Annotated in this window: 50 protein-coding genes, 1 other RNA gene and 1 pseudogene; 18 read left to right on the forward strand and 34 right to left on the reverse strand. The window is 73.8% G+C overall.

Going from position 1 to position 53,170, the window contains the following annotated elements:
- Nucleotides 1-565: 565 nt before the first annotated feature.
- The 4 genes from ACQ5SO_RS09695 to mdoH form a co-directional block, all read right to left on the reverse strand.
- Nucleotides 566-1,624 (reverse strand): GGDEF domain-containing protein, encoded by a 1,059-nt coding sequence (locus ACQ5SO_RS09695; protein WP_430941395.1) that lies wholly within the window; start codon nt 1,622-1,624, stop codon nt 566-568.
- A 223-nt stretch (nt 1,625-1,847) separates the two neighbouring features.
- Complete coding sequence (locus ACQ5SO_RS09700) at nt 1,848-3,551, reverse strand: bifunctional sulfate adenylyltransferase/adenylylsulfate kinase (RefSeq protein WP_430941396.1); 1,704 nt, start codon at nt 3,549-3,551, stop codon at nt 1,848-1,850.
- A 427-nt stretch (nt 3,552-3,978) separates the two neighbouring features.
- A complete protein-coding gene (locus tag ACQ5SO_RS09705) occupies nt 3,979-4,476 on the reverse strand; it encodes a hypothetical protein (RefSeq protein ID WP_430941397.1) in 498 nt (165 codons plus the stop codon).
- A gap of 237 nt (nt 4,477-4,713) precedes the next feature.
- Nucleotides 4,714-6,525: a glucans biosynthesis glucosyltransferase MdoH gene (mdoH, locus tag ACQ5SO_RS09710; RefSeq protein WP_430941398.1), complete on the reverse strand. Its 1,812-nt coding sequence runs from the start codon at nt 6,523-6,525 to the stop codon at nt 4,714-4,716.
- Nucleotides 6,526-6,686: 161 nt separating this feature from the next.
- On the opposite strand from mdoH, the gene ACQ5SO_RS09715 reads away from it, so the two are divergent.
- Nucleotides 6,687-7,664, forward strand: a complete 978-nt coding sequence (locus ACQ5SO_RS09715; RefSeq protein WP_430941399.1) for a zinc-dependent alcohol dehydrogenase — start codon at nt 6,687-6,689, stop codon at nt 7,662-7,664.
- 38 nt (nt 7,665-7,702) lie between these two features.
- Here the strand turns inward: ACQ5SO_RS09715 and ACQ5SO_RS09720 are convergent, their stop codons facing one another.
- On the reverse strand, nt 7,703-7,957 hold the full coding sequence (locus ACQ5SO_RS09720) for an HTH-like domain-containing protein (RefSeq protein ID WP_430941400.1): 255 nt from the start codon (nt 7,955-7,957) through the stop codon (nt 7,703-7,705).
- Between the two features lie 53 nt (nt 7,958-8,010).
- A complete protein-coding gene (locus ACQ5SO_RS09725; RefSeq protein ID WP_430941401.1) occupies nt 8,011-8,256 on the reverse strand; it encodes a hypothetical protein in 246 nt (81 codons plus the stop codon).
- 298 nt (nt 8,257-8,554) lie between these two features.
- Here ACQ5SO_RS09725 and ACQ5SO_RS09730 point away from each other — a divergent pair, with 298 nt between their 5' ends.
- The 3 genes from ACQ5SO_RS09730 to ACQ5SO_RS09740 are packed head-to-tail and all read left to right on the forward strand — an operon-like array spanning nt 8,555 to nt 10,805.
- On the forward strand, nt 8,555-8,947 hold the full coding sequence (locus ACQ5SO_RS09730) for a 6-pyruvoyl trahydropterin synthase family protein (RefSeq protein ID WP_430941402.1): 393 nt from the start codon (nt 8,555-8,557) through the stop codon (nt 8,945-8,947).
- Nucleotides 8,944-10,020, forward strand: coding sequence for a glycosyltransferase family 4 protein (locus ACQ5SO_RS09735; protein ID WP_430941403.1), 1,077 nt, complete (start codon nt 8,944-8,946; stop codon nt 10,018-10,020). Before ACQ5SO_RS09730 ends, ACQ5SO_RS09735 begins: the two co-directional genes overlap by 4 nt.
- Nucleotides 10,017-10,805, forward strand: coding sequence for a class I SAM-dependent methyltransferase (locus ACQ5SO_RS09740; protein WP_430941404.1), 789 nt, complete (start codon nt 10,017-10,019; stop codon nt 10,803-10,805). Before ACQ5SO_RS09735 ends, ACQ5SO_RS09740 begins: the two co-directional genes overlap by 4 nt.
- A 209-nt stretch (nt 10,806-11,014) precedes the next feature.
- On the opposite strand, the gene ACQ5SO_RS09745 is transcribed toward ACQ5SO_RS09740, so the two are convergent.
- The 4 genes from ACQ5SO_RS09745 to ACQ5SO_RS09760 all read right to left on the reverse strand — a co-directional run bounded on the left by ACQ5SO_RS09745 (nt 11,015) and on the right by ACQ5SO_RS09760 (nt 15,721).
- Complete coding sequence (locus tag ACQ5SO_RS09745) at nt 11,015-11,593, reverse strand: cytochrome b (RefSeq protein ID WP_430941405.1); 579 nt, start codon at nt 11,591-11,593, stop codon at nt 11,015-11,017.
- Nucleotides 11,594-11,706: 113 nt separating this feature from the next.
- Nucleotides 11,707-12,411: a RibD family protein gene (locus tag ACQ5SO_RS09750; protein ID WP_430941406.1), complete on the reverse strand. Its 705-nt coding sequence runs from the start codon at nt 12,409-12,411 to the stop codon at nt 11,707-11,709.
- Between the two features lie 37 nt (nt 12,412-12,448).
- Nucleotides 12,449-14,098: an OpgC family protein gene (locus ACQ5SO_RS09755; RefSeq protein WP_430941407.1), complete on the reverse strand. Its 1,650-nt coding sequence runs from the start codon at nt 14,096-14,098 to the stop codon at nt 12,449-12,451.
- A gap of 153 nt (nt 14,099-14,251) precedes the next feature.
- Nucleotides 14,252-15,721: a tetratricopeptide repeat protein gene (locus tag ACQ5SO_RS09760; protein WP_430941408.1), complete on the reverse strand. Its 1,470-nt coding sequence runs from the start codon at nt 15,719-15,721 to the stop codon at nt 14,252-14,254.
- Between the two features lie 423 nt (nt 15,722-16,144).
- On the opposite strand from ACQ5SO_RS09760, the gene ACQ5SO_RS09765 reads away from it, so the two are divergent.
- The gene (locus tag ACQ5SO_RS09765; protein WP_430941409.1) at nt 16,145-17,395 is read left to right on the forward strand and encodes a YeeE/YedE family protein; all 1,251 of its coding nucleotides are present in this window, start codon (nt 16,145-16,147) and stop codon (nt 17,393-17,395) included.
- Nucleotides 17,396-17,503: 108 nt separating this feature from the next.
- Here the strand turns inward: ACQ5SO_RS09765 and ACQ5SO_RS09770 are convergent, their stop codons facing one another.
- Entirely contained in the window at nt 17,504-18,532 is a 1,029-nt protein-coding gene (locus ACQ5SO_RS09770; protein WP_430941410.1) for a hypothetical protein, read from the reverse strand.
- 452 nt (nt 18,533-18,984) lie between these two features.
- On the opposite strand from ACQ5SO_RS09770, the gene ACQ5SO_RS09775 reads away from it, so the two are divergent.
- Nucleotides 18,985-19,938: an FCD domain-containing protein gene (locus ACQ5SO_RS09775; RefSeq protein WP_430941411.1), complete on the forward strand. Its 954-nt coding sequence runs from the start codon at nt 18,985-18,987 to the stop codon at nt 19,936-19,938.
- A 16-nt stretch (nt 19,939-19,954) separates the two neighbouring features.
- Here the strand turns inward: ACQ5SO_RS09775 and ACQ5SO_RS09780 are convergent, their stop codons facing one another.
- The 6 genes from ACQ5SO_RS09780 to ACQ5SO_RS09805 form a co-directional block, all read right to left on the reverse strand.
- Complete coding sequence (locus tag ACQ5SO_RS09780; protein ID WP_430941412.1) at nt 19,955-20,356, reverse strand: VOC family protein; 402 nt, start codon at nt 20,354-20,356, stop codon at nt 19,955-19,957.
- 277 nt (nt 20,357-20,633) lie between these two features.
- A complete protein-coding gene (locus tag ACQ5SO_RS09785) occupies nt 20,634-21,839 on the reverse strand; it encodes an alpha-D-ribose 1-methylphosphonate 5-triphosphate diphosphatase (RefSeq protein ID WP_430941413.1) in 1,206 nt (401 codons plus the stop codon).
- Nucleotides 21,836-22,444: a phosphonate metabolism protein/1,5-bisphosphokinase (PRPP-forming) PhnN gene (gene phnN / locus ACQ5SO_RS09790; protein WP_430941414.1), complete on the reverse strand. Its 609-nt coding sequence runs from the start codon at nt 22,442-22,444 to the stop codon at nt 21,836-21,838. Before phnN ends, ACQ5SO_RS09785 begins: the two co-directional genes overlap by 4 nt.
- Nucleotides 22,441-23,133 carry a phosphonate C-P lyase system protein PhnL gene (gene phnL / locus ACQ5SO_RS09795; protein ID WP_430941415.1) on the reverse strand — a complete coding sequence of 231 codons (693 nt, stop codon included), beginning with the start codon at nt 23,131-23,133 and terminating at the stop codon, nt 22,441-22,443. The genes phnN and phnL overlap by 4 nt, the downstream gene beginning before the upstream one ends.
- 4 nt (nt 23,134-23,137) lie before the next feature.
- Nucleotides 23,138-23,953: a phosphonate C-P lyase system protein PhnK gene (gene phnK / locus ACQ5SO_RS09800; protein WP_430941416.1), complete on the reverse strand. Its 816-nt coding sequence runs from the start codon at nt 23,951-23,953 to the stop codon at nt 23,138-23,140.
- On the reverse strand, nt 23,950-24,828 hold the full coding sequence (locus tag ACQ5SO_RS09805; RefSeq protein WP_430941417.1) for an alpha-D-ribose 1-methylphosphonate 5-phosphate C-P-lyase PhnJ: 879 nt from the start codon (nt 24,826-24,828) through the stop codon (nt 23,950-23,952). Before ACQ5SO_RS09805 ends, phnK begins: the two co-directional genes overlap by 4 nt.
- Nucleotides 24,829-24,866: 38 nt before the next feature.
- Here ACQ5SO_RS09805 and ACQ5SO_RS09810 point away from each other — a divergent pair, with 38 nt between their 5' ends.
- Nucleotides 24,867-25,103, forward strand: coding sequence for a hypothetical protein (locus tag ACQ5SO_RS09810; protein WP_430941418.1), 237 nt, complete (start codon nt 24,867-24,869; stop codon nt 25,101-25,103).
- 8 nt (nt 25,104-25,111) lie between these two features.
- Here ACQ5SO_RS09810 and ACQ5SO_RS09815 read toward each other — a convergent pair whose 3' ends face one another.
- The 4 genes from ACQ5SO_RS09815 to phnG are packed head-to-tail and all read right to left on the reverse strand — an operon-like array spanning nt 25,112 to nt 27,701.
- Nucleotides 25,112-25,528: a hypothetical protein gene (locus tag ACQ5SO_RS09815; RefSeq protein ID WP_430941419.1), complete on the reverse strand. Its 417-nt coding sequence runs from the start codon at nt 25,526-25,528 to the stop codon at nt 25,112-25,114.
- The gene (locus ACQ5SO_RS09820) at nt 25,525-26,616 is read right to left on the reverse strand and encodes a carbon-phosphorus lyase complex subunit PhnI (protein ID WP_430941420.1); all 1,092 of its coding nucleotides are present in this window, start codon (nt 26,614-26,616) and stop codon (nt 25,525-25,527) included. The genes ACQ5SO_RS09815 and ACQ5SO_RS09820 overlap by 4 nt, the downstream gene beginning before the upstream one ends.
- A gap of 3 nt (nt 26,617-26,619) precedes the next feature.
- Nucleotides 26,620-27,204 (reverse strand): phosphonate C-P lyase system protein PhnH, encoded by a 585-nt coding sequence (gene phnH, locus ACQ5SO_RS09825; protein ID WP_430941421.1) that lies wholly within the window; start codon nt 27,202-27,204, stop codon nt 26,620-26,622.
- Complete coding sequence (gene phnG, locus ACQ5SO_RS09830; protein ID WP_430941422.1) at nt 27,204-27,701, reverse strand: phosphonate C-P lyase system protein PhnG; 498 nt, start codon at nt 27,699-27,701, stop codon at nt 27,204-27,206. Before phnG ends, phnH begins: the two co-directional genes overlap by 1 nt.
- 132 nt (nt 27,702-27,833) lie before the next feature.
- Here phnG and phnF point away from each other — a divergent pair, with 132 nt between their 5' ends.
- The 5 genes from phnF (at nt 27,834) to ACQ5SO_RS09855 (ending at nt 33,701) form a co-directional block, all read left to right on the forward strand.
- The gene (phnF, locus tag ACQ5SO_RS09835; RefSeq protein ID WP_430941423.1) at nt 27,834-28,601 is read left to right on the forward strand and encodes a phosphonate metabolism transcriptional regulator PhnF; all 768 of its coding nucleotides are present in this window, start codon (nt 27,834-27,836) and stop codon (nt 28,599-28,601) included.
- Between the two features lie 125 nt (nt 28,602-28,726).
- Entirely contained in the window at nt 28,727-29,560 is an 834-nt protein-coding gene (gene phnC / locus ACQ5SO_RS09840; protein WP_430941424.1) for a phosphonate ABC transporter ATP-binding protein, read from the forward strand.
- Nucleotides 29,561-29,697: 137 nt separating this feature from the next.
- Nucleotides 29,698-30,615 carry a phosphonate ABC transporter substrate-binding protein gene (phnD, locus tag ACQ5SO_RS09845; protein ID WP_430941425.1) on the forward strand — a complete coding sequence of 306 codons (918 nt, stop codon included), beginning with the start codon at nt 29,698-29,700 and terminating at the stop codon, nt 30,613-30,615.
- Between the two features lie 208 nt (nt 30,616-30,823).
- The gene (gene phnE / locus ACQ5SO_RS09850; RefSeq protein ID WP_430941426.1) at nt 30,824-33,076 is read left to right on the forward strand and encodes a phosphonate ABC transporter, permease protein PhnE; all 2,253 of its coding nucleotides are present in this window, start codon (nt 30,824-30,826) and stop codon (nt 33,074-33,076) included.
- A 10-nt stretch (nt 33,077-33,086) separates the two neighbouring features.
- On the forward strand, nt 33,087-33,701 hold the full coding sequence (locus ACQ5SO_RS09855) for a DapH/DapD/GlmU-related protein (RefSeq protein ID WP_430941427.1): 615 nt from the start codon (nt 33,087-33,089) through the stop codon (nt 33,699-33,701).
- Between the two features lie 138 nt (nt 33,702-33,839).
- Here the strand turns inward: ACQ5SO_RS09855 and ACQ5SO_RS09860 are convergent, their stop codons facing one another.
- Nucleotides 33,840-34,313, reverse strand: a complete 474-nt coding sequence (locus ACQ5SO_RS09860; RefSeq protein ID WP_430941428.1) for an SspB family protein — start codon at nt 34,311-34,313, stop codon at nt 33,840-33,842.
- A gap of 206 nt (nt 34,314-34,519) precedes the next feature.
- Nucleotides 34,520-34,900: a transfer-messenger RNA gene (gene ssrA, locus ACQ5SO_RS09865) on the reverse strand.
- A gap of 138 nt (nt 34,901-35,038) precedes the next feature.
- On the opposite strand from ssrA, the gene ACQ5SO_RS09870 reads away from it, so the two are divergent.
- The gene (locus tag ACQ5SO_RS09870; RefSeq protein WP_430941429.1) at nt 35,039-36,205 is read left to right on the forward strand and encodes an extracellular catalytic domain type 2 short-chain-length polyhydroxyalkanoate depolymerase; all 1,167 of its coding nucleotides are present in this window, start codon (nt 35,039-35,041) and stop codon (nt 36,203-36,205) included.
- 220 nt (nt 36,206-36,425) lie between these two features.
- Here ACQ5SO_RS09870 and ACQ5SO_RS09875 read toward each other — a convergent pair whose 3' ends face one another.
- The 3 genes from ACQ5SO_RS09875 to ACQ5SO_RS09885 all read right to left on the reverse strand — a co-directional run bounded on the left by ACQ5SO_RS09875 (nt 36,426) and on the right by ACQ5SO_RS09885 (nt 39,429).
- On the reverse strand, nt 36,426-36,920 hold the full coding sequence (locus ACQ5SO_RS09875) for a YHS domain-containing (seleno)protein (RefSeq protein WP_430941430.1): 495 nt from the start codon (nt 36,918-36,920) through the stop codon (nt 36,426-36,428).
- 100 nt (nt 36,921-37,020) lie between these two features.
- Entirely contained in the window at nt 37,021-37,911 is an 891-nt protein-coding gene (locus ACQ5SO_RS09880; protein WP_430941431.1) for an isochorismatase family cysteine hydrolase, read from the reverse strand.
- A 351-nt stretch (nt 37,912-38,262) separates the two neighbouring features.
- Nucleotides 38,263-39,429, reverse strand: coding sequence for an alpha-hydroxy acid oxidase (locus tag ACQ5SO_RS09885; RefSeq protein WP_430941432.1), 1,167 nt, complete (start codon nt 39,427-39,429; stop codon nt 38,263-38,265).
- Between the two features lie 174 nt (nt 39,430-39,603).
- Between ACQ5SO_RS09885 and fumC the strand changes: the two genes are divergently transcribed.
- Nucleotides 39,604-40,995 carry a class II fumarate hydratase gene (gene fumC / locus ACQ5SO_RS09890; RefSeq protein ID WP_430941433.1) on the forward strand — a complete coding sequence of 464 codons (1,392 nt, stop codon included), beginning with the start codon at nt 39,604-39,606 and terminating at the stop codon, nt 40,993-40,995.
- A 453-nt stretch (nt 40,996-41,448) separates the two neighbouring features.
- Here fumC and ACQ5SO_RS09895 read toward each other — a convergent pair whose 3' ends face one another.
- Nucleotides 41,449-42,009 (reverse strand): DUF1643 domain-containing protein, encoded by a 561-nt coding sequence (locus tag ACQ5SO_RS09895; protein WP_430941434.1) that lies wholly within the window; start codon nt 42,007-42,009, stop codon nt 41,449-41,451.
- Between the two features lie 124 nt (nt 42,010-42,133).
- On the opposite strand from ACQ5SO_RS09895, the gene ACQ5SO_RS09900 reads away from it, so the two are divergent.
- Entirely contained in the window at nt 42,134-42,379 is a 246-nt protein-coding gene (locus ACQ5SO_RS09900) for a DUF4169 family protein (RefSeq protein WP_430941435.1), read from the forward strand.
- Nucleotides 42,376-42,579, forward strand: a pseudogene (locus tag ACQ5SO_RS09905) (ribbon-helix-helix domain-containing protein); the annotation flags it as partial. The gene ACQ5SO_RS09900 and the pseudogene ACQ5SO_RS09905, both read left to right, overlap by 4 nt.
- 50 nt (nt 42,580-42,629) lie before the next feature.
- On the opposite strand, the gene ACQ5SO_RS09910 reads toward ACQ5SO_RS09905, so the two are convergent.
- Nucleotides 42,630-43,364: a cytochrome c biogenesis CcdA family protein gene (locus tag ACQ5SO_RS09910; protein ID WP_430941436.1), complete on the reverse strand. Its 735-nt coding sequence runs from the start codon at nt 43,362-43,364 to the stop codon at nt 42,630-42,632.
- 113 nt (nt 43,365-43,477) lie between these two features.
- Nucleotides 43,478-44,386 carry a hypothetical protein gene (locus ACQ5SO_RS09915; protein WP_430941437.1) on the reverse strand — a complete coding sequence of 303 codons (909 nt, stop codon included), beginning with the start codon at nt 44,384-44,386 and terminating at the stop codon, nt 43,478-43,480.
- A gap of 197 nt (nt 44,387-44,583) precedes the next feature.
- Here ACQ5SO_RS09915 and ACQ5SO_RS09920 point away from each other — a divergent pair, with 197 nt between their 5' ends.
- On the forward strand, nt 44,584-46,749 hold the full coding sequence (locus ACQ5SO_RS09920; protein WP_430941438.1) for a calcium-binding protein: 2,166 nt from the start codon (nt 44,584-44,586) through the stop codon (nt 46,747-46,749).
- Between the two features lie 231 nt (nt 46,750-46,980).
- Here the strand turns inward: ACQ5SO_RS09920 and ACQ5SO_RS09925 are convergent, their stop codons facing one another.
- The 5 genes from ACQ5SO_RS09925 to ACQ5SO_RS09945 form a co-directional block, all read right to left on the reverse strand.
- Nucleotides 46,981-47,979: a ChaN family lipoprotein gene (locus ACQ5SO_RS09925; RefSeq protein ID WP_430941439.1), complete on the reverse strand. Its 999-nt coding sequence runs from the start codon at nt 47,977-47,979 to the stop codon at nt 46,981-46,983.
- 61 nt (nt 47,980-48,040) lie between these two features.
- Nucleotides 48,041-48,541 carry a CreA family protein gene (locus ACQ5SO_RS09930; protein WP_430941440.1) on the reverse strand — a complete coding sequence of 167 codons (501 nt, stop codon included), beginning with the start codon at nt 48,539-48,541 and terminating at the stop codon, nt 48,041-48,043.
- Nucleotides 48,542-48,593: 52 nt separating this feature from the next.
- A complete protein-coding gene (trhA, locus tag ACQ5SO_RS09935) occupies nt 48,594-49,316 on the reverse strand; it encodes a PAQR family membrane homeostasis protein TrhA (RefSeq protein WP_430941441.1) in 723 nt (240 codons plus the stop codon).
- Nucleotides 49,317-49,652: 336 nt separating this feature from the next.
- The gene (locus ACQ5SO_RS09940; RefSeq protein WP_430941442.1) at nt 49,653-49,826 is read right to left on the reverse strand and encodes a hypothetical protein; all 174 of its coding nucleotides are present in this window, start codon (nt 49,824-49,826) and stop codon (nt 49,653-49,655) included.
- A gap of 139 nt (nt 49,827-49,965) precedes the next feature.
- A complete protein-coding gene (locus ACQ5SO_RS09945) occupies nt 49,966-51,486 on the reverse strand; it encodes a DNA recombination protein RmuC (protein ID WP_430941443.1) in 1,521 nt (506 codons plus the stop codon).
- A gap of 186 nt (nt 51,487-51,672) precedes the next feature.
- On the opposite strand from ACQ5SO_RS09945, the gene ACQ5SO_RS09950 reads away from it, so the two are divergent.
- Nucleotides 51,673-53,046, forward strand: coding sequence for an alpha/beta fold hydrolase (locus tag ACQ5SO_RS09950; RefSeq protein ID WP_430941444.1), 1,374 nt, complete (start codon nt 51,673-51,675; stop codon nt 53,044-53,046).
- The last annotated feature ends 124 nt before the right edge of the window (nt 53,047-53,170 follow it).

A 53,170-nucleotide genomic window follows, 5' to 3' on the forward strand; every position in this document is an offset into this window, starting at 1 on the left:
GAGGAGGCGAGGAGGCGAGGAGGCGAGGAGGCGAGGAGGCGAGGAGGCGAGGAGGCGAGGAGGCGAGGAGGCGAGGAGGCGAGGAACGACGCCCCGTTCATCGCCCGGTCGCAAGCCTTGCGGCTTCGAGGCCTGGACCCGGCCCGCGGCCCAAGGATGCAAGGCGGGGAAGGCCGCGCCGCCCGCGCCCGCCGCCCCAAGCCATCATGGCCCGGCGCCCCGCGACGCCGCTCCCCCGGCGTACACCGACCGCCTTGAAGGCCGTGCTTGCCCGAGACGCCCCGGGGCTTCGGCATCCCGAGACCCGGGGCGCCCCGCGCCTCCGCGCATCCCGGGGCCCACGCCGGCTCGCGGCCCATGCGCCCGTCCGCGTCGAGGCGAACACCGCCGGCCTGCTCTGCCCCGCGCGCCATGGCGCGCCCGCGCCCGCGCCCGCGCCCGGTCTCTCGGCCCCATGCCGTCTTCGTCGACCGCCCAGCGGCGCCGCCCGACCCGGGCCATCCGCTCCCCGGCCCACGCCCGACCCGGGCCATCCGTTCCCCGGCCCACGCCCGACCCGGCGGCGCTATTCCTTGCTGACCACCCGGTTGCGGCCATGCTCCTTGGCCTCGTAGAGCAGCCGATCCGCCCGCTCCACCAGCTCCGCCGCGGTCTCGCCCTTGCGCAGCTGGGTCAGGCCGAAGCTGGCCGTCACCATCCCGATCGGCTCGCGCGAGCCGGTGATCACGAAGTCGCGGTTGGCGAGCTGCTGGCGGATCCGCTCGGTCACGTGGCGCGCGCCGAGCAGGTTGGTCGCGGGCAGCACCAGCGCGAACTCCTCGCCGCCATAGCGCGCCGGGGTGTCCTTGCCCTTCACGTTCTGCTTCAGGATCCGGGCGAACTGCTTCAGCACGCTGTCCCCGACCCCGTGCCCGAACTTGTCGTTGAGCTTCTTGAAATGGTCGAGATCGGCCAGCGCGAAGCAGAGCGGCCCGTTTTCCGGGGCCGCGGCGATCTCCGTCTCCAGCACCGCGTCGAGGCGGCGGCGGTTCGGCACTCCGGTCAGGTGGTCGAGGAACGCGCTCTCGCGCACCGATTTCAGCTCCCGCGACAGCTCCTCGACCTTGCGATGCGCGGTCTCCAGCTCCTTCGCGAAGCCGGCGACCCGGGCCTGGTACCGCTCCGAGGTCTCGATCACCTCGCGCAGCACCTGCTTGACGGTCGAGGCGCGGGTCAGCACCCCCATCCCGTCGCGGGCCTGGGACAGCTTGCCGATGAACTGGCCGTCGGACTTCACCCGCTCCGCCACCAGCGCGGCGACGTCCGACAGCTCGGCGTCCAGCCTTTCGCCAAGACGCAGCACGCGGACGGGCTGGCGGCCGAGGGTCATGTGCTCCTCGTAGATCCGCTCGATCGACGAGAGCGCGGGTTCCTCGGATTCGAGGAACACGCCCTCGACGAGCTTGCTCACCGGGTCCTCCGGCTCGGTCACGAACCGGTACAGGACCTCGAAGGCGCGCGGATCGGGCGGGATCTTGCGCCGCTGCGCTTCTTCGAGCGCGGCGAGCGCGGCGGCATGGGCCGCCTCGAACTCCTCCTCCCGCGGATCCTCGTCGGGCGATCCGATCTGCTCCTGTGCGATCATCTACGGGCGACCCCCTGTCCTTGGCTCGGGCGCGGCGCCGCGGCCGCACGGGTCGGCCGGCGGCCGGGGCCGGTCGCCCGCCGCGCTCCGGGCACTATGGCGGCGCAGGGGTTGTCCTTTCGCTAACGACGGGGCGGCGCCGGGGCGAAAACGCGAACGGGCGGCGCGATGCGCCGCCCGTTGCAAAGGCGTTCCGGCCCGTGGGCCGGGACAGGGGCCGGGATCAGCCGATCAGGCCGAGGCTCTCGAGCTTCAGCAGCACCTGCTGGGCGCAGAAATCGACCTCTTCCCCTTCGGTGTTGACCACCAGCTCGGCCGCGGTCGGGGCCTCGTAGGGGTCGGAGATGCCGGTGAATTCCTTGATCTTGCCCTCGCGCGCCAGCTTGTAGAGGCCCTTGCGGTCGCGCCGCTCGCACTCCTCCAGGCTGGTGGCCACGTGGACCTCGACGAAGGCGCCGTAGGCCTCGATCATCTCGCGCACCGCGCGCCGGGTGGCGGTGTAGGGCGCGATCGGGGCGCAGATGGCGATGCCGCCGTTCTTGGTGATCTCGGACGCGACATAGCCGATGCGCTTGATGTTGATGTCGCGGTGCTCCTTGGAGAAGCCGAGCTCCGAGGACAGGTGCTTGCGCACGACGTCGCCGTCGAGCAGCGTCACCGGGCGGCCGCCCAGCTCCATCAGCTTGACCATGATCGCGTTGGCGATGGTGGACTTGCCCGAGCCGGAGAGGCCGGTGAAGAACACGGTGAAGCCCTGCTTGGAGCGCGGCGGCGAAGTGCGGCGCAGCTCCTTGACCACCTCGGGGAAGGAGAACCACTCGGGGATCTCGAGGCCCTCGCGCAGGCGGCGGCGCAGCTCGGTGCCCGAGATGTTGAGGACGGTCACGCCCTCCTCGATCTCGTCCGCCGGCTCGTACTGCGCGCGCTCCTGCACGTAGACCATGTGCTTGAACGGCACCATCTCGATGCCGATCTCGTCCTGGTGCTTCGTGAACAGCTCCTGCGCGTCATAGGGGCCGTAGAAATCCTCGCCCTGGGAGTTCTTGCCGGGGCCCGCGTGGTCGCGGCCGACGATGAAGTGGGTCAGGCCGTGGTTCTTGCGGATCAGGCCGTGCCAGACCGCCTCGCGCGGGCCGGCCATGCGCATGGCGAGCGGCAGCAGCGACAGGTGGGTGGTCGAGGACGGGTACTTGTCGAGCACCGCCTCGTAGCAGCGCACGCGGGTGAAGTGGTCGACGTCGCCCGGCTTGGTCATGCCCACGACGGGGTGGATGACGAGGTTGGCCTGGGCCTCCTTCGCGGCGCGGAAGGTCAGCTCCTGGTGCGCGCGGTGCAGCGGGTTGCGCGTCTGGAAGGCGACGACGCGGGTCCAGCCCATCTTGCGGAAGAAGGCGCGCATCTCGTTCGGCGTCTCGCGGCGGGCGCGATAGTCGTAGTGGATCGGCGCGTGGATGCCGGTGACCGGGCCGCCGAGATAGACGGGGCCGGCCACGTTGTGCAGGTAGTTGACCGCCGGGTGGGCGAGGTCGTCGGCGCCGAAGACCTTCTCGGCCTCGCGCGACTTGTTCGGGGTCCACTTGTCCGAGATCGAGAGGATGGCGAGGATCACGCCTTCCTGGTCGCGCAGGGCGATGTCCTGGCCGGGGGCGACGCTGTCGGCGAAGGCCTGGGACACGTCGAGGGTGATCGGCATCGGCCACAGCGCGCCGTCGGCGGTGCGCATGGTCTCGACCACGCTGTCGTAATCAGCCTCGGTCAGGAAGCCCTTGAGCGGGTTGAAGCCGCCGTTCATCAGCAGCTCGAGATCGCAGATCTGGCGCGGCGTGAGGTCCCAGGAAGGCAGGTCGCCGGCCTCGGCCTTCAGCTTCGCCGCGCTCTCCGCGCTCACGTACAATTCCGGAATGGGGGCGGTGTTGCTGGCGGTCATGTTTTTCTCTCAGGTCCCATTGCGGCCCCTGCGTCCGCCGGATGCGGGCGAAATTGGCCGAAAACGAAATTGAGCGCTCCTTACCCCGCGGGGATGCTGTGGCGCAACACGCCCGCGGGCGACGCGACGCCGCGCGGGAAGGCGTTTCCCCGCGGGGCGGCGCGGGGGACCGGGCGTCCGGCGCGACGGGCGCGGCGGGGACGGCCCGGTCTGCGCAAGGGCGCGGCGGGCGCGCGGGCGTTCCGCGGGGGCGCGGCCCCGGGGGGCCGTTCGCCCCGGGGCGCGTCCACGCGCCGCGGGGCGAAACCGGCCGAAAAGCCGCGCCGCCGGGGTGATTCGAGCCGGATCGGGCCGGATCGGGCGGGTTCGGCCCGGCGCGATCCGGGCCGGGTCGTCGCCCGGCGGGGCGGGGCCGCGCGCGCGCCGCTCAGACCCAGGCGCCGCGCAGCGGGCCGTCGCGGGCCTGCGGCTCGGCCGGGCGGGCCTGCGAAGGGTGACCGGGCGCGGCGCGGTGGGGGGCCGTGCGCAGGCCCGCCGGGGCGCCCGCGCGCAGGGGGCGGGCGGCGGCGAAGGCCGGGGCCGGGGCGGCCGGGATTCGGGCCGCGACCTGCACGGGCGCGGGCGCCGGGACGCCCCGCGGCGCGCGCCGGTCGCCGCCGCCGCCGCCGCCAAGCTGCAGCAGCCCGCCATAGCCCGCGCAGAACCCGACGATCCCGGCCAGGATCCACCCGTCCGCCGCCAGGCACAGCCCGCACAGCGCGAGCAGCCCGAGCGAGCCCGCCGCGCCGGGATGACGCCGTTCGAGCCCCGTGAAACTGAGCGCCCAGATGGCCAGCGCGAAGCCCGCGCCGACCAGGAGGCCCGCGATGATTGCGGAAAAGGGGGCGGCGGAAAGGAAGAGGGGATCCTCGGGCGCCAAATGCATGTCCTCGGCCTGGACCGGCCCGGGGCCGGTTCGTGATGCGTCGGCGCGTAAGCGCGGGCGGAGTGCGCCGCCCATGCTCGCGCCCTGCCCTCTTGCCCCAGAAAGGTGCACCAGCGGTTAAGCACGCCGGACCGCGCGCAGCCGCCGCATGCGAAAGGGGACCGGACGGCCCCTCGGCCCGCCGGTCCCCGCGGTTTTCGCAAAAGTTTTAGGTATTTCGCCGGCGCCAACGCCCGGTCAGGCCGCGCGCGCGGTCCCCGGCGCGGCCTCGCCCACCGCCGCCGCCAGCGCCGGGGCGGGGGCGTATTCGTCGGGGATGGCGCAGAGCCCGGCGCGGGACATGGCGGCCCCGAGCGCGGGGCTCGCCGTCAGCACCGCGAAGGGGATCGCCAGCACCAGCCCCGCCAGCACCGGCGCGGACCAGACCAGCGCCCCCGGCGCGCCCCAGAGCACCGCGGCCCCCAGCGCCAGCCCGAACAGCGTCTGCGGCCAGAGGCCCCCGGCGGCCACCCGCAGCGGCAGCGCCCGCGCGTCGCGCTGCTGTCCGCCCCAGATCACCGAGCGGCGGAACACGAAGAGCCCGACCAGGAACAGCGTCACCTGGAACGCCACCACCGGGGCCAGAAGCATGGAGAACACCGTCTCGGCCAGCGCGCCCGCGGCGAAGCGCAGCCGCCCGCCATAACGCGCCACGCCCCCGCGGGTCAGCGCCACGTCGGCCCAGCCCGCCAGCTTGGGGACCAGCGACATCGCCAGCATCACCAGCATCATCGCCACGCCGAAGGCGAGGTCGACCTGGGATCCCGCCTCGCCCTCGAGGATCTTGGCCACCGCGGCGCAGGTCATCAGCATCCAGGCCGGGGCGCCGAAATACATCATCACCGCGGCGAAGACCTGGAAGCGGCTCATCGGGCGCAGGCCCTTGAGGCCAAGGAGCTTGAGGTACTGCATGTTCCCCTGGCACCAGCGCAGGTCGCGGCGGGTGTAGTCGAGGATGGTCGGCGGGTTCTCCTCCCAGCTCTCGGCCTCGGTCGGGAACACGCGCACCTCCCAGCCGGCGCGGCGCATCAGGGCGGCCTCGACCTGGTCGTGCGACAGGATGTGCCCCCCGAGCGGCGGTTTGCCCGGCAGCACCGGCAGCGCGCAGCGGGTGCGGAACGGGGCGGCGCGCACCAGCGCGTTATGGCCCCAGAACGGCCCGCAATCGCCATGCCACCAGGCCGCGCCCATGGTGAAGCTGCGCATCCCGGCGCGCATCCCGAACTGGAACACCCGCGCGAAGGCCGAGGCGGAGGGCGCGCCCACCACCAGCCCCTGCAGGATGCCGAGCCTGGGGTGCGCCTGCATCACGCGCACCATGGACAGGATCGTCTGCGCCCCCATCAGGCTGTCGCTGTCGAGCGGCAGGAACAAATCGCTCCCCCGCCCCTCGCGGCGCAGGAAGTCGCGGATATTGCCCGCCTTGAAGCCGGTGTTGACCGCCCGGCGGCGGTACTGCGCGCGCAAGGTCGGCGCGAGGCGGCGCATCGCGGCCTCCTCGGCCGCGGCGATCGCGGGGTCGTCTGTGTCCGACAGGACGTGAAAGCTGAAGCGCCCGGCCCAGGGGGTGCGGTCAAGTTCCCCGCGGATTACGGCGAGGCGGGAGAGCGCGCGCTCCGGGTCCTCGTTGCGCAGGGTCATGACCACGGCGGTCGACAGAAGGATCGGCGCGTCCGAGGCGGCGGCCTCCATGTGCGGCGCGGCCTGCGCGAGGCCGTCCTTGCGCCCGTGCAGCAGCCACAGCCCAATCAGCGCGTTCCACACGCCCATCACCGTCCAGGGCGCGCCGAGGGCGACGCAGGCGACGATGATGATGTCGGTGACCGTCCAGCCCCCGGCGCCGAAGACTTTCGCCGCGCCCGCCATGACCAGCGCCAGGGTCACGAGGTTCAGGGCCGCGACCAGCGCCCGGCGGCGGGTCAGGACCCGTGCGGGCTGAAGCCCCGCGGGCGTGCCCCCGGCGGCGGCCTGCGGCGCGGGAAGATCGTCGAAATGGGCGGCGTCGGTCATGCAATGGGCTCCGGTCGAAATCGGCGCGAGGTCGCGGGACAAGATGGGGCGTCGCGGCCTTCGGGTAACCAGCGGCGCGATCACGTTTCCGCGGCCCGGCTGTAATGATCCGCGCCGCCGCGGCAGGATGGCGGCGCATCGACCCTGCCGGAGCCTTCCCCATGACCGCCGACACCTCTCCCGCCCTGTGGCACCTCGCGCCCGGCGTCTCCGCCATCCGTCCCGGCGCGGTCGGGGACGGCGCGGCCGAGCTGCGGATGATCCGCTCCGCCCTCTCGCGCGGGACCGAACGGCTGGTGCGCGCGGGCCGGGTGCCGGAAAGCGAGCACGAGCGCATGCGCGGCCCGGCGATGGAGGGCGCGTTCCCTTTCCCGGTCAAGTACGGCTATTGCGCGGTGGCCGAGGTGATTTCCGGCCCCGAGGCGCTGGTCGGGCGGCAGGTCTTCACCCTCCATCCCCACCAGGCGCGGTTCCGGGCCGATCCGGCGGCGCTGCTGCCGCTCCCCGGGGGGCTGCCCCCCGCCCGCGCCACGCTGACCGCCAACATGGAGACGGCGCTGAACGCCGCCTGGGATGGCGGGATCGGCCCCGGCGACCGGGTGGCGGTGATCGGCGGCGGCGTGGTGGGCACGCTGATCGCCCGGCTCTGCGCCCGGATGCCGGGGGTGGAGGTCTGGCTCTCGGACCTCTCGCCCCGCCGCGCCGCGGGGGCGGAGGACCTGGGCGCGCGGGCGCTGGCGCCGGGCGCGGCGCTGGAGGGGCTGGACGCGGTGTTCGAAACCAGCGCCTCCGCCGCCGGGATGGCCGCCGCGCTGGGGATGCTGGGGGATGAAGGCGCGCTGGTCTCGGTCGGCTGGCACGGGGCGGGCGAGACGCCGCTGCCGCTGGGGGGCGCGTTCCATTCGAGGCGGCTGCGGGTGGTGTCCAGCCAGGTGGGCCGCCTGCCGCCCGCGCGGGCGCCGCGCTGGGACTATCGCCGCCGCCTGGCCGCCGCCGCGCAGCTGCTGGCCGAGGACCCCGGCGCCGATGCGCTGATCGGCGAGGAGGTGGCGCTGGAGGATCTGCCGGGGGCGCTGGACCGCCTGCTGTCGGAGGACGCGCCGGGGGCGACGGCGGTGGTGCGGTATGACGGGGCGTGAGGCCCCACTAACGACTGTACGTCGTCGAAAGGCCTCGATCAGATCCGTTCGACGTCCAACCCGGCGCGCCTGAGGCGCGGAGCGATTTTCTTCATCTTCGTAAACTCGGCTGTGTACGACGCCGCGATACCAAGCGCCTCGCAAAATTCTCGTCCAGACACGCCTTCCAAGTCATCGGCGTGCTTGATGATCTGCAGATGAAGTTCAGCAGTGTAGGCATTCCGGGGGGCGCCCTCCAACGCGTCTTTGATGCTCAGAATCGCGGCTCGGAAATTCATGGCGAAGAACCTCATTCATTAGACCCACAGCTCTTGTAGCATTTGAAACGGATGCGGGGACAGGCTCATCAACCCGCATCCGCCAGCCAGCCCACCGCCGCCTTGGCCGCCGCCAGCGCGTCCTCGGCGCTCTCGAACCGCGCGGCGCCGGGATGGCCGATGCTGCACCGGCCGCGCCCGCCCTCGGGGTCGCGGCGAAACTCGTCGAACCCGAAAGAGCCGTCGGGGCGGCGGAACAGGTCCACGCAGATCGTCTCGCCCCCCATGTCTCCGCCCAGGTTGATCGACCGGATCACCGTGGTCTCATGCGCCATGACGCCCCTCCGCCGCAGGCCCCGCGCCCGCCAGCCGCGCATCCTGCCCCGCCGCGCGCGCGCCGTCGACGCCCCGCGCCCCGGCCCGCCGCCCCGCGCCGCGCGGCCCCGTCCGCGCGCGGGCCGAGGGGGCTCGATGCCCCCGAGGGCCGCCACCCGGCGCAACCGCCCGCCGCTCCCGCCTCATCCCATTCCCGAGAGCGTCCCCGCCGCCGCTTGACCCCGCCCCCCGCGCCGCTTTCATGACATCGACGCGGGGGCCGCCGTCCCATGCCCGCCGCCAAAGCCAGGAGCCCGCATGTACGCCGTCGAAGTCCGCGACCACGTGATGATCGCCCATTCCCTTCCCGGAGAGCTGTTCGGCCCCGCCCAGGGCCTGCACGGCGCCACCTACGTGGTCGACGCCGCCTTCTTCCGCACCGAACTCGGCCCCGAGCGGGTCGTCGTCGATATCGGCCGCGCCACCGACACGCTGAAGGCGGCCCTGAAACCCCTCGCCTATGCCAACCTGGACGAGACCCTGCCCGGCGAGCTCACCACCACCGAGTTCCTGTGCAAGCACATCTGGGACGTGCTGGCCGCCGCCGCGCGCCAGGGCGATCTCGGCCCCGGCTCCGAGGACCTGAGCCTGATCCGCGTGAAGCTCAATGAATCCCATGCCGCGCGGGCGTGGTACGAGGCCGCGCCGTGACGAAGGCCCCGCTCCGCGCCCGGCTCGCCCTTCCCGGCGACCCGGCCACGCCCACGGGCGGCTATGTCTATGACCGCCGCCTGATGGGGGCCGCGCCGGGCGCGGGGCTGGACCTGTCGCTCCTGCCGCTGCCCGGCGGCTTCCCGACGCCCTGCGGCGCGACGCTGGCCGCGGCGCTCGGGATCCTGCGCGCCGCCGCAGACGCCGACCCCTCGCCGATCTTCATCGACGGGTTGGCCATGGGGGTGATGCCGGCCGAGGCGCTGGCCGCGCTGCCGGTCCCGGTCATCGCCCTCCACCACCACCCGCTGGGGATGGAGCCGGGGCTGGCGCCGGAGCGCGCCGCGGCGCTGATCGCCTCGGAGACCGCGGCGCTGGCCGCCTGCGCCGCGGTGCTGACGACCTCGCACGAAACGGCGAAGACGCTGACGGGGCGCCTTGGCGTTCCGCCCGAGAAGATCGCCGTCGCCCTGCCCGGGCTCGACCGCGCTCCCGCCGCGCCGCGCCGCGGGACGCCGCCGCATATTCTCGGGGTCGGGACCATCTCGGCCCGCAAGGGCTGGGACGTGCTGGCGCGGGCGCTGGCGCAGCTCGCCGACCTCCCGTGGACCGCCGAGATCATCGGCCCGCGGGACCGCGAACCCGCCGCCGACGCGGCGCTGCAAGGGCTGATCGAGGAGCTCGGCCTCTCTCCCCGCCTCCGCCTCTCCGGCCCCCAGCCCGCCGAGGCGCTGCGCGACGCCTACCAGGGGGCGGATGCGTTCTGCCTGCCGTCGCGCTATGAAGGGTTCGGGATGGTCGCGGCCGAGGCGATGGCCCATGCCCTGCCCGTCGTGACCACCACTGCGGGCGCCCTGCCCGAGGCGACGGGGGGCGCGGCCCTGCTGGTCCCGCCGGACGATGCCGAGGCGCTGGCCGGGGCGCTGCGCCGCGTGCTCACCGACCGGGCGGAGGCCGACCGCATGGCCGCCGCCTCGGCCGCCCGCGCCGCCGCCCTTCCGACGTGGGAGGACGCGGCCCGCATCGCCGCCGGGCTCATCGCCCGGGTCACACGAACGGAGGACGCCGCATGAGCTTCTCGCCCGACTGGCTGGCGCTGCGCGCCCCCGCCGACGCCGCCGCACGCGACGCGGGGCTGGTCGCCCTGCTCGACGACTGGGCGAAGACCCGGCCGGGGCCGCTGAAGGTCGTGGACCTCGGCTGCGGCGCGGGGGCGACCTTCGCCGCGCTCGACGCCTGTCTGCCGGGGGCGGACTGGCTGCTGCTGGACAACGATCCGGACCTGCTGGAGATCGCCGCCGCCTGCGCGCCCGGCGATCCGGGCGCCGGCTCGGTCACCACCGGGCGCGCGGATCTGAACGACTCCATCGAAGGGGCGGTGGCCGGCGCGGACCTGGTGACCGCCTCGGCGCTCTTCGACCTCGCCAGCCAGGCCTGGATCGACCGCCTCGTGGCCGCGCTGCCGAAGGGCGCCGCGCTCTATGCCGCGCTCTCCTATGACGGGGCCGAAAGCTGGGTCCCCGCGCACGAGGCCGAGCGCGAGGCGCAGAAGGCGTTCCGCGCCCACCAGCGGCGCGACAAGGGCTTCGGCGGCCCGGCGCTCGGCCCCGAGGCCGCGGATGCGCTGGTCGAGGCGCTGGTCGCCTCGGGCCGCGACGTGCGCCGCGCGCCCTCGGCCTGGCGGCTGGAACGGCCCCGCGACGGCGCGCTGATCGAGGCGCTGGCCGCCGGCTCCGCCGCCGCGGTGGCAGAGATCGGGACGCTGGACGAGGAGAGCTTCGCTGAATGGGCCGCCGCCCGCGTCGCCGCCGAGGAGGTCCTGATCGGGCACGAGGACATCCTGGCCCTGCCGGTCTGAGGCGCGCGCGCGCCGCGCCGCGCGGGGCCCGGGGGAAGGACGCGGCGGCGTCCGGGCGGGCGGGCCGTCGGCAAGCGCAGCGCAGGCGCGGTCCGACCGCTCCCCCGCAGCGCCACCCCCCGCGATGCGCCACGCAAAAGGGGCGCGCCCCGCCCGGGCCGCGCCCCTTTTCCTTGCCGAAAGCCCGACAGCCCCACCCGGCGGCTGCCTCACTCCTGTTCCCCGGCCTCGCGCCCGCTTCCGGTCATCCGCTCGACCACCCCGTCGCGCTTGACCCAGCCATGCCAGGCCGCCCCCGCGATGTGCAGCGCCACCAGCGCCAGCAGCGCCATCGCCAGCGCGCCGTGCACGCTCAGCACCAGCCCCGAGGCCTCCCGGTCCTGGCCCACGAGGTCGGGCATCGTCAGCACGAAGAAATTCGCCACCCCCGGCCCGAACAGGCTCGTCCCCAGCCAGCCCAGCACCGGCAGCGCCACCAGCAGCACGTAGATCAGGTGATGCACCGCGGTGGACAGGATCCGCTCATGCCTCGCCAGCGGCGGATCATGCGGCGGGGTCCCGAACGCAACCTTCGCCGCGATGCGCGCGATCATCAGGAACAGCGCCAGGAACCCGAAGCTCTTGTGCCACCAGTAGAGGTCGCCCAGCCCAAGCCCGCCGCCCGTCAGCTCGCGCACCTCCGCGTCCGAGAGGTTCTCGATCCCGATCCCCAGCGGCGCGATCACCACGATGGCCGCCGCGACGGCCCAGTGCAACGCGCGCTGGACCGGGTGATAGACGCCGGACATGTCCTCGGCTCCTGTGCAGACTCTCCCTCGGGCGCGGGGTCATCCCCACACCCGCCCGGGGTCCGTCGGACCGGCGCGCAAGGCCCCCTCCCCGGGGCCGTCGTCGTGACCGCTCAGGCCGCGCTCGCCGCCCGCGCCGCGCGCAGATCGCAGGCGAACAACACGTCGCCGTCATCGAACAGGTGCACGCGGGCGCGCGGACGCATGGCTTCGTCGAGCGTCTCGATCGGCGCCAGCCGGAACCCCGGCTTGCCGGACCCGAGGATCATCGGCGCGACCAGCACGTGCAACATGTCGACTGCGCCCGCGTCAATGAAACGCGCCAGCGTCTCGGCGCCCCCTTCCACCAGGATCCGCCGCAGCCCCCGCGCCGCCAGCGCCGCCACGATGTCCGCCGGGGCGAAACCGTTCGGCCCGCAGGGCAGCTCCAGCGTCTCGGCCCCCGCGGGGCCCGCCACGCCCTCGCGCACCACCGCCAGCACCGGCGCTGCGCCGTCGGCGAACATCCGCGCGCCGCAGGGCGCCCGCCCCGAGGGGTCCAGCACCACCCGCACCGGGCTGTCCCCGGCGCAGCGGCGCACGGTCAGCTGCGGATCGTCCGCCTCGACCGTGCCGACGCCCACCAGCACCGCGTCCACCTGCGCGCGCAGCGCGTGCAGATGGTCGAGCGCCCGGCGCCCGTTGATGTACTTGCTCGCCCCCGTCACGGTGGCGATGCGCCCGTCGAGGCTCTGCCCCAGCTGGGCGACCACGAACGTCTCGCCCTCTCCGGTGACGGGCAGCTCGGGGGGACCGAAATCGGGAACGACCTGGTTCATGGAAGACTCGCTCGTGCAATGACTGAAGAAGAGGGGTTCATTCGGCGGGGACCGGCGCCGCGCCCGGGGCGGGGGATGAAGCGGCGGCGGGCGGATGCGCGGCCCGCGGCGCCTGCCCGCGCCAGGGCTGGCGCTTGAACCAGCCGACGACCGTCGCGGTCAGGATCAACGCGCCGAAGCCCGCGAGGTTCAGCGCGCCCCAGACCCAGACGCCCGAGCCGACCAGGTCGACCGCGAAGCCCATCGCCTGCGCCAGCGCCATCGAGGTCAGGAACACCGCCAGCGACTGCGACCCGACCCGGCGCACCAGCTCGACCAGCAGCGCCCAGCCGGGGCCGCGCACCCTGTCCCGCACCGCCGCGGGGGCCAGGGACCAGCCGAGGGCCACCAGCGCCGCGCCGTTGAGGATCTGCAGGATCCCGATCCAGCGGTCCCCCGCCAGAAGGTCGACGTCAAACAGCGCCCGCGGAAGATCACCGTAAAGCGCCAGGACGGCGGCGTCGAGCGGGGGCGCGATCGCCCGGATCTCCTGCGCCAGCGCATAGGGCGCGGTCAGCGCCGCGGCGGCGGCGATCAGCGCCAGGCGCCGCCCCGTCGCCGCCCCCGGCAGGGCCAGCGGACGGGACAGCTTCTCGCCCTTCTCGCCCGCCCACATCCACGCCAGGTAGCCCAGCGCCAGGAAATGCACCCAGCGCAGCAGCCCCTGCGGCGTCTTGGCCCAGAGCGGCTGGAGCGCCTCGCGCCCCGCAGCCGCCGCATCCGCCAGCGCGCCCTCGGGCAGCCACACGCCCTGGTGCAGCTTCCACCACGCGAAGGGCAGCGAGAGGACGAGGAAAGCGGCTGCGGCCCAGCCCAGCGCGCGGCTGCGCGGCGGCGCCGGCAGCCAGCGCATGCCGAAGGCGAAGCCGGTGAAGAACACCAGCTGCCAGCCGAACGGGTTGAAGAACCACGGAAGATCATCGCGCCAAGGGCGGCTCGGCAGGTCCAGCGCCCCGGTCTGCGCCACGGCCCAGAGGCCCCAGACCAGCGCCGCCACCGCCCAGCGCCCGCCGAGCCGATGCGCGCCCATCACCAGCGGCACCATGGCGAGGATCGCGAGATACATCGGCAGGATGTCGAAATAGTTCGGCACCCAGGTCAGCGTCAGCAGCCCGATGACGGCCTCCGAGAACTGCGTCTCCCACGGGATCAGCGGCAGCGAGCCGAGATAGCGCTTGCCCTCCGGCCCCAGCCCCGAGGCGTCGAACAGCGCCATCAGCGCGGTCACCGCGATCACCAGCCCCACATGCGCCCAGTAGACCTGCCAGACCCGGAAGCCAATCCGCGCCGAGCCGAGCCCGAAGCCCCGGTCCCGGAACGCCGATCCGAAGGCCAGCGCCGAGGCGAGGCCCGAGCAGAACACGAAGATCTCGGTCGCGTCGGAAAACCCGAACCGCGCCGGGATCCACAGCGTCCACGGGTTCCCCGGCGTGTGGGCGAGCAGGATGATGAACATCGCCAGCCCGCGGAAGAAATCGAGCCGCAGGTCCCGCGCCCTGCGCGCGGGCGCGTGGATCGGGCCGGACGCGCGGGCCCGGCCCTGCCCGGAGGGCTCGTGCGCCGAAGGTTCATGCGCAGGACGGGCGCCCGCGCCGGGCCGCGCCGTCGCCGCCCCGCCCATCGCGTCCTGCTTCGCGCCGTGGTTCATCCGTGTTTCCCCCGCGCCGGGCCGCGGGCGGTCCCGGACGGGTCCGGTCCCCTCGGCGGCGGCGCCGTTTCCGTAAAGATGGAGCATCCCGCCCCGCCGTCCACAGGCGCGGCGCCGGGGCCTGTCCCCCCGCCGCGCCCGCGGGCGCCCCGGTCAGTGAACGGCCAGGACGCCCCGCGCCGCCCGCGCGCCGCCGCGCGCCCCGCCCGTCGCCCCGCCGGCCGCCCCGCCGGCCGCGCCCCCGGGGGCGGCGGCCTCCGGGCGCAGCGCCTCGTCGTCGAACCGGCCCGCCCGGCGCGCGGCGATGGCGGCCCGGCGGCGGGCGTCATACCCGTCCCGCGCCCCGCGCCGCGCAGCCCGGGCGTCGAGCGCAGACAGCGCCTCGCGCAAGCGGCCCGCGCGCAGGGCCGCCTCGATCGCCAGCCGCTCGAACACGTCGCGCTGCGCGTGGCTGCCGCCGACGCGCCACAGCTGCGGCAGCGCCTGCGACAGCTGCGCATGGGCCCGGTCGAACGCGCCGTCCCTGAAGGCGCACAGACCCTCGGCCGCGGGCAGCCCCGCCAGCGCGCAGGCCTCGTGCTGGTCATGTTCAAGCAGCCCCGCGTCGGACGCGATCCGGTCGGTCAGCGCCCGCGCCGCCTCGTCCCGCCCCGCGGCGCCGAGCGCGGCGAGGTAGTGCAGGTCGGCGAAGATCACCAGCCCGTCGGACACGTGGCCGGCGGAGAGGTCGGCCAGCTCCTCCCAGCGCGCGCCGACGGGCACGCCCTCCATCTCGAGGCGCAGCAGCAGCGAGGCGGCGTTGGCGATGTCGCGCCAGTCGTCGGTCCGCTCGGGGCGCACCCGGCGGTCATAGAGCTCCAGCGCCGGGCGCCAGGCCCCGCGGTCGAGGTGGAACAGCGCCAGGTGCCACCAGACGTGGTAGCCGAAATTGTTGCAATGGCTCCAGTTGCGGGCGCGACGGGCGAGCCAGCGCACCCCGTCCTCGGCCCGCCCGGTCATGTCCATGCAATGGGCCACGGCATGCAGGCCCCAGGCGTCGTCGGGGGCGATCTCCACCCCCTTGCGCCCCAGCCGCTCGGCCCGGGCGTAGTCGCCGGTCTCCTCGGCGGCGAAGGACGCGCAGCCGAGCAGGTAGCCCCGGTGCGCGTGGTCGGGCGCGGCCTGGCCCAGCGCCAGCTCGGCCCCCGCGCGCATCCCCGCGGCATCCCCCAGCAGGAAGCGCAGCGCGTGGGAGAGCTTGAAGAACAGGCTGTCATCGGGCCGCGCGCGCAGCGCCGCCTCGAGCCGGGCGGCGGAGCGGCGCATCCGCCCCGCGCGGTAATCGGCGAGGGCGGCGATCAGCTGGGCCGAGCGCGCGTCGCCGCCGCCATCCGCCTGCGCCGCCTTCGCCTTGCCGAGCGCCGCGTCCACGGCGGGCAGCAGCGCCGCGCGCCCGAGCAGCAGCAGGAAGAAGCCCTGCGCCGCGTGGCCCAGCGCGAAGCCCGGCGCGGCCTCGAGCGCGCGCGCCAGCGCCGGGCCCGCGGCGGCGGAATGGGCGAGGAACCCGCGGTGACACTCCCGCCACGCCTCGGCGGCGGCGGCGTCGTTGAGGGCGAGGTCGAGACCGGCGTCGTCGGCATGCATGGCGGTTTTCCTTCGGCGATGCGGCTGCGGGGGGGGCCGGACGGCGCGCGGCGGGCCGATGCGTCCGGGATCTCGGGCGGGATCGAGGGGAAGGTAAGCGCGCCGCCCCGCCCCCGTCCTGAATGCGACAGCGCCGTCACCGGGTCGTGACGGGTCGCGAGGCAGGTTTCAGCGATCCCACGCGCAGGTGATCGGGCGGGAGCGCGCGGGGCTTGCGCGCGCAAGGAAACCGGGGACAGGTTTCGTATCCTTCGGCAAGCGGCGCCCGGCCCGCACGGTCCGGCGCGCGCCGCGCCTCGCCCGGCCGCGTCTTCCGCCCCGTCTTCCGCCCCGTCTTCTCCGGGCGGCTTCCAGGCCGCTTCCGGGCCGCTTCGCCCGCCCCATCTTCTTCGCGCCGCCGCCGCGCCTGCCGGGACGCCCGCCATGACCATCTCAGCCCCGTCCCCGCCCGCCGACCCGGCGCCCCCGGTCTCGTCCCCCGCCGCCGCCCCGTCCTCCGCCCCCGCCCCGCCGCCCGGCGCCGCGCCGCGGCCGCAGCGCGGGCCGGTCCTGGCCGCCGCGGCGCTGCTGGCCGCGCTCGCCGCCCTGGCGGGGGAGGCGCAGGGGGCGACCGGGTTCCACGCCGCCGGGCTCGGGGCGCTGGCGGGGGTCGCGCTCTACCACGCGCGGTTCGGCTTCACCGCGGGCTGGCGGGCGATGACGCGCGAGCGCAGGGGCGCGGGGCTGCGCGCGCAGATGCTGCTGATCGGGCTGATCGCCTGCGCGTCCTTCCCGTTGATGGAATGGGGCGCGGCGGCGGGGGTCCCGGCGCGGGGCCACATCCTGCCGATGGGCCTCGCCTCGGCGCTCGGGGCGGCGATGTTCGGGCTGGGCATGCAGCTGGGCGGCGGCTGCGCCTCCGGCACGCTCTACACCGCCGGGGGCGGCTCGGCGCGGATGGGGGTGACGCTGGTCTTCTTCGTCGCCGGATCGGTGATCGCGACGGCGCACTGGGACTTCTGGGCCGCGCTGCCGCGCACGCGGGCGGGGGTGTCGCTGCGGGCCGAGCTCGGGGCCCTGGGCGGGCTGGCGGCGCTGCTGGCGGGGCTGGGCGCCGTCGCGGCCTGGTCCTGGGCGGCCGAGCGCCGGGCCCATGGGCGGGCCGAGGGCCTCGGGGCGCTGACCGCCGGGTCGGGCCTGCGCGGGCCCTGGAGCCTGCTCGCGGGCGCGCTGGCGCTGGCGCTGGTGGGCGCGGGGTGCTTCGCGCTGCTGGGCCGCCCCTGGGGGGTGACGGCGGGCTTCGCGCTCTGGGGCGCGAAGGCGGCGCAGGGGCTCGGCTTCGCGCCCGAGGGGTGGAGCTACTGGTCCGGCTGGCGCGCGGAACAGCTGTCGGCGCCGATCTGGCGCGACGCGACCTCGGTGATGAATCTCGGGATCATGCTGGGCGCGCTGGCGGCGTCGGGGGCGGCGGGGCGGTTCTCGCCGCGCCTGCGCCTCGGGCTGCGCGACGTGCTGACGGCGGCGGCGGGCGGGCTGCTGATGGGCTACGGCGCGCGGCTGGCTTATGGGTGCAATATCGGCGCCTATCTCGGCGGGCTGACCTCGGGGAGCCTGCACGGCGCGTGGTGGATGGTCTTCGGCGCGGCCGGATCCTGGGCCGGGGTGAAGGCGCGGGCGCGGCTGGGGATGGACTGACGGGCCGCGCGGCCGCGGTCAGCCCGGGCGCCCGGCGGCAAGGGCGCGGCGCGGCGGCGGCGGCTTGCACGCGCCGCCCCCCGCCCGGCCCGGCCCCGCACGCCCCGCTCAGATCCCCGGGCGCAGCGCGCTTTCCAGCCACACGCCCCGCAGCGCGACCCGCAGCCCCCGCGGGGCGGCGAGGATGACGTCGAGCCACAACGCCTCCGGCGGGGGCCCGTCCTCGGCCACGCCCAGCGCGCCGGGGGCGAAGCCGCGCACCGCCCGGCCGCCCGCATAGCCGACGTCGCGCACCGCCGCCCGCGGCCTGCGGCCCGGCATCGCCGCGTTCAGCCGCATCCAGCCATGCTCGAGGCCCGACACCTCCTCCGCCCCCGGCAGGGGCGAGAGCGAGAGCGCCGCGCTGGCCCGCCAGATCCGTCCCGGGCCGGGGGCGACCTCGGCCGGGTCGGGCGAGAAGGCGAAGCTGACATAGCTCGCGCCCGGGGCGGCGATCTCGAGGATCCAGCCCGCGGCGCCGTCGGCCACGAGGCGCACCCCCCCGGGGTCGCCGTCATGGTGGATCGCCAGCGCGGGGAGGAGCGCGAAGCCGTCGATGCAGGGCCGCGGCAGCAGGCGCCCGGCGCGCGCGTCATTCCGGCCGATATCGCCCCCTGCATCGCCCCCTGCATCGCCCCTTGCGGGCGCGGCGCGCGCGGCGGCTGCGCGGGGGGCCGTCGCGGCCTTCCCACCGCCGCCGCGGGCCGCCGCGGGGCGCAGGGCGGCGAGCCGGGCGCCCTCGGCCCGGCGGGCGGAGGAGGCCCCGCGTCCCGGCGCCGCGTCCCGGCGCCCGTCGTCCAGGGCCCCGCCTCCAGGGCCGCCATTCAATGGGACGCCATTCAATGGCCCCCCGTCGCCGGGGCCCCCATCCGAAGCGCCCTCGTCGCCGAGGCCCCCGTCGCCGCGCGCCCCGTCGCGCGGCGCGCGCAGCGGGCGGCACAGCAGGTCGCGCATGCCGCCCTGCGCGCGCCCCTGCACCTGCGGCGGCGGCAGCCCGGCGGCGGGCGTGGCGCCCGCCACGCGCGGCGGCGCCGGGGGGGGCGGCGCGACGGGGGCGCCGTCGACGGTGACGAGGCGCAGCGCGGCGCGGGGGAGCATCCGCATCCCCCTCATGCCCCGCCCCCGCCTGCGGCCCCGGCCCCGCGCCGCGCCGGTATGGCGGCGCGGCCCGGGCCGCGCATGGTCCTGCCGATCTGTTGCATCGCGCCTTCCGCGACCTCCCCTGTCATCCGGTTCCCTTTTCCCGCCGGTTCCATCTTCCCGGCGGTTCCATCTTTCCCGGGCGGTTCCATCTTTCCCGGCGGTTCCATCTTCCCGGCGGTACCATCTTCCCGGCGCCGTCCGCCGAGCGCGCCCCGCGCCGCGGCCCGCGCGCAAGGCGGCCGCCCCGAACCGGGCGACCGCGGGACATCGGCGCAGCCCGTCCACGCTTCGAAGCATGGGCCAACAGGGTCACCAAATGGTTGCCGCGCTTCCCTCCGCCCCCCGGCCTGCGCTATTGGTCAACTCAGCGAACCAATTCCGCCGACCGTTGCCGCCCGGGGCCGCCCATGACCGCAGACGACGCGCCCGACCAAGCCGACGCCGACCAGACCGACGCCGACCAGGCCGACGCCACCCCGCCCGACGCTGCGCCCGGCGCCGACGCAGGCGCCGCGCCCGGCGCCGCCCCCGACGCCGACGCGGGCGCCGGTCCCCCGGGCCTGCCCGCGGGGGCCGGGGCCCCGCGCTCCCCCTTCGCGCCGGTCGCGCCCGAGCGGATCTCGGCCGCCGTCATCCGCCAGGTCGAGGAGCTGATCCTGCAGGGCGTGCTGCGCCCCGGGGAACGCCTGCCGCCGGAGCGGGAGCTGGCCGCCGCGCTCGACGTCTCGCGCCCCACGCTGCGCGAGGCGCTGGCCGAGCTGGAGCGGCGCGGGCTGGTGCGCACCCGGCGCGGCGCCGGGGTCTACGTGGCCGAGGTGCTCGGCTCGGCCTTCGCGCCGCCCTTGATCGAGCTGTTCGCCACGCATGACCTCGCGCTCTATGACTACCTCGCCTTCCGCCGCGACCTCGAGGGCATGGCGGCGGAGCGGGCGGCGGTGCAGGCCACCCCCTCGGACCGCGCCGCCATCGCCGCCGCCTTCGCGCGGATGGAGGCCGCCCATGCCGCCCGCGCCCATGACGAGGAGGCCCGGCGCGACGCCGATTTCCACATGGCGGTGGTGGAGGCCGCGCATAACGTGGTGATGCTGCACATGATGCGCTCGATGTTCGAACTGCTGCGCCGCGGCGTGTTCTACAACCGCGACAAGCTGTTCAGCCTCGCCGCCACGCGCGAGGCGCTGCTGGCCCAGCACCGGGCGATCCGCGACGCGGTGGTGGAGGGGCGCCCGGAGGCGGCGAAGGCGGCGGTCGAGGCGCATCTTGATTACGTCGCCGCCCAGATGCGCGAGGTCGGGCGGCGCGACCGGCTCGAGGCCGTGGCCGCCCTGCGGCTGGCGGCGGCGGAGCGCGGGCGGGGCTGACGCCGCCTTGCGCGGCCTATGCGGGGCGCGCGATTTCCACGAGGTTCCCGTCCGGGTCGCGGACATAGAGCGAGACCAGCGGCCCGCGGGCGCCCGTGCGCTTGACCGGGCCGTCCTCGATGGCGACGCCCAGCGCGTGGAAATGCGCCTGCCAGGCCCCGGTCGGCGCGTCGGAGACGAGGCAGAAATCGCCCGAGCCGGGGGTGGGGCGCAGGGCCTTGGGGTCGAACTCGGCCCCCGCCTGGTGAAGGTTGATCTTCTGGGCGCCGAAGCGCAGCGCGGTGCGGGTGGTTCCGTCCGCGGCCGCGAACCGCTCGACCTCCATGCCCAGCGCGTCGCGGTAGAAGGCGCAGGCCGCGTCGATCGACGCGACGGTCAGCACGAAATGGTCGATGCAAGACAGGGATGGCGCGGGCATGGCGGATCTCCGGCAAAGGGGGCCGCCAGCCTCGCCCGGCCGGGGGATGGCGGCAAGGGGCGCGGTACGGACCGCCGCGCCGGTCCCGCCCCGAGCCAGGGGCGCGGCGTCCGGTGGCGCGGCGCGGGCGGGCGAGCGGGGGCCTGCCCCCCGAGCCCGCCCGCACCCGGCGAAACGGGGGCCCTTTCGCCCGCCCAGGGAGGCCATGCCCCCCCATTCGCGACCGAAACCGGCTGCGCCGCCGGGCGCCCTCGACCGGACAGGCCGCGCCGGAGCGTCAGCCCTGCCGCGTCCCCGCGATCCACACCCCGCGCACCGCCGGGGCGGCATGGGCCGTGTTGATCCGCACCAGGTCCGCGCGCAGCCCCGGCGCGATCTCGCCCCGATCCGCCAGCCCGGTCGCCTGCGCGGGGGCGGCGGTCACCGTGCGCAGGCCCGCGGCCATGTCGCCGCCCTCGCGCCCCATCCGCACCGCGGCCATCAGCAAGGAGGCGGGCGCATAGTCCGAGCTGAAGATGTCCAGCAGCCCCTCGTCCAGCAGATCCTGCGCCGCGACGTTGCCGGAATGGGACCCCCCGCGCAGCAGGTTCGGCGCGCCCATCATCACCGCGATCCCGGCCTCGCGGCAGGCGCGGGCGGCCTCGAGCGTGGTGGGGAACTCGGCCACCTTGCAGCCCTGGCGGGCCGAGACCGCGACATGCGCGGGATCGGTGTCGTCGTGGCTCGCGATCACCGCGCCATAGCCCCGCGCGCGCTCCACCGCGCCGTCCTCGTGGCTCTCACCCATGCGGGACTTCAGCTCCACCAGGAAGGCCACGTATTCGTCGAAATCAAAGCCGCCGCCGCTCCCGTACTTGCCCTCGTGATACTGGCGCAGCTTGGAGAGGTCGCGGAACTGCCGCTGCCCCGGGGTGTGGTCCATCAAGGAGACGATGCGCACGTCATCCTCGGGGCCGAACTCGTCCATCTCGGCCAGCAGCGTCTCGGAGCAGATCTCGGCCCGCAGGTGCAGGAAATGGCTGATCTTCAGCGCCCCGGCGCGCTTCAGGCCGATGATCTCATCCGCCAGCCCGCGGGCGTATTTCGAGTAATTCGCGCGGGTGAAGCTTTCGACCGAGCCGACGCGCAGGGCGTCGAACACGGTGGTGATGCCGACCGAGGCGAGCTCGGCGTCATGGGCGATCACCGCGGCGGGCAGCGGCCAGTGGACGCCGGGCCGCGGCTGCAGATGGCGCTCGAGGTTGTCGGTATGCAGCTCCACCAGCCCCGGGGCCAGCAGATCGCCCCCCATGTCGAGCGCGCCCGGCACGGCGCAGGGGCCGGGGGCCACCTCCACGATGCGGCCGTTCTCGACCCGGACCGAGCCCGCGATCACCTCGCCCGCCAGCACCACGCTTGCGTTGGCGAAGACGGCGTCGCCGCCGGCGATGGCCTCGGCGGACACGGGGCCGCCCGCGGCGGCGGCCTTCTGATGGACGGTCATGCGTCTTCCTTTCGGGCGGCGTCTTCGGTGGGCGCGGGGGCGAGGGCGGCGAGGAACCGCGCGGCCCCCTCTTCAAGGGTGGAGTCGTTGGCGATCATGGCAAGCTCGGGCGCGTCCGGCACGGCATAGGCGGCGCGGGCGAGGCGGCGGGCGACCTCCTCTTCCGGCTCGCGCCCGCGGGCGGCGAGGCGGCGGGCGAGGACATCCGCCGGGGCGGTGACGATCAGCGCCCGGATCGGCGCGAAGCGCGCCCGCGCCTCGGGGATCGCGGCGCGGGAGACGTTGACGCAGACATGGCGGCCCGCCGACAGCGCCGCCTCGATGCCGAGCGGGATGCCGTAGGCGAGGCCATGGGCCCGCCAGGACAGCGCGAAGCGGCCCGCCGCCTCCGCCGCCTCGAACTCGGCACGGGTGGCGGGGATGTGGTCCTCGCCCCCCGCGTCCGCCTCGCGGGTGATGGTGCGGCGGGGGAACAGGATGTCGGGCCGCGCGGCGCGGGCGGCCTCCATCAGGCTGTCCTTGCCGGAGCCGGACGGCCCGGCCACGAGGTGCAGCACCCCGCGGGCGCGCGCGCCCTGCCCCGTCGATGCGGGCGTCGCGGTCATGCAGCCGCCCCCGGGGCGCCCGGCGCGAAGGCGCCCACGTCGACCTCGCGGTCACAGACCTGCGCGCGGGCGGCGGCGTCGTGGAAGATGCCGAGCACCGCGGCCCCGCCTTCCTTCGCCTCCTCGATCAGCCCCAGCACCACGGCGCGGTTCATCGGGTCGAGGCTGGCGGTGGGCTCATCGAGCAGCAGCGCCTTGCGCCGGGCGACGAAGCCGCGGGCGATGTTCACCCGCTGCTGCTCGCCGCCCGAGAAGGTCATGGGCGAAAGCTCCCACAGCGCCTCGGGGACGTTGAGGCGGGAGAGGAGGTCCCTCGCCCGCGCCTCGGCCGCCTCGCGCGACGCGCCCTGGGCCATCAGCGGCTCGGCGACGACCGTCAGGGTCGGGGTGCGGGGGGTGACGCGCAGGAACTGGCTCACGTAGCCCATCGCGGTGCGGCGCAGGTTCAGGACGGCGCGCGGATCGGCGCCCGAGACCTCCTGGCCGCAGACCGCGATGCGCCCGCCCTCGGCCAGGTAATTGCCCCAGATCATCCGCATCAGCGTGGATTTCCCCGCCCCCGACGGGCCGGTGAGGGCCACGCATTCCCCGGGCGCGACGGTGAAGCCCGCGCCGCGGATCACCGCGATGCGCTTCCCGCCCTGGGCGTGGAGCGTGAAGGTCTTGGCGACGTTCTCAAGTTCGATCATGGGTTCACACCTGCAGGACCGAGCTGACGAGCAGCTGGGTATAGGGGTGCTGCGGGTCGTCCAGCACCTGGTCGGTCAGCCCCGTCTCGACGACATGGCCCGATTTCATCACCATCAGCCGGTCGGCCAGCAGCCGCACGACGGCCAGATCATGCGTGACGATGATCGCCGAGAGCCCCAGCTCGCGCACCAGCGCGCGGATCAGGTCGAGGAGCCGCGCCTGCACCGACACGTCGAGGCCGCCGGTGGGCTCGTCCATGAAGGCCAGCCGCGGGCCGGTCACGAGGTTGCGCGCGATCTGCAGCCGCTGCTGCATCCCGCCCGAGAAGGCCGCGGGCCGGTCGTCGATCCGCTCGCCCGCGATCTCCACCCGGTCGAGCCAGTCCAGCGCCTCGGCGCGGATATTCCCGTAATTGCGCGCGCCCACGGCCATCAGCCGCTCGCCCACATTGGCCCCGGCGCTGACGCCCATCCGGAGGCCGTCGCGCGGGTTCTGGTGCACGAAGGCCCAGTCGGTGCGCATCAGCATGCGGCGGCGCGGCTCGGACATGCGGGCCACGTCCACCGGGCCGTCGGCGCGGTCGTCATAGATCACCGCGCCCTCATCCGCCTCGGCCTGGCCGGAGATGGCGGAGAGGAGCGTCGACTTGCCCGAGCCGCTCTCGCCCACGATCCCCAGCACCTCGCCGGGCCAGAGGTCGAAGGACACGTCCGCGCAGCCGATCCGCGCGCCGTAGCGCCGGGTCAGGCCCTGGACGGAGAGGAGGGGGCGTTCCGCCGCCCCCGCGGTGGTTTCGATGATGTCCTGGACCGCGTTCATGCCGCGTCCTCCTCGGGCGCGGGGACGCCGAGGGGGCCGACATGGCCCTCCGCCCGGCGCCGCGCGCAGTGATCGGTGTCCGAGCAGACGAACATCCGCCCGCCCGCATCGTCGGTGATGACCTCGTCCAGATACCCGTCATCCTCGCCGCACAGGGCGCATTCGCCTTCCGGGCGGCCGCGGTCGAAGGGGTGGTCTTCGAAGTCCAGGCTCACGACCTCGGTATAGGGCGGGATCGCGTAGATCCGCTGCTCCCGCCCCGCACCGAACAGCTGCAGGAACGGCGCGCCGGACATTTTCGGGTTGTCGAACTTGGGGATCGGCGAGGGGTCCATCACGTAGCGCCCCTCGACCGCCACCGGGTAGGCGTAGGTGGTGGCGATATGCCCGTGGCGGGAGATGTCCTCGTAAAGCTTCACATGCATCAGCCCGTAATCCTCGAGCGCGTGCATCCGGCGCGTCTCCACCTCCCGCGGCTCGAGGAAGCGCAGCGGCTCGGGGATCGGCACCTGGTAGACGAGGATCTGCCCCTCCTCCATCGGCGTCTCGGGGATGCGGTGGCGGGTCTGGATGACGGTCGCCTCGGTGGTGGCCTCGGTCACCGCGACGCCGGCGGTCTTCTGGAAGAAGCGGCGGATGGAGACGGCGTTGGTGGTGTCGTCCGCGCCCTGGTCGATGACCTTGAGCGTGTCCTCGGGCGTCAGCGTGGCGGCGGTCACCTGCACGCCGCCGGTGCCCCAGCCGTAAGGCATCGGCATCTCGCGCGAGGCGAAGGGGACCTGGTAGCCCGGGATCGCCACGGCCTTCAGAAGCGCGCGGCGGATCATGCGTTTCGTCTGCTCGTCGAGATAGGCGAAGTTGTATGCGGCGGTCATCTTGCCCACCTCTGGATGGCGTGGATGGGGAGGATCGGATGCGAGGGTCCCTGTGGGAGGAGGCCCAGAACGCGAAGGGCCCGGCGAAGGGCGCGGCGGCGGAGCGCCACGTGCTGACCCGCGCCCGCCTGCGCGCCGCCGACCCGGAGCGCACGCCCGAGGCGCGCGAGGACGCCGCGGCGGCGGTGGAGCTGCTGGAGGAGCGCGAGGCGTTGCGCGCCGGCCCGCTTCGGCGCGGACTGCTGGGCTGGCTGGTCCTTGTGCTTCTTGGTTGAGGGCGCGCTCATCCGCTTCCCTCCAGGATCTCCGTCTCGCCGTTGATCACGTCGGGGCCGCCATCCTCTTCGAACTCGGCGGCGAAATCGTTGTCCTCGAGCATCTCGGCCAGGGGTTCGGACAGCGCGCGCACCTCGGGCAGCGTCGCCACCGGCACGGCGTCTTCGAGCGTCACCGTGCCGACGCCGCTCTCCCAGTCCTCCTCGGTCATCTCCGGGTCGTCGGCCATGGCGCGGGCCATCGCGTCCGCGTCCATGCGGGCCCAGGAGGCGCGGATCGCGTCCGCCACCTCGCCCGCCGCGGCGGCGGGCACGAGGTCCTGGTTGCGAAAGCGCACCCCTTGCGCGTTCTCGCCCTCCCAGAAGGCCACGAACCAGCGCAGCGGCGCGTCCAAGGGCGGAAGCGGGGTGTTGGTTGCGGTCATTCTGCGGCCTCCCTCTGGCTCTCCCGGGCCTCCACCTCGGCGCGCATCTTGCGCACCAGGGCCAGCTCGGACTGGAAGTCCACATAATGCGGCAGCTTGATATGCTCGAGGAACCCGCTCGCCTGGATGTTGTCGATGTGGGAGAGGACGAACTCCTCGTCCTGCGCCGGGGCGCCGGTGAAGTCCTGGCCCATCTCCTTCCAGCGCAGCGCCCGGTCGACGAGGGCCATCGAAATGGCCTTGCGCTCGTTATGGCCCATGGTCAGGCCATAGCCGCGGGAGAATTGCGGCGGCTGGGTCTTCGAGCCGTCGAACTTGTTCACCGTCTCGCATTCCGTCACCCGGATCTCGGCGATGTTCACCGCGAAGCCCAGTTCCGGGATGTCGACCTCCACATCCACCAGCCCGATGCGCAGCTCGCCCACGAAGGCGTGGGAATTGGCGTAGCCGCGCTGGGTGGAATAGGCGAGCGCCAGCGCGAAGCCCTCGTCGCCGCGGGCCAGCGCCTGCAGGCGCAGGGCGCGGGAGGCGGGAAGCTCCAGCGGCTCGCGCGTCAGGTCGGGGGGCGCGGCGTCGCTGCGCGGCTCCTCCTGCATCAGCCCCTCCTGCCCGAGGAAATCGGCGATGCGTGGTTTCGGCTGCGGGGCCGAGGGCGCGGCGGCCAGCGGCGGGATTTCGCCGTCGGCCTCCAGCGCGAAGTCCAGCAGCCGGTGCGTGTAGTCGAAGGTCGGCCCGAGGACCTGCCCCCCGGGCGCATCCTTGAAGGTGGCCGAGATCCGGCGTTCCGCCCGCATCGCGCCGGTGTCGATGGGGCGCGTGGCGGCGAAGCGCGGCAGCGTGGTGCGATAGGCGCGGATCAGGAAGATCGCCTCCACCAGGTCCCCGCGGGACTGCTTGACGGCGAGCGCGGCCAGCGCCTCGTCATAGAGCGAGCCTTCCGCCATCACCCGCGCGACGCTCAGCGCCAGCTGCTGGGCGATCTGTTCGGTGCTGAGGGCGGGGAGCGAGGGATCGCCCCGCCGCTCCTCGGCCAGCCATTCATGGGCCGCGTCGATGGCCTTCTCGCCGCCCTTGACCGCGACATACATGGCTCAGCCCTCCAGCTTGGTGGTGCGCGGCAGGGCCGCGAAGCGGTCCCCGGCGCAGAGGATCAGGTCGAGGCCCAGCGGGTAGGCGTTGAAGGCGCGCAGGGCGGCGATGTCCGAAGCCGCGTTCCCGAGGGGCAGCGCGGCCGCGTCCTTGATGCCGGGGCCCGAGAGGCGCGCCTCGGCGCCGTCGAAGCCCGGGACCTCCAGCACCAGCGTGGCGCCGCGGTCGGGGTATTCGGGATCGCCCATCGGCCAGGAATCGGCGGGGAGCAGCTCGGCGGGCGCCCCGAAGGCGAAGGCGGCCTGCCCGCGGTCGTCGGTCACCGGCGCGCCGCAATGAAAGCGCAGCCAGTCGGGGAAGTCCGATGCGGCCAGCGCGGGGGACAGCCAGCACGGCGTGCCCCCGTCGCAGAGCGTCAGCGCCACGAGGCCCATGGCCGGGGAGACCGGCGCGGGCGGCGCCGCGCCCTCGGCCCGCCCGATGGTCCCGGGAGCCGCCATGGCGCCCAGGATCACCCGGAAGGCGCGCGAGGACTGGGCGGCGGGGTCGTCGAAGCCCCCCGACAGGGCGGCGGCGGCATGGGCCATCAGTCGTCTCCCCGAACCATGGTGAAGAACTCCACCTTCGTGGCGTCGGCCTTGCCCGCGCGGGCGGCGGCGGCGGCCTCGGCGGCTTCGCGCAGGGGGGCGAGGACATGCGCCTCGACCTGCGGGCCCGCGTCCGTCTGGGCCATGGCGTCGGCCAGCGCCGCGGCCTCGGCATGCGTCGCGTCGCGGCCCGGGACCCAGGCATGGCCGACGGCGCCGTCCTCGGTCTGCAAGGTGCAGCGGGTCACGGTCATCTCGCCGAGATTGAACGGCGCGCCGGTTCCCCCGGCGCGGCCGCGGACCATCACCGCGCCCCGCTCGGGGCGGCGCAGCCAGGTGAAGCCGGGCCGGGATGGCAGCGCCTCCATCGCCGCGGCGAGCGCCGCCGGATCGGCCTTGGCCAGCACCGACATGCGCGCGGCCCGGGCCGGGTCGGGATGGGCCTCGGCGGAGGAAGGATTTTCGGGCGCCCCTTGGGGCTGGACAGGTTCATTCACTTGTCTACACTCCTAGACAACTAGACAAACCATGCGCGATTCCCGCGCCGCACACAAGCCGATCTGCGTGACATGTTGATGACGCGCAGCGCCGCCCTTCCCGCCGCGCGGCCCTGAGCCTGGATCCGACCGATGCCCCCTTCCGACACCTCTCCGCCACCCCTCGACCCCCGCTCGGGCGGGGCGCCCCTGTGGCTGCAGATCCGCGACCAGCTGGCGACCGAGATCGCCGAGGGCCGCTGGGGCCCGGGCGAACGCCTGCCCTCGGAACACGCGCTGGCCGAGCGGTTCGGGGTGAACCGCCACACCCTGCGCCGCGCCGTTGGCGACCTGGCCGAGGCGGGGATGGTGCATGTGCGCCGCGGCGCGGGGGCGATGGTGACCGAGGGGCGCATCGACTACCGCATCGGCGGGCGGCAGCGCTTCTCGGCCAACATCGCCGCCATCGGCCGGGCCCATGGCCGCCGCCTGCTGGGCCTCGAGACCGTGCGCGCCAGCCGGGCCGAGGCGCTGGCGCTGGAGCTGGCGGAGGGGGAGCTGGTGCATGCCGTCGAATCGCTGTCCGAGGCCGACGGCGCGCCGGTGATCCATTCGCGCATGACGTTCCCCGCGCGCCTGGCGGCCCTGCCCGAGGCGCTGCGCACGGGAAGCGGCGTGACCGCAGCGCTGGCCGCCTGCGGGGTGCAGGACTACCGCCGCGCCTGGACGCGGATGACCGCGGGCCGCCCCGGCGCGCTGATCGCGCGGCACCTGCAGATGCCCGAAGGCGGCGTGGCGCTGCTGGCCGAAAGCATGAACCGGGCCGAGGACGGGCGGCCGGTGGAATATGCCCTCTCCTGGTTCTGCACCGACCGGATGTCGGTGCTGACCGGGGACGAGGCGCCGCCCGAGGGGCTCTGAGGCGCGCGCGCCGCCGTCACAAAGCCGAAACGCGACATTTACCGAACTGACACGGAACTGAGACGCCCCCGTCAACGCCAGCCCCCATGGTGCGCGCCGCAACGCAACCGCAGGGGCCCGCTTTCATGCTCATCAAGATCAACGCGCTGACCAAACGCTTCGGAGACGCCGTGGCGGTGGACCGGGCCACGATCCTCGTGGACCGCCCGCAGATGATCGGCGTCATCGGCCGCTCCGGCGCCGGCAAGTCGACGCTGCTGCGGATGATCAACCGGCTGACCGAGGCGTCCGAGGGCGAGATCGTCGTCGGGGGCGAGGACATCCGCGCCCTGCGCGGCGCCGACCTGCGCCGCTGGCGGCGCGACTGCGCGATGATCTTCCAGCAGTTCAACCTGGTCCCGCGGCTCGACGTCGTCACCAACGTGATGCTCGGCCGGGTCAACGACCACGGCGCCCTGCGGTCCCTGTTCAACGTGTTCCCCGACCAGGACATCCGCGACGCGATCACCACGCTCGAACGTCTGGGCATCGCCGAGCACGCCCTCAAGCGCGCCGAGGCCCTGTCCGGCGGCCAGCAGCAGCGCGTGGCCATCGCCCGCGCCCTGATGCAGCGCCCGAAACTGGTGCTGGCGGATGAACCCATCGCCTCGCTCGACCCGCTCAACGCCACCCGGGTGATGGACGCCCTGCGCGCGATCCACGAGGAGGACGGGCTGACGGTGATGTGCAACCTGCACACGCTCGACACCGCCCGCCGGTACTGCGACCGCATCATCGGGATGCGCGACGGGCGCATCGTGTTCGACGGGACCGCCGAGCAGCTGACCGAGGGCGCCGCGCGCGACATCTACGGCGCGGGGGCGGAGTTCTCGGAGGCCGCCACCTCCACCTCCATCGACGCGCTGGCCGCGCAGGCCTCCCTCGCCGCGCGCCAGGTGCAGGCGGGCGCGACCGCCTGATCCCCCTTCCCGCCGCGCGGCGCGCCCCGGGGCCGGGGGCGCCGCGCGCGCGGGGTCTTTTCCGAAATCCGTGATCCCATGCGCGGTCCCGATCCCGGGCCCGGCACACCCCACATCCCAACCCCAGGAGCGATCCAATGAAACGCACCGCTTACGCCGCCTTCGCGCTGGCCCTCGCCGGGTCCGCCGTCTCCGCCCCCGCCCTCGCGGCCGACGGCATCACCGAATTCCGCATCGGCATCCTCGGCGGCGAGAACGCCTCGGACCGCCTGCGCGCCTATGAGTGCCTGCGCGAGAAGACCGAGGCGCAGCTCGGGGTTCCGGTGAAGCTCTACGCCCCGGCCGACTACAACGGCGTGATCGAGGGCCTGCTGGGCGGCAATCTCGACGTCGCGTGGCTGGGCGCCTCGGGCTACGCCAAGGTCTACCTGTCGGACCCCGAGGCGGTCGAGCCGGCGCTGGTGAAGGTCAATGTCGACGGCGGCTACGGCTATTACTCGATCGGCTTCGCGCGCAACGACTCCGGCGTCGAATCGCTGGCCGACATGGAAGGCAAGGCCTTCGCCTTCGGCGATCCGAACTCCACCTCGGGCTACCTGATCCCGTCGATCGAGATCCCCAAGGCCGGGTATTCCATGAAGCCGGGCGAGTATTTCGGCGACGTGAAATTCTCGGGCGGGCATGAGCAGACCATCGTCGGCGTGTTCAACGGCGATTTCGACGCGGGCGTGACCTGGGCCGACGGCCTCGGCGAATGGGAAGACGGCTACAACTCGGGCGCCCTGCGCAAGGCCGCCGACGCGGGCCTGGTGGACATGACCGAGATCCGCGAGATCTGGCGCTCCCCCGTCATCCCCGAGGGCCCGGTGGTGCTGCGCAAGACCCTGCCCGCGGACGTGAAGTTCAAGACCGTGGCGCTGTGGGGCACCCTGCCCTCGATGGACCCGGACTGCGCCTACGGCGTGCTGTCGGGCGACGCCAAGGGCTTCATGCCGATCACCCATGACGCCTACGAGGCCATCGTGGAGGCGCGCCGCCTCAAGTCGATGAACTGATCGCCTCCCGGTCGGAAAAAGCGGCCCCGGACGCGCGTCCGGGGCCGCGCCGCGTATGACCGGCGGGCGCGTATCGGCCCGCCGCCCCTTCTTCCCTTCATCGCCCGCCGCCCCCCCGCGCCGCCGCTTCCCGGCCGCGGGCCGCGCGTGCAGGCGGCCCGGGCGCATCCCGCCGCGCCCGGCCCGCATGTCCCGGAGACCCCCTCGCATGGCCGACGCAGACGACCGAACCGGCGCGCGCACCGCCGCCCTGACGCACGCGGCGCTGGACCTCGCCCGCCGCCGCCGCCTCTACACCCTGTTCGGCGCGCTGCTGATCCTCGCGGTCCTCGTCTCGGGCTACGACGTCTCCAACGAGATGAACTCGGGCGGGTTCCTGTCGGGTCTGCCGCTGTTCTTCGACTATCCCGCCGCCCTGTTGGCCGAGGCGTGGGAGAAGCGCGCGGGCTTCCCGGGGCTGCTGGTCCGCTTCCTGCCCGCCCTGCTCGAGACGCTGAACATCGCCCTGACCGCGACCCTGCTGGGCGGGGCTGCGGCGGTGGCGCTCTCGCTGGCCGCGACGCGCGGGCTGGGGGCGCCGGGCTGGCTGGTCTCGGCCACCCGCCGCACCATGGACGTGATGCGCGCCTTCCCCGAGCTGATCCTGGCGCTGTTCCTGATCTACGTGCTCGGCGGCTCTCCGGTCCCGGCGATGATCGCGGTCGCCTTCCATACCGCGGGCGCGCTGGGCAAGCTCTTCGCCGAGGTGAACGAGAACGCCGCGCAGGGGCCGCTTGAAGGGCTGTCCGCCGGGGGCGCCTCCTGGCTGCAGCGCATCCGCTTCGGGCTGCTGCCGCAGGCGGCGCCGAACTGGCTGAGCTATTTCCTGCTGCGGCTGGAGATCAACGTGCGCGCCTCGGCCATCCTGGGCTTCGTCGGCGCGGGCGGCATCGGCACCGAGCTTCGGCGCACCATCGGCTGGGGCAAGGGGTCGGGCGACGAGACGATGGCGCTGTTCGTGCTGCTGCTCGCCTCGATCTTCGTGATCGACCAGTTCAGCTCCTGGGCGCGGGGGCGGCTGACCCGCGGCGCGGGGGACGAGGTCGGCGCCGGGCCCGATGCCGCGCGCGGGCGCATCCGCCGCCGGTCGCTGCTGACCATCGGCTTCCCGGCGCTGGCGCTGGTCTATCTCGGCTATGCCTGGGTCGCCTTCGACGTGCCGGGGCTGATCGAGAAATCCCGCCCCGAGCGCGCCGCGATCCTCGCCTCCGACGCGGTGTCCTACAAGACCCACGTAACCGCGGACCTGCGCCGCGGCGGCATCGAGGTGGCGGTGGAGGGCGAGCGCCTCGCGACCTACGACCCCGCGGCCCTGCCGGTCTGGGCGCAGGTCGACGGGAACGTTGCGCAGGCCGATCTCGGGAACGGGGTGCGCGCGCGGATCGACGGCAAGACGCTGGCCCTCTTCGTGCCGGGTTATGGCGAGATCACCGCGACCGCCTCCGCCGCGGGCGTCGAGACGGTCCTGCCCGCGGGGCCGGTCCCCGACTGGCTGATCGTGCGCGGCAACAAGCTGGACGCGCGCACGCCGATGGGCCCGCGCGCGCAGGTCTCGCGCGCCAAGATCGAGCTGCACCGGTTCCATTTCGGCTGGGAGCATTTCTGGTTCGACTTCCGCTCGCCCCTGCAGGGGCTGGGCTGGGGCGAGCTGGCGGCGCTGGCGCTCTCCGCCGACCGGATCGAGCCGGGGATGTCCAACGCCTGGTTCATGGTGCAGGAGTTCCTCGGCAACCAGGAATGGCAGCACCGGGCGGTGTTCGTGGCGGTGTTCGAGACGCTGATGATGGCGGTGCTGGGCACGCTGACCGCGGCCTTCGTGGCGCTGCCGCTGGCGGCGCTGGCGGCGCGCAACTTCTCGCCCTCGGGGACCGTGCGCTTCGCGGTGCGGCGGCTGTTCGACCTGCTGCGCGGCATCGACATGCTGATCTGGTCGCTGATCTTCATCCGGGCCTTCGGGCTCGGGCCGCTCACCGGCGCGCTGGCCATCGCCTTCACCGACACCGGCACGCTGGGCAAGCTGTTCTCTGAGGCGCTGGAGAACGTGGACGAGAAGCAGATCGAGGGCGTCCACGCCGCGGGCGCGACGCGGCTGCAGAAATGGCGCTACGGCGTGCTGCCGCAGATCGCGCCGGTGTTCGTCAGCCAGGGGCTCTATTACCTCGAATCCAACGTGCGCTCCGCCACGGTGATCGGCGCGCTGGGCGCGGGCGGCATCGGGCTGATGCTGGTCGAGACCATGCGCACCTCGCGCGACTGGGAGAACACGGCCTGGATCGTGGCGCTGACCATCGCGCTGGTCTCGGTGATGGACGCGGTCTCGACCCGGCTGCGGCGGCGGCTGATCGACGGCGGGGCCGAGAAGGCGGCGGCGCGCGGGGCGAAGGCCGCCGCGGGCCCCCTGCCCGCCCCGGCGGCGGCCTGAGGGGGCGGTGATGGCGAAGCTCTCCGAAACCCCGCTGGTGCATGAGGGCGCGCGCGTCGTGGACTGCCGCCTCGGGCGCTATACCGAGGTGATGGCGGGCGCGCTGCTGGTGCGCACCGAGATGGACGACTATTCCTATGTCGCCGGGAACAACGACGTGACGGACAGCCGGATCGGCAAGTTCGCCAACATCGCCTCGGGGGTGCGGATCAATCCCGGGAACCACCCGCACTGGCGCGCCTCGCAGCACCATTTCATGTACCGCGCCTCGGATTACTGGGACGGGGCCGAGGACGAGGCGGCGTTCTTCGAATGGCGCCGGGGCCAGCCTTGCCTGATCGGGCATGACACCTGGATCGGGCACAACGCGGTGGTGCTGGCGGGGGTGACGGTTGGGACCGGGGCCATCGTCGGCGCCGGGGCCGTGGTGTCGAAGGATGTCGCGCCCTACACCGTGGTGGGCGGCGTGGCGGCGGCGCCGATCAAGCGCCGGCACCCCGAGGCCGTGGCGGAGCGGCTGATGGCGCTGGCCTGGTGGGACTGGGACCACGAGGCGATCCTGGCGGCGCTGCCGGATTTCCGGGCGCTGTCGGTCGAGGCGTTCCTGGAGAAATACGGGGGGTGATGGCCCTTGCGGGCCTGCGATGGGGAAAGAGGGGCGAGCCCCTCTCTCCCCCTCGCTCCCCGTGGCAGGCGTGCCGCGCAAAACAAAGGGCCGCGCCCCGTTGCCCGGGGCGCGGCCCTTGTCGCATTGCGGGGGCGTTCAGCCCTTGCGGAAGCGGTCGAGGCTGACCACGTCGCCGCCGCCCCGGGGCGGATCCGGCTCGGGATCGGGATCCAGCTCCTCCGGGATCTCCGGGGCCTCGTCCTCGTCATCCACCTCGTGCCCGTCGAATTTCAGCCCGAACTCCGCGTGCGGATCGACGAACTGCAGCACCGCGTCGAACGGCACCACCAGCGTCGCCGGGCGGTCCGAGAAGGACAGCGTCACCGTGAACCGGTCGGCGGTCACCGCGAGATCCCAGAACTCGTGCTCGAGCACGATGGTGATCTCCTCGGGGAACTGCGCCTTCAACCAGTCCGGCATGGTCACGCCCGGATGGGTCGTGTCGAACTTGATGTAGAAGTGGTGTCCGCCGATCGGCCCGCTCTCGGCCACCAGGCCGAGCGCCTCGGCCAGCACGCCGCGCAGGGCGCGCTGCATCATTCCACCGTAATCGATATGACCCTCGGTCATCCCGCCTCCATTCGGCCCGTCTCTGGCTCGTATATGCGAACCTTATCCGATTCTGCAGGCGAAGGAAGGCGCCCGGCGGCGCGAAAACCATCCCCTTCGCCGCCTGCGCCGGGAGGTCGCGGGGGCGGGCCGCGCGGCGCGCGCGCACGCGCGGGCGGCGGCGCACAGAAGCGCGCGCGAAGCGGTCGGGTCCCGGGAAAGAGGAAAGTGCAGGCTTCTGTTGCCAGGCGCCTGCGAGCCCCGCCTTACGCCGCTAAGCGCAAGGACTTAAGTTTCGGTTTGGGCGCTGCATTACGCAGCGACGGCCACCGGAGCACGGTTGTCATTGGCAACTGTACGTTTTGCACCGGTAACGGTGGTAGCTCACCGAGCGAAAGCAACACCTTTACACGTCCGTCGATCCTGTTTCGGCCCCATGCCGCCCCTTGGATCCCGCCGCGTCCAATGATCGCCGGGAGGGGTGATTGGTGGAGCCGCCGGGTACCGCCCCCGGGTCCGATCCGCTTATTCCGTGCGCGTTTATCGCCATAGTCCCCCCGAAAGGAGACAGCCCATATATGGCCCGCCGCGCGGCGCGCTTCAAGGCGCCGTCGCGCGGCGCGCGCGACCGGGCGCGGCATTTTTCACGCTGCGCTGCGGCGGCGTTCATGCTGCAGCGCACGCAAAACGTGTAGACTTGGCGCGACCTCCCCGCCGCCCCGGCCCTGACAGACGGAGCCACGCCGATGCGCCCCCATGCCGCCGCCGCCCTCGCCTGCCTCGCCGCCCAGCCCCTTGTCGCCCCGTCCCTTGTCGCCCCGGCCCTTTTCGCCCCGCCCCTTGTCGCACTGGCCCTCGCCGCGCCCGCTTCCGCCGAAACGCCCCTGCCCGCGCTGTCGCTGGAGCCGGGGGTGACGGTCTCGGGCCTCTCCTCGGGCGCCTACATGACGGTGCAGGTGCAGACGGCGTTCTCGTCCCGCATCACCGGCGCGGGGGTGGTCGCGGGCGGGGTCTATGGCTGCGCCAACGGCTGGCCCAACCGGGCGCTTGTCGCGCTGCAGAAATGCATGGCCCAGACCATCGGCGCCCCGACCGCCGCGGGGGCCGAGGCCGAGGTCGCCGCGATGGCCGCCGGGGGCCATATCGACGACCCGGCGGGGCTGCTCGACGACCGCGTCTACCTCTATCACGGCGAATCGGACGAGACGGTGCACCGCCCGGCGATGGACGCGCTCGACGCGTATTACGAGGCGATCGGCATCCCCGACGCGGCCGCGAACTACGTCACCGACATCGATTCCGGCCACGCCTTCCTGACCCCGCGCGGCGACGTGCCCTGCGCGACGACCGAGCCCGATTTCCTCAATGATTGCGACGTGGCGGGGGCGGACGTGGACCAGGCGCATGACATCCTGGCGCATCTGCTGGGGCCGCTGGACCCGGCGGGGACCCCCGACCCGGACCGCCTGCTGGAATTCGACCAGGCGCTCTACACGGGCGGCGCCATCGGCATGGACCCGAAGGCCTACGCCTATATCCCCGAAGCCTGCGAAAGCGGCGAGACCTGCCGCCTGCACATCGCCTTCCACGGCTGCAAGCAGGGCCGCAGCTGGCCCTTCGCCAGCGCCGACGGCGACGTGATGGGCAGCCGCTACCCGCGCCTGACCGGCTACAACCGCTGGGCCGAGAGCAACCGGATCGTGGTGCTCTACCCCCAGGCCATGGCGTTCCCGTCGAGCTTTCTGAACCTCTATAACGGCAACCCGGACGGGTGCTGGGACTGGTGGGGCTATTCCGACGCGCAGTTCGCCTGGTGGGACGTGAGCGGGGCGGGGTACCTCGCCAAGGACGCGCCGCAGCTGGCCGCCATCGCCGCCATGGCCGCCGCGCTGGGGGCGCCGCTGACGGAGTAAGGCGCGGCCCTGCGCAAGAAACCCCGCCCCGGCGCTCGGGCCGGAACGGGGCGAGGATGAGCGCGAGGCAGGCCCCGCGCGCGCAGACCGGCGGCGGGGCGCAGCCGTCGCAGCGGGCCTCCGGGCCGGGCGTCCGGCGCGCAGGCCCCGCGGGGCGCGACGGCGTGGGGCGGCCCGGCGGGCGGGCCGCCCCCGCCGCCCCCCACTCGCCTCGGCGTCTTCAGCTGTTGGCCTCGGCCACCGGCAGCGCCTTCAGCCCGTCCCAGGCCTTGTAGGCCTTGGCGATCCAGCCGACCTTGTCCTCTTCATACATGCGGTACACAGCCTCGTTCAGGAACACGTAGAGCTTGCCGTCGACGATATCCGCCCAGCGCGGCGCGGCGTCGAGCTTCTTGCCCAGCGCGACGCCCAGCGTGCAGAAGCCGCCGAAGCGCGGCAGGTAGCGGTCGGGGTCGGCGGCGAAGGCGGCCTGGGAGGCCTCGGTCTCGAAGTAATAGGCCACGCCCTCGTGCACATGGGTGTAGGCGGCGCGGCCGTCGACGCGGCCCTTGCCGGTGGAAAGCGCCACCGCGTCATAGCCGCGAAGGGCGACGTGGCGCCCCTCGACCGTGGTCCCGAGCGAGACGTTGACCTCATCCGCCGCGAAGGCGGGGGTGATGTAGCCGGCGGCGAGCAGCGCGAAGCCGAGGGCGGGCAGGATCAGGGCGGTTTTCATCGGGGTTCTCCTTGGGTTTTCGGTTTGGGATGCGCGCGGCCCCCTCCCCCGCCGGGTCGGCGGGAGGCGTGGCGGGGGCCGTGCGGAGGGGTGTGGGGCGTCAGCCCGCGGCGAGGGCGCCCATGCGGGTCACGGCCTCGGCCGAGGTCCAGACGGCGTTGGCCATCATGCGGAAGTTGATCAGCGCGGCGTGGTAGCCGTCGCCCTCGGGGACCTTCGCCCCCGCGGTGGCGTCCTTGACCACGGCGACCTCGAACCCCTGCTCGAGGAACTCGCGCATGTGGCTCTCGACGCAGAGGTTCGCGGACATGCCCGCGAGGATCACCTGGTCGACCTTGAGCTTCCTCAGCTGCAGCGTCGCGTCGTTCTGCTCCGGCCCGTAGACCTTGTGCGGCGAGGTGATGATCGTCTTGCCGTCGAAGATGTAGTCCCGGTACTCGGGCATGAAATCGGCGCCCGAGCCCGGGATCGCGTCGGTCGAAAGCGGCCCCGGCGTGTCGAACATGCCGATGGAATGCATGGCCTTTTCCAGCGCGCCCTCGAATTTCCAGGCGTGGTCATGCGGGTAGTAATAGTGAGGCGAGATGATCACCGGCATGTCGGCCCGCTTGGCCGCGGCGAAGAGGCGGGCGAGGTTCGCGACCACGTCATGCTCGGTCACGCTTTCGCCGACCACGCCCCAGGCGACGCCCTCGGGCGAGAGGAAGTCGATCTGCGGGTCGACCACCAGCAGGGCGGCGCGGCCCTTCTCCAGCGCCATGGTCGAGGGCGGCAGCGCCGGCTCGGACGGCTCGGCATATTTCGCGAGATCGTCGCCGACGGCGGCGCGGGCCTGACCGGCGAGGGCCGCCCCCGCGGCGGCGCCGGCGGCGGCCACGGCGCCGGACAGGACCGAGCGGCGGGAGAGCCGGGCGTGCGCGGCGTGCTCGGCCTGGAGGTCGGAATTGTCGATGATGGCGGGGACGGGATGGGAATGCGGGTCGTTGCACATGGTGCGGGTCTCCTTCCAGCGATTGCGCCGGGAGGTGTCCGGCGCCCAGTGGGTGTGGCGGGGGGGTGAACCGATCTGTTCACCCGGTGATGCCAGAGATGTACCGATCTGTTCACTCTTTCAAGCGGGAAAATGCCGCCCATCACATGTGCAAATTGCGGTTTTTCATTGTGAAATCACGATTTCTCACGCGAAATCAGCGCCAAGGGCGAAACCCCTCAGACGAAACCTCAAGCTAAAAAGTTTACCGATCTGTTCCCCATGGGCCAGAACGACGCCGCCCGCGCCCCGGATCAGGGGGCGCGGGCGGCAGGTTCGAGTCGTCCCGGGAGGAAGCTCAGCCCCCGCCGATCAGCCCTGGCCGAGCCGCCCCGGAAGGTCGTCCAGCCGCCCTGCCCCGAGCTGGTGCATGACGTTGGTCAGCTCATCCCCCAGCGCGTGGAAGGCATGCGCCGCTCCCGCCGCCCCGGCCGAGGCGGCGGCCCAGATGAAGGGGCGGCCCAGCAGGCACGCATCCGCCCCCAGCGCATAGGCCCGCGCCAGGTCATGCCCCGAGCGCAGCCCCGAATCCGCCAGCACCGTCATCCGGTCGCCCACCGCCTCCTTCACCCGCACCAGCGCCTCGGCGCTGCTCGGGGCCGCATCGAACTGGCGCGCGCCATGGGTCGAGACGACGACGCCGTCCGCCCCCGCCTCCAGCGCCGCGCGCGCGTCCTCGACCCCCAGCACGCCCTTGACCACCAGCGGCCCGTCCCACTGGCGGCGCAGCTCGGCCAGGATCTCCGGCGTGATCCGCTGGTTGATCCGCCGCCCGACGAAGGCGGCCACGTCGCGCATGTCCTCGGGCGTCGCGTATTTCACCAGCGTCTCGAAGGTCGGAACCCCGCGGCGCAGGGTGGCGGCGAGCCAGTGGGGATGCATCAGAAGGTCCGCGATCATCGCCGGGGTCATCTTCGGCGGCATCCCCACGCCCGCCCGCCGCTGGCGTTCGCGGCGCGAGGGGATGGGCACGTCGCAGGTCACCAGCAGCGCGCCGAACCCCGCCGCCTGCGCGCGCGCCACGATGTCGGCCCGCATCTCGGCGTCATTGGGCGCATAAAGCTGGAACCAGGAGCCGGGGGCCGCGTCGCCCACCGCCTCGATGCTCTCCCCCGCCACGGTGGAGAGGGTGAAGATCCCCCCCGCCGCCCGCGCGGCCTTCGCCAGCATGATCTCGGCCCCCGGCCAGAGCAGCGAGGCGAGGCCGATGGGCGCGACGCCGAAGGGGCGCACGTAGCGCCGCCCGAAAATCTCGCGCGCGGTGTCGGGGGCGGAGATGTCCGCGAGGTGCCGGGGGGTCAGCGTCACCGCCTCCCACCCCGCCCGGTCGCGCGCGAGGCCGCTTTCCGCCGCCACCCCGCTGTCGAGATATTCCCACGCCACCCGCGGGATCCGCCGCTTCGCCGCCCGCCGGTGATCGTCCAGCGCGGGCCGCGCCATCTCGAGCTGCGCGATCCGCGCCGCGTGTTCCTGGTTCATGTCCCCTCCCATGGGCTGGCCCGCAAGCTGCCCCGCCCGCCGCGGCGCGGTCAAGCGTTCCGCATCCCCGGCGGCGGCGCCCCGGCGCGGCGCCTCACCCGCCGCATTGCCGCGGGACTGGGCGCCGGTGTATACCGCCCCCCGACCCCCAACCCGCCGTGGAGGACGAGGCCCATGACCGCCACCCGCACCGAGACCGACAGCTTCGGCCCGCTCGAAGTTCCCGCAGACAAGTACTGGGGCTGCCAGACCCAGCGCTCGCTGATGAACTTCCCCATCGGCTGGGAGAAGCAGCCGGTCTACATCGTCCGCGCCCTCGGCGTGATCAAGGCGTCCGCCGCCAAGGCCAACATGGCGCTGGGCAATCTCGAGGAAGAGATCGGGAACGCCATCGTCGCCGCCGCCACCGAGGTGGCCGAGGGCAAGCTCGACGATCACTTCCCGCTGGTGGTGTGGCAGACCGGGTCCGGCACCCAGTCCAACATGAACGCCAACGAGGTCGTCTCGAACCGCGCGATCGAGATGCTGGGCGGCGAGCTCGGCTCCAAGACCCCGGTGCACCCGAACGACCACTGCAACCGCTCGCAGTCCTCGAACGACACCTTCCCGACCGCCATGCACATCTCGGCCGCCATGCAGGCGCGCGACGTGCTGCTGCCGGGGCTGCGCAAGCTGCACGCCGCGCTGGCGCTGAAGGCCGAGAAGTTCAAGGACATCATCAAGATCGGCCGCACCCACACCCAGGACGCGACGCCGCTGACGCTGGGCCAGGAATTCGGCGGCTACGCCTTCCAGGTCGCGCAGGGCATCGACCGGGTCGAGCGCGCGCTGCCGAACATCTACAAGCTGGCGCAGGGCGGCACCGCCGTGGGCACCGGGCTGAACGCCAGGATCGGCTTCGCCGAGAAGTTCGCCGAGGAAGCCGCCGCGATGACCGGCCTTCCGTTCGAGACGGCGCCGAACAAGTTCGAGGCGCTGGCCGCCCATGACGCCATCGTCGAGATGTCCGGCGCCCTCAAGGTCGTCGCGGCGTCGCTGTTCAAGATCGCCAACGACATCCGCCTGCTGGGCTCCGGCCCCCGCTGCGGCCTCGGGGAGCTGCTGCTGCCCGAGAACGAGCCGGGCTCCTCCATCATGCCGGGCAAGGTGAACCCGACCCAGTGCGAGGCGCTGACCCAGGTCTGCGCCCACGTGATGGGCAACGACGCCGCCATCGGCTTCGCAGGCAGCCAGGGGCATTTCGAGCTCAACGTCTACAAGCCGATGATGTCCTACAACCTGCTGCAGTCCATGCAGCTGCTGGGCGACGCCGCCTCGGCCTTCACCGACAACTGCGTGGTGGGCATCGAGGCGGACGAGGACCGCATCTCCAAGCTGATGTGGGAATCGCTGATGCTGGTGACGGCGCTGGCGCCCGAGATCGGCTATGACAACGCCACCAAGGTCGCCAAGACCGCGCACAAGAACCGCACCACCCTGAAGGAAGAGGCGATCCGGCTCGGTTTCGTGGACGAAGAGACCTTCGACCGCGTGGTCCAGCCCCAGGACATGATCGCCCCGAAGTGATCCGCGCCTTAACCGCGCCGGACCTTCAGGATGATGCGCCCGCCCCGGAAACGGGGCGGGCGTTTCGCATGTCCGGGAGGGGGCGGTGAAGGCGCGCCGGGCGGGCCGCGGCGGCGGCCCCCCTGAAACGCGAGAGAGGCCGGCGCGTGGGGTACGCCGGCCTCTGCAAGCAGGTTTTCAACTCTGTACGCTACGCTTCATTCAAACCGCGGACCCCCGCGAGGTACGCTTACAAGTGCGGGGTGCCCGTTGCGGTTGACCACTAGATGGGCGAAAACCCGCTTAAGAGCAAGCCTGAATGAACCTTTTCAAAGCGAACTGTAGGAGTGTTCAGCCGGGCGCCGATAATTCATGTACATTAGTCGTATGGCAGCGACGATCCGCCGATTTTTCGCTCGCTATGCTGGCCTTTAATGAACCGGAAATGAAGACCCGATCCCGCCGCGGCTCGAATCAGGTCCCGTCGAAGCGAATCGGTGTCGAATCCTTACGCATGTAGAGCGGGTGCCGCGGCGCCCCGGCCTTGGTCAGGCCGAGGCACCAGAGGTCATGCCCGTCGGCCCGCAGCGCCTCCACCACCGCCTGTCCATGGACCTGCAGCTTCGGCGCCAGCGCCCCGAAGGCGAGCATGATGCGCCCGGCCCCGGCCGCCTGTTCGCGGATCAGCGGCAGGTTCGCGGGGCTGCAGGGCGCGACGCCGGGCGCGACCAGGTCCTTCGGGTGCGTCGCGCGGTAATCCATGACGTTGCACTTCACGAAGCGCCCGAAGCCCCACTGGCGGGAGAAGTCCGTCTCGCGCCGCACGGTCGGGTCGTCCACGTCGGCGGCGGCGGTCGAGGGGTTCATCCCGATCCACAGGATCATCCCCTCGCCCCCCGCCAGGTCGCGCGTCAGCATCGGACGGTAGCGCCCGCAGTCCGAGAACACCGCGCCCCCGGTCACGTCCCCGGCCAGCTTCAGCCGCACCTTGCCCCTGGGGTCGTGCTTGTCCTCCGCCCTGCCTTCTGGGCCCATGCCGCGCCCTCCTGTCCTTGCCTCGCGTTCGGGAGCATAGATGGACCGCGCGCGGGGGGCGGGGCAACCCCTCCCCCCCGCTCCGCGCGGGCGCTATATTGGCCCCAGCATGGAAGGAGCGCGCATGGCCGAGATCGTGAACCTGCGGCAGGCCCGCAAGGCGAAGTCCCGCGCCGAGGCGCGGGCGAAGGGCGACGCCAACGCCGCGAAGCACGGGCGCAGCAAGGCCGGGAAGGCCCGCGACGACGCCGAGCGCGAGGCCGGGATCCGCAAGATCAACGGCCACAGGCGCGAGCGGGACGGCGACGACGCCACGGGCGACGACACGAATGGCGACACGGGCGACGACACGGGCGGCGAAGACGCATGAGCGCCCCCGCCCCACCCGCCAAGCGCTCGCTGACGCTGATGGGGCACCGGACCTCGGTCAGCCTGGAACCGGCGTTCTGGGAGGCGTTCCGGGCGCTGGCCGCGCGACGCGGCCTGCCGCTCAACGCGCTGGCCGCGCGCATCGACGCCGGGCGGCCGCCGGAAGTGGGGCTGGCCTCGGCCATCCGCCTCGCGGTGCTGGCCGACCTGCAGGAGAGGCTGGCGGCGGCCGAGGCCCCCGACGCGGACGATCAGCCGATGGTGCCGAGCACGGGGAAGGTCTCCAGCAGCCAGTAGGAGATGTCCGAGAAGCTGCCCGAGATCATCAGGATCCCGACGGCGATCAGCATCGCGCCCATCGCCTTCTCGACCATGCCCATGTGGCGGCGGAAGCGCGTGGCCCAGGCCAGGAACGGCTTGACGAAGAAGGCCGCCAGCACGAAGGGCGTGCCGAGGCCCAGCGCATAGACCGAGAGCATGGCGACGCCCTGGGCGATGCTGTCCTCCTGCGCCGCGAGCCCGAGGATCGAGCCGAGGATCGGCCCGATGCAGGGCGTCCAGCCGAAGGCGAAGGCGAGGCCCATCACGTAGGCGCCGCCATAGCTCCCGGCCTGCGCCGGGCCCTGCAGCCGCGCCTCGCGGTACAGGAACGGGATGCGGATGATCCCGAGGAAATGCAGGCCCATCAGCACGATCACCCCGCCCGCGATCTGCCCCAGCAGGTACTTGTGCATCGCCAGCGCCTGCCCGAGCGCCGAGGCGGTGGCCCCGAGGGTGACGAACACCGTCCCGAGCCCCGCGACGAAGAACAGCGACGCGATCTGCACCCGCCGGGCGACCTTCGCGTCCACCTCCTCGCCCGACACCTGGTCAAGCGTCGTGCCCGCCAGGAACGCCAGATAGGGCGGCGCCAGCGGCAGCACGCAGGGCGACAGGAAGCTGAGCAGCCCGCCGATGAAGGCGGTGAGGATGCCGATGGACTCCATTCAGGCGCGGCCTTTCGGTGGTGGCGATGCAGCGCAGATAGCCCATCGCGGCCCCCGGGTCACCGGGACGCGGGCGCGCGGGCGGTCACCTCTGCGTGGGCGGCGCGGGGGGCCTATTCGGCGGCGCCGTCCTGCGCGGCCTCGTCCTCGGGCGCTGCGGGCGCGGGGGCGGAGGCGGGGGCGGTCGGCGCTGCGTCGGCCTCCTCCTCCTCCGGCGTCTCCACGACGTCCGGCGGCGCCTCCTGCCCCGCCCCGGGCGCGACCGAGAGGAGATAGGCCAGCACGTCCTCGACCTGCTGCGGGCTCAGCCAGGGCTGGCGCAGGTCCGGCTGCACCCGCGCCTTGTCGAAATCGACCGCGTGGAAGGCGGGCATGGCCGAGGCCCCGAAGAAGCCCGGCTCGACGATCCACAGCCGTATGGTCCCGGCGCGCATCCGCACGCCGATGCCGGTCAGGTCCGGCCCCTCGGCCAGCGCGTAATCGGCGGCCAGCGGCGCGTCGATGCGCGGCCCGTCGAGCCCCGCCTCGGCGGCCGCCTCCGCCTCGGCCTCGAGCTCGGCCACCGCATCCTCGCGCCAGCGCGGCAGCGGCGCCCGGCGCGGCGCCTCGGGCAGCGATTCGATCTCGTCCGGCGGCGGCGGGGCCAGTTCGGGACCGGGCTCGGGGTCCGGCTCCGGCGGCAGGGCCGAGAGGACCACCTGCGGCGCATAGGGCGACAGCCCCTCGCCCGCGATGCGGTGGCAGGCGGCGCAGCCCCCCGTCTCGCGGTCCCGGAACAGGGATTCGCCGCGCAGCGGGTCGCCGCGCAGCCCGGCCAGCGGCTCGGGGATCTCGCGCCCGTTGACCACCGTGTAGCCGGCGATGGCGACGGGGCCCGGCGCCTGGGCGGCGGCGGGCGCGGCGGCGGCGACGACGGGGACGCCGACGGCGAGCGCAAGGGCCCGGATGGCGGCCCGGGCAACGGCGCGCGGGGCGGCGCGGCGGGCGCGCGGGGCGCGGGGATTGGCGGCGAAGCTGGTCATTTCGGCTGCAGGTATAGCGGGTGCCGCGACGCTTCGAAAGCCGCGCGCGCGGGCCGCGCCGGGCCGCCCCCGGGCGCAGGGTTAATCCCCGGAAACGCTGTTAAGGACAGGCGTTTACCCCTGCTTCAGCGGCATCGGCGAATGTCTGCCCCGGGTGAGTTGCTTGTTGCGTAAGCTTTGGGAAAACGGGGTGCGTCATGTCCCGCAGCGTTCCGGCCGTGTATGCGGCCCTGTCAGAAACCGTGTCCGCCTCCAGCCCCGCCATCGTCGGCGGGGCCGGCCGCCAGTACCTGCGCGGCGGCGACGGCGATGACTTCATCTATGCCGACCGCGAGACCGCCGGCACGCTGATGCGCGTGGCCGACGGCGTGCGCTCGGCCGAGTTCGGCGCGCTGAGCGCCCCGACCCTGGCCGCGGCGGCCGAGATCGACGGCCATGTCGTGTTCTACGGCGCCGACGCCACCCTGGGCCGCGGCGGCGTCGCGGGCTGGGAAGTGGACGGGAGCGGCGCCCTGCTGGGCGTCTGGTCCCAGTCGGCCAACTACTATTACGAACCCGTGCTGACCGGCGCCCGCGCCGTCCACGCGCTGCGCCATGACGGCGCCGCGTGGCTGGTCACCGGCGGCTGGGGCGTCTCGCTCTCGCGCATCGACGACGCGGGGCGGCCGCGTCTCGTCGACACCGCCTACGCGATGGGCGGCGACGGGCTGGCGCGCCCCGGCGCCTTCGCCTCCTGGTCCGAGGGGTCCGACCTGCACCTGCTGATCGGCGGCTGGGACGAGGACGGCCTGACCCATTACCTCTGGGACGGCGCGGCGCTGTCGCTGCAGGAGCGGATCGAGGACAGCGTCGAGACCCGCCTGTCGGACGTCGCGGCGATCGAGACCGTGTCCCTGGACGGGCGCTTCGTGCTCACCCTGTCGTCCCGCGACGGCGGGCTGACCGTGTGGCGCCGGGAGGCGGGCGGGCTGGTCGAGGTCGACGGGCGCAGCTTTGCAGATGACGAGACCGGGTTCGACCTGGCCGGCGCGACCTCGATGGCGGTGATCGAGCAGGTCGGCCAGGCGCTGGTCTACGCCGCCACCGACCGCGGCATGCTGGTGGCCTACCGCCTCTCGGCCGATGGCCAGCTGACCCGCCTTTATGAGCGCGGCGACATCAGCCACGTGGCCCAGCTGCGCATCGGCGCGGCCGATTTCCTCGCCGTCTCGGACGGCTCGGACCGGGTGCGGCTGATGGAGATCGGCGCCGGCGGGGCGCTGAGCGAATACGGCGCGGTCTCGCTGGGCGAGGACGCGCTGACCGGCGCGCTCGAGGCGGTGGAGATGGGCGGCAGCGCCCTGCTGATGGTGGCGCGGCCCGACGAGGGCGGCTTCGACCTGGTGGAATTCGCCCGCGACGGCGACGACCTGGTCTATGCCGGCAAGGGCGCGGACACGGTGCGCGGCGGCGGCGGCGCGGACCGGATCTTCGGCCAGGGCGGCGCCGACACGCTCTGGGGCGAGGATGGCGACGACCTGCTGCTGGGCGGGGCGGATGATGACGTGCTCGACGGCGGCGACGGCGATGACGAGCTGCGCGGCGGCGCCGATCACGACGTGCTGACCGGCGGCCTCGGCAACGATCACCTCAAGGGCGGGAACGGGCGCGACGTGATCGACGGCGGCGAGGGGAACGACATCCTGCGCGGCGGGATGCTGGCCGACCGGATCGACGGCGGCGCGGGGCGCGACCTGATCCGCGCGGGCTATGGCCACGACACCGCCTGGGGCGGCGAGGATGACGACGAGATCTACGGCCAGCAGGGCTTCGACAACCTGTTCGGCGGCGGCGGGAACGACTGGATCGGCGGCGGCAATGGTGACGACCAGATCTGGGGCGACGGCGGCGACGACGTGCTGCTGGGCGCGCTCGGCGACGACGTGATCGAGGGCGGGCTCGGCAATGACGAGATCCGCGGCGGCGGGCACAAGGACACGCTTTACGGCAATGGCGGCGACGACTTCCTGTTCGGGGACGAAGGCGCGGACCACCTCGATGGCGGCTGGGCCTCGGACTATCTCGACGGCGGCCGGGGCCCGGACACGCTGATCGGCGGCGCGGGGAACGACATCCTGGTCGGCGGCGGCGGCGCGGACGTGTTCCGCTTCGGCGGCCCGTTCGGGCGCGACGTGATCCTCGATTTCGACCAGAAGGGCGACCTGATCGCCTTCGACGGCGGCCCGGCGGGCATGGGCCAGCTGGTGATCGAGAACGGCGCGCAGGGCGCGGTGGTGCACATGGGCGATCCGCTGATCAACTCGATCACCCTGGTAGGGGTGGCGGCCGAGGATCTCTCGCGCGCCGACTTCCTGTTTGAATAAGGGGCCCGGCGCCGCGGCGCCGAGGCCCTGACCGAACCCGCGTGGACGGAGCGCGACACCTCACCCACCCGCTCCCGATCCGTCCATGCGAAGGCCGCCCCGTCCGAATCCCCGGACGGGGCGGCGATTTGTTTTGGGGTGGATATTCGGGGGGCTTCCGCCCCCCGATGCCCCCCGACCAAGGGGGCATGTCCCCCTTCGAAACCCCGCGGAACGGCTGGGCGCCCGCGCCTATTGCGCCGCTTGCGCCTTGTTCTGCATCCGGGCGCGCAGGGCGGCGCAGGGATCGGCGCCGTCGCCGGGGGCGCGCGTGGACACCGCGAGGATGTCGAAGACCGGGCCGTCCGGGTTCTGCGCGGCCCAGGGGGCGAGCGCCTCTTGCCAGCTTTGCCCCGGCGCGGCGGCGGCCTGGCCGATCACCAGCAGGTCCGCGTCCGGCGCGGCGGCGGCGATGTAGCGGGGCGAGCCCCGGCCCCGGCGCGCATGGCCGTTGCCGGTGACCAACACCGGCGGCCCGGCCTCGGGATCCCCCGCTTCGACGGCGCGCAGGAGGGCGTCGGCGAAGGCGGCGTCGCGCAGGCGCTGCGCCTCGACCATGCCGGGGGCCATCGCCTCGGGCAGCGCGCCGCAATGGGCGTCGATCTGCTCGACGCGCATCGCTTCGGCCATGTCTGCGGGCAGCGGCGTGTCGAGGGCATACGCCGCGGCGTCGCCCTCGAAGGCCGCGGCGGCCCCCTCCTTGATCGCCAGGCGCAGCGCGCTGCGCGGCAGGCCCGCGCCGAGCGCGGGGGCGTCCGGGGCGAGGGCCTCGATCGGCGGCGCCCAGGCGGCGTAGCGGTCCCAGGCGGCGGCCTCGCGGGTCTTCGCCCCCGCGGCCTCCGGCCCTCCGGCGGCGCGCAGCTCGGCGAGGGCGGCCTCGCGCGCGCGCGGGACCATCTCGAACGCCGCGGCGCGGGCCTGGATGGCGGAGATCAGCGCCGCCTGCACCTGCTGGTGGACGGGTTGGTCATGGATCTCGCCCACGATCACCAGCTCGGCGGCGCGGGCCCGGGCGGCGACCTCCGCGAAGCTGAGCGCCTCGCCCGAGGGCAGCGCGTGGAAGGTGACGCCGGGAGGCGGCGCGGCGCTCCGCTCGCCCCCGCCCGTGCAGGCGGCGAGGGCGAGGGCGAGCGCGGCGGCGCCGAAGAGCGCGGCGCGGCGGGCGAGGCGGGGGGCGGAGGCGCGTGTCATGGCGCGGAAGATAGCACGCCCCCGCCCCGCGTCCCGCCCCCCGGCGCGCGCCCCCCTGCGTTCAGTCGTCATAGACCGGCGCCCCCGGCGCGTCCTGCGCGCCCCAGGGGGCCAGCACCACCGCGGAAATGGCGTTCTTGGGCGAGCCGTCGATCAGCCTGTCCGAATAGGTCAGGTAGATCAGCGTGCGCCGCGCGGGGTCATAGAAGCGAACCACCTGGATCGACTTGAAGACGATGGAGGTGCGGGTCTTGAACACCTCCTCGCCTGCCTCGAGCGCGTCGAGGAAGCGGATCGGCCCGACCTGGCGGCAGGCGATGGAGGCGTCGGACTTGTCCTCGGCCAGCCCCAGCGAGCCCGAGATGCCCCCGGTCTTGGCGCGGGAGACGAAGCAGGACACGCCCTCGACCTTCGGGTCGTCGAACGCCTCGACCACGATCTTGTGGTTGGCGCCGAACAGCTTGAAGGCGGTGTCGACCTCGCCCACCTGCTCGGCGAAGGCGGGGGCGGCGAGGACGGGAAGGGCGGCGGCGACAAGGGCGGCGAGGGCCGGGCGAAGCATCTGGCGGTCTCCTGCGGTCTGCGGCGGCGCGCGGGCGCGCGCCCCCCGCGGATCAGGAGGCGCGCAGGCTCACCTCGGTGATCACCGCGCTGTAGAAGGTGAATGTGGCGACGACCACGAAGCCATGCCAGATGGCGTTGTGAAACGGCAGGCGTTCCCAGAGGAAAAAACCGATCCCCGCGGTGTAGGTCAGCCCGCCGACAAGGGCGAGGATAGCGGTGGCCGCCGCCAGCGGCTCGGCCCCCGCGCCGGGGAAGAACAGCGCCAGCCCCGCCCAGCCGAGCGCGATGTAGAACAGGAGCGACAGGCGCTGCAGCCGGTGCGGGGCGATCAGCTTGGCCGCAGCCCCCCCGAGCGCCCCGGCCCAGACCGCGCCCAGCGCCCAGCCCGACCAGGCCCCGCCGACGAGCACGGCGAAGGGCGTCTGGCAGCCCGCGATCTTCAGGTAGATCGCCGCGTGGTCGAAGCGGCGCAGGACGGCGCGCGCGCGCTCGCGCGTCTCGGGGCACAGGTTGTAGGCGGCCGAGCAGCCGAACATCGCCAGCATCGCGGCGCCATAGACCGAGACGGCGGCGATCAGCGCCCCCTCGCCATGCAGCAGCGCCGCGAGGACGATCATCACCGGGATGCCCATGAGCGCGAGGACCAGCCCCGCCGCGTGCACCGCCGCGTCGGCGGCGATCTCGGCGCGGGTCAGGGGCCGGGGGGCGGGCGTCGCCTCCAGCGGCACGGCGGCCGAGGGGGCGCGCTCGGGGCTGATGGCGCGGTCGTCCATGTGGTTAAGGATGTGGGGGCGGAGGTCTGCGCGCAACCCAAAGTCGGCGCGGATTCGAGGCGATTTCGAGGCGTCCCGCCCCGTCCGGGGTCCGCGCCGGTCGCCGCCGCCGCAGCGCGGGGCCGCCGGGGGCCGCCGGCCAGGGGCGTATCAAGGGGGACGTCCCCGGGCTCTTGTCCGGGGCTCTTGTCCGGGGCGCGCCGCCCGGCGCCGCTCCCCGGGGCTTGTCCGGCAAGGACCGCCCCGCGGGCGCAGCCGCGCCCTGCCCGCCCCCGCCCGCGCGGGGACGCCGGGTCTTCGGCCGTCCGGCGGGCGCATCCGCCCGCCGCGCCGGGATCAGTCGAGCGACAGCTCGCTCTGGCGCTTGAGCACTTCGCCCCCCGCGCCGTCCACGAGATACGCGCTCTCGCGCGCCTCGGAGAAGCCGCCGGGACCGTGCACGCCGCTGATCGCCGCGTAGACCTCGCGCACCACGCCGAAGCCCGCGCCGCCGGCGCCGTACCATCTCACCGCATCACCTTTCTGGAATCCCATCGATCTAGCCTTTCGTCTTCGGGTCCGCCGTTGAGGACCACTCTTTCTGAAAGAAATGACGATCCGGTTCCGAAACCACCCCAAATCACGGATTCGGGAATTGGAAATGCTGATTTCACTCCGCCGCTTCGGGCGCGGGCGTCTCTTCAGGGTCCTGCAGCTCCGCGCCGCCCGCCGCCGCGGGGGCCAGGCGCTTGGCGGTCCTGGCGCCAAGCTTGCGCAGCGTCTCGACCTGGGAGAGCACCGAGCCCTGCCCCGTCGAGAGCTGCGCCATGGCCGTCCGGTGGCTGTCGGCCGCGCGGGCGATGGAGGCCCCGGCACGGTCCAGGTTCTCCACCGCAAGAACCATCTTATCATAAAGTCGCCCGGCCCGCTCGGCGATCGCGTCGGCATTGGCGTTGCGCCGCTCGATGGACCAGACGCTCTCGATCGTGCGCAGCGCCATCATCAGCGTGGTGGGCGTGGCGATGGTCACGCCCTTCTCCAGCGCGTGCGCCGTCAGGGCGCCGTCGGCGCGCAGCGCCTCGGCCAGCGCGCCCTCGATGGGCATGAACATCACCACGTACTCGGCCGAGCGCGCCTCCGCCTCCTGGTAGGCCTTGGCCCCGAGCCGGTCGACATGGGAGCGCACCGAGGCGAGGTGCCGGGCGCGGGCGGCGGCGGCGGTCTCCTCGTCCTCGGCCGCCATCGCCTCGGCATAGGCGGTCAGCGAGACCTTGGAATCGATCACCAGCGTGCGCCCGCCGGGCAGGCGCAGCACCACGTCGGGGCGCAGGCGGGATCCATCCGCGGCGATGCGGTGGGCCTGGACCTCGTATTCCTCGCCCTTGCGCAGCCCCGAGCGTTCCAGCAGCGTCTCGAGCACCATTTCGCCCCAGGCCCCCTGGGCGCGGGTGTCGCCCTTGAGCGCCTGCGCAAGGTCCCGCGCATCCTTGGCGAGATCGGCGGAGCGGCGCGAGAGCTGGTCGATCTCGGCCTTCAGCCGCTCGCGGTCGCGCGCGGCGCCTTCATTGGCCATGGCGAGCTGTTTCTGGAACCCGTCGAGCTGCTGTTTCAGCGGCCCCACCACGCCGCCCAGCGCGGCGCCGTGGGTGTTGGCGAGGCGGTCCTGGCTGCGGGCCAGCGCATCGTCGGCCAGCTTGGCGAGGCGGTCATCCACCTGCGCGCGCAGGTCCGCCAGCCGCGCCTCGTGCGCGGCCCGCGCGGCGGCCTCGGCCTCGGCCGCGGCCTCCAGCGCCGTGACCTTGCGCAGGGCCGCGTCGCGGGCGGCGCGCAGGGCGTCCCGCTCCTCCTCCAGCCGCGCGAGGCGGGTTTCCAGCGGCGCGATCCGCTCGGCCCGGGCCTCCAGCGCCGCGGCATGGGCGGCGGCGGCGGAAAGGCGCTCTCCCATCCCGTCCAGCCGGTCGGCCAGCCGGTCGCGCTCGGCGGCCAGCGCGGGGGCGCGGGCGGCGTCGGCGCGGGCCTCGGCCAGGGCGGCGAGGGCGCCGTCCCGCTCATCCTCCATCTGCGCCAGCGCCCGGCGCGCGCCGCCCTGCGCCCTGGCGGCGAGCATCAGCGCCAGCAACGCCAGCGCGGCGAGGGCGGGGATCAGCGGTTCGTCTTGAATCGCAGACAGATAGGGGGCGAGCGCGTCCATGGAGCCTCCGGCGGTCCTCGGGGCGGAATCATGGAACAAATCGGGAATCGGCGCAATGGGGGTCGCGGCCCGCCCCGCCCGGCCCGCCGGTCCGGGGCATTCGAGACGATTTCGAGGGGCCGCGTGCTTTGCAGGCGGCTGACGTAGCGGCAGACTGCAGCCGAACCCCGACATCCAGGACGCGCGATGACCCAGCGAACCGCCGCCATCCTTTCCGCAGACGTGGTCCAGGCGACCGCGATGATGGAGCGCGACGGCGAGGGCGCCCTGGCGCGTCTGAAACGGCTGCGCCACGAGGTGGTGCAGCCGGCGATCGCCGGGCGGCGCGGGCGGGCCTTCAAGGTGATGGGCGACGGGCTGCTGGCCGAGTTCCCAGCCCCCGGCGCGGCGGTGGCCGCGGCGGTGGAGATCCAGCGCAGCCTCGCCTCGGGCGCCGGGCGCGCGGCGGGCGGGGCCGAGATCGCGCTGCGCATCGGCGTGCATCGCGGGGCGGCGATCCCCGACGGGCTCGACCTTTACGGCGACGCGGTGAACGGGGCGTCGCGGCTTCAGGCGCTGGCCCGGCCCGGCGGCGTGGCGGTCTCGGGCCCGGCCTGGGCGGGGGCGGGCGGGCTGCAGCTGCGCCCGCGCGACGGCGGGATGCAGGCGCTGCGCGGCTTCTCTCGCCCGGTGCGGGTGCTGTTCATCGACGGCCCCGAGACGACCCCCGCCGGCCCCGCCGCCCGCCAGCGCATCTACTCCGTGAAGGGCGGCGGCGGCGCCGAGATCGCCTGGACCCGCCACGGCGACGGCCCGCCCCTGCTGCGGGCGGGGCATTACCTGACCCATATGCACCACGACTGGGAAAACCCGGTCTGGCGCCCGACGCTCGACCTGATGGGCGCGCGGTTCCGGGTGGTGCGCTACGACATGCGCGGCTCGGGCCTGTCCGAGCGGCGCGTGCCGGACATGTCGCTGGACCGCTATGTCGAGGACATGGCCGCGGTGGCGGACGCGGCCGGGCTGGAGCGGTTCCCGGTGCTGGCCCTGTCGCAGGGGGTGGCGGTGGCGCTGCGCTTCGCCGCGCGGTTCCCCGAACGGGTGACGGCGATGGCGTTCTGGGGCGGCTTCGCCCGCAGCCGCCTCGCGCGCGGGGACCCGGCGGCCGAGGCCGAGGCGGAGGCGCTCCTGGGCCTGATCCGCGTCGGCTGGGGCGCCCATGGCAGCCCGTTCCTCAAGGCGTTCACGGCGATGTTCATGCCCGACGCCACCCCGGCCCAGGTCGACGGTTTCGTCGAGACCCAGCGCGCCTGCGCCGATGTCGACGGCGCGGTGCGGGTGCGCGAGGCGATCCACCGGTTCGACGGGCTCGACGCCGCCGCGGCGCTGAACCTGCCGCTGCTGATCGCCCATGCCGAGCGGGACGCGGTGGCGCCGCTGGCCGAGGCGCAGCTGATCGCCGAGCGGGTTCCCGGCGCCGCGCTGGTGCGCTTCGACAGCGACTCGCACGTGCTGCTGCCGCAGAACGCCAACTGGGCGGCGCTGGACCTGATGCTGGATTTCCTGGCCGCGCACGGCTGACCCCGCGCGCCCCGCCGGCGGGGATGGAGGGGGAGCGCGAGGGGGAGCTTCGGGGGCCTCGGCGGCGATGACTTCGGCCGGGGAGAGGCGGGCGAGCATCGGCCCGAGCCCTGCGCGCGGGCAG

This window comes from Rhodovulum sp. DZ06, assembly GCF_050586345.1.
In the GTDB taxonomy this organism is placed as follows: domain Bacteria; phylum Pseudomonadota; class Alphaproteobacteria; order Rhodobacterales; family Rhodobacteraceae; genus JBOCEF01.

Excerpts from the sequence above, each read along its gene's own strand:
- ACQ5SO_RS09765 (WP_430941409.1), top strand. The coding sequence starts at position 16,145 with ATGACCATCTCAGCCCCGTCCCCGCCCGCCGACCCGGCGCCCCCGGTC.
- ACQ5SO_RS09770 (WP_430941410.1), bottom strand. The coding sequence starts at position 18,532 with ATGCTCCCCCGCGCCGCGCTGCGCCTCGTCACCGTCGACGGCGCCCCC.
- ACQ5SO_RS09695 (WP_430941395.1), bottom strand. The coding sequence starts at position 1,624 with ATGATCGCACAGGAGCAGATCGGATCGCCCGACGAGGATCCGCGGGAG.
- ACQ5SO_RS09705 (WP_430941397.1), bottom strand. The coding sequence starts at position 4,476 with ATGCATTTGGCGCCCGAGGATCCCCTCTTCCTTTCCGCCGCCCCCTTT.
- ACQ5SO_RS09870 (WP_430941429.1), top strand. The coding sequence starts at position 35,039 with ATGCGCCCCCATGCCGCCGCCGCCCTCGCCTGCCTCGCCGCCCAGCCC.
- ACQ5SO_RS09860 (WP_430941428.1), bottom strand. The coding sequence starts at position 34,313 with ATGACCGAGGGTCATATCGATTACGGTGGAATGATGCAGCGCGCCCTG.
- ACQ5SO_RS09740 (WP_430941404.1), top strand. The coding sequence starts at position 10,017 with ATGAGCTTCTCGCCCGACTGGCTGGCGCTGCGCGCCCCCGCCGACGCC.
- phnF (WP_430941423.1), top strand. The coding sequence starts at position 27,834 with ATGCCCCCTTCCGACACCTCTCCGCCACCCCTCGACCCCCGCTCGGGC.
- trhA (WP_430941441.1), bottom strand. The coding sequence starts at position 49,316 with ATGGACGACCGCGCCATCAGCCCCGAGCGCGCCCCCTCGGCCGCCGTG.
- ACQ5SO_RS09805 (WP_430941417.1), bottom strand. The coding sequence starts at position 24,828 with ATGACCGCCGCATACAACTTCGCCTATCTCGACGAGCAGACGAAACGC.
- ACQ5SO_RS09760 (WP_430941408.1), bottom strand. The coding sequence starts at position 15,721 with ATGCATGCCGACGACGCCGGTCTCGACCTCGCCCTCAACGACGCCGCC.
- ACQ5SO_RS09880 (WP_430941431.1), bottom strand. The coding sequence starts at position 37,911 with ATGTGCAACGACCCGCATTCCCATCCCGTCCCCGCCATCATCGACAAT.
- ACQ5SO_RS09925 (WP_430941439.1), bottom strand. The coding sequence starts at position 47,979 with ATGACACGCGCCTCCGCCCCCCGCCTCGCCCGCCGCGCCGCGCTCTTC.
- ACQ5SO_RS09885 (WP_430941432.1), bottom strand. The coding sequence starts at position 39,429 with ATGAACCAGGAACACGCGGCGCGGATCGCGCAGCTCGAGATGGCGCGG.
- ACQ5SO_RS09775 (WP_430941411.1), top strand. The coding sequence starts at position 18,985 with ATGACCGCAGACGACGCGCCCGACCAAGCCGACGCCGACCAGACCGAC.
- fumC (WP_430941433.1), top strand. The coding sequence starts at position 39,604 with ATGACCGCCACCCGCACCGAGACCGACAGCTTCGGCCCGCTCGAAGTT.
- phnD (WP_430941425.1), top strand. The coding sequence starts at position 29,698 with ATGAAACGCACCGCTTACGCCGCCTTCGCGCTGGCCCTCGCCGGGTCC.
- ACQ5SO_RS09855 (WP_430941427.1), top strand. The coding sequence starts at position 33,087 with ATGGCGAAGCTCTCCGAAACCCCGCTGGTGCATGAGGGCGCGCGCGTC.
- phnC (WP_430941424.1), top strand. The coding sequence starts at position 28,727 with ATGCTCATCAAGATCAACGCGCTGACCAAACGCTTCGGAGACGCCGTG.
- ACQ5SO_RS09730 (WP_430941402.1), top strand. The coding sequence starts at position 8,555 with ATGTACGCCGTCGAAGTCCGCGACCACGTGATGATCGCCCATTCCCTT.
- phnL (WP_430941415.1), bottom strand. The coding sequence starts at position 23,133 with ATGATCGAACTTGAGAACGTCGCCAAGACCTTCACGCTCCACGCCCAG.
- ACQ5SO_RS09945 (WP_430941443.1), bottom strand. The coding sequence starts at position 51,486 with ATGGACGCGCTCGCCCCCTATCTGTCTGCGATTCAAGACGAACCGCTG.
- phnH (WP_430941421.1), bottom strand. The coding sequence starts at position 27,204 with ATGGCCCATGCCGCCGCCGCCCTGTCGGGGGGCTTCGACGACCCCGCC.
- ACQ5SO_RS09920 (WP_430941438.1), top strand. The coding sequence starts at position 44,584 with ATGTCCCGCAGCGTTCCGGCCGTGTATGCGGCCCTGTCAGAAACCGTG.
- ACQ5SO_RS09950 (WP_430941444.1), top strand. The coding sequence starts at position 51,673 with ATGACCCAGCGAACCGCCGCCATCCTTTCCGCAGACGTGGTCCAGGCG.
- ACQ5SO_RS09750 (WP_430941406.1), bottom strand. The coding sequence starts at position 12,411 with ATGAACCAGGTCGTTCCCGATTTCGGTCCCCCCGAGCTGCCCGTCACC.
- ACQ5SO_RS09915 (WP_430941437.1), bottom strand. The coding sequence starts at position 44,386 with ATGACCAGCTTCGCCGCCAATCCCCGCGCCCCGCGCGCCCGCCGCGCC.
- ACQ5SO_RS09900 (WP_430941435.1), top strand. The coding sequence starts at position 42,134 with ATGGCCGAGATCGTGAACCTGCGGCAGGCCCGCAAGGCGAAGTCCCGC.
- ACQ5SO_RS09895 (WP_430941434.1), bottom strand. The coding sequence starts at position 42,009 with ATGGGCCCAGAAGGCAGGGCGGAGGACAAGCACGACCCCAGGGGCAAG.
- ACQ5SO_RS09755 (WP_430941407.1), bottom strand. The coding sequence starts at position 14,098 with ATGAACCACGGCGCGAAGCAGGACGCGATGGGCGGGGCGGCGACGGCG.
- ACQ5SO_RS09780 (WP_430941412.1), bottom strand. The coding sequence starts at position 20,356 with ATGCCCGCGCCATCCCTGTCTTGCATCGACCATTTCGTGCTGACCGTC.
- phnK (WP_430941416.1), bottom strand. The coding sequence starts at position 23,953 with ATGAACGCGGTCCAGGACATCATCGAAACCACCGCGGGGGCGGCGGAA.
- ACQ5SO_RS09810 (WP_430941418.1), top strand. The coding sequence starts at position 24,867 with ATGCGAGGGTCCCTGTGGGAGGAGGCCCAGAACGCGAAGGGCCCGGCG.
- phnN (WP_430941414.1), bottom strand. The coding sequence starts at position 22,444 with ATGACCGCGACGCCCGCATCGACGGGGCAGGGCGCGCGCGCCCGCGGG.
- ACQ5SO_RS09745 (WP_430941405.1), bottom strand. The coding sequence starts at position 11,593 with ATGTCCGGCGTCTATCACCCGGTCCAGCGCGCGTTGCACTGGGCCGTC.
- phnE (WP_430941426.1), top strand. The coding sequence starts at position 30,824 with ATGGCCGACGCAGACGACCGAACCGGCGCGCGCACCGCCGCCCTGACG.
- ACQ5SO_RS09930 (WP_430941440.1), bottom strand. The coding sequence starts at position 48,541 with ATGCTTCGCCCGGCCCTCGCCGCCCTTGTCGCCGCCGCCCTTCCCGTC.
- ACQ5SO_RS09815 (WP_430941419.1), bottom strand. The coding sequence starts at position 25,528 with ATGACCGCAACCAACACCCCGCTTCCGCCCTTGGACGCGCCGCTGCGC.
- ACQ5SO_RS09725 (WP_430941401.1), bottom strand. The coding sequence starts at position 8,256 with ATGGCGCATGAGACCACGGTGATCCGGTCGATCAACCTGGGCGGAGAC.
- ACQ5SO_RS09785 (WP_430941413.1), bottom strand. The coding sequence starts at position 21,839 with ATGACCGTCCATCAGAAGGCCGCCGCCGCGGGCGGCCCCGTGTCCGCC.
- ACQ5SO_RS09700 (WP_430941396.1), bottom strand. The coding sequence starts at position 3,551 with ATGACCGCCAGCAACACCGCCCCCATTCCGGAATTGTACGTGAGCGCG.
- mdoH (WP_430941398.1), bottom strand. The coding sequence starts at position 6,525 with ATGACCGACGCCGCCCATTTCGACGATCTTCCCGCGCCGCAGGCCGCC.
- ACQ5SO_RS09820 (WP_430941420.1), bottom strand. The coding sequence starts at position 26,616 with ATGTATGTCGCGGTCAAGGGCGGCGAGAAGGCCATCGACGCGGCCCAT.
- ACQ5SO_RS09910 (WP_430941436.1), bottom strand. The coding sequence starts at position 43,364 with ATGGAGTCCATCGGCATCCTCACCGCCTTCATCGGCGGGCTGCTCAGC.
- ACQ5SO_RS09715 (WP_430941399.1), top strand. The coding sequence starts at position 6,687 with ATGACCGCCGACACCTCTCCCGCCCTGTGGCACCTCGCGCCCGGCGTC.
- ACQ5SO_RS09720 (WP_430941400.1), bottom strand. The coding sequence starts at position 7,957 with ATGAGGTTCTTCGCCATGAATTTCCGAGCCGCGATTCTGAGCATCAAA.
- ACQ5SO_RS09875 (WP_430941430.1), bottom strand. The coding sequence starts at position 36,920 with ATGAAAACCGCCCTGATCCTGCCCGCCCTCGGCTTCGCGCTGCTCGCC.